Source organism: Clostridium sp. J1101437_171009_A5 (genome assembly GCF_015547905.1).
GTDB lineage: Bacteria > Bacillota > Clostridia > Oscillospirales > Oscillospiraceae > Pseudoflavonifractor_A > Pseudoflavonifractor_A gallinarum.
The window spans coordinates 168,507-217,108 of record NZ_JADMVY010000006.1 but is presented as its reverse complement, the minus strand read 5'-3'; the positions used below and the strand labels follow the sequence as shown (position 1 = coordinate 217,108).

The window sequence follows — 48,602 nt, the reverse complement described above, 5'->3', positions numbered from 1 at the left end:
TAGTCTTTTACCCAAGCTGATGTCCGGCGAGATTGATGTCTCTTCTGTTCATCTCTAAGCCGCTAAATTATCGTTTAGCTTTTGGTTGTTCTCAATTTTATCATCCAGTGATGAGAGAACAGCGGCTATCCGTTTCTGGTTGTTCAGATCCGGTAAGGCGATTTCGACCTCTCCAAGAAGTTTCGTATTGATAGAAGGCATGGTCGCGCCTACTGCAATATTCCGAACAAACTGCTTGGTTTCTTCTAAACAGAAATAATAATATAGGTACAGAGAATCAACCAGTTCAGTTGGGCGGACTCGTAAGCAACGTCCCGAGAACATCCATCCGTCGTGTGATTTATCAACATAGGAACAGCGGTCAACAGACCCAACTCGGCTGAATACAATATCGCCAGTTGAAAGAGTATACTTAATCAACCGCGCTTTATCGCTGTCGGAAACTCTGGGGAGATTTTGCTCGGTGAATACTCGGTTCCCAAGATGTTCAACAGTGACAATAGGGGTTCCGGTTTCAACGTAGTCTTCTTTGTGGAGTTGGCTTCCGAACGGACCAGTCTGTATGTCTGCGATGGTTTTAAGTTGCGTCATCCTCATTTTCATCCCATCCTATCCAATGTATTTTCTATGTGCCAGCTTCACATTCTGTTGTTTCACCATTGCATAGTGCATGGTGGTGTCGATTTTCTGATGCCCTAAGAGCTGCTGGACTTGCTCTATGGGCATTCCTTTGTCTATGGCAGTAGTAGCCAGTGTGCGCCTGAACTTGTGAGGGTGAACCTTCGGGATATTCAGACGCTTTCCCAGCTCCCGAAGGCGTGTCTCCACTCCGCCGATCATCAATCGGTCAAAGGGAGCTTTCAGGGAAACAAACAAAGCCGGGTTTTCATCCGATCTGCCCTCAAGATAGTTTTGAAGGTGGATCTTCGTCTTTGCGTCGAAGTAGACCAATCGTTCTTTATTGCCCTTGCCGATAACCACGCATTCGCGTTCGTTGAAGTTGATGTCTTCGCGGTTTAGCGTGACCAGTTCTCCAACGCGCATTCCAGAGGAAGCCAAAAGATCAATCATCGCCAAGTCTCGTGCCGTTGTGCAGTTGTCGCGCATCAGCTCCAACGCTTCATCGGTGTAGGTGTCCTTAACAACCTTTGCGGTTTTCACCTTATGAATCCGTCGCACCGGACTTTTCACGATGAAGTCCTCATCCTCAAGCCAAGAGAAGAAACTGGACAGGATCCGGCGGATGTTGTCTATGGTCACTTTACTCGACCTTCGCTGAACCTGATAGTTGGTTAGATAGCGGCGCAAATCATCTGTGGTGACCTGTTGCACAGCCTTTCCGACTCTGGCAATCAGAGATTCAATCGTCTTCCGGTAGTAGCTCAGGGTTTTCTCTGAGCAGCCTTCAATCCGTTTTGCCGTGATAAATGCTTCGACTGCATCTGTTTCTTCTGCTGGAATTGAGCCACTCTCATAGGTGATCGTTACCCCTTCCAATGTCTCAGCCATTGCATCCCGAAGGTGCATGAGCTGTTCGTTGTTAAGATACGGCAGCATTTTTCGCTGTATCTCCGTGATGAGTTGTTCTGTCATTGTCGTGTCTCCTTTCGAGGTAAGAGAACGACATTCAGTGGCAGTCCCTTTTGTAAAACTCTCGCCACTGGTGAGAGTTATTCAGACGGTAAACGATAATTTAGCGGCTTAGAGCTGGATGGCAGAGACATTGATCTCTCCGGACATCAACTTTGGAAGAAGGGTATCTCTTAGTATGGACAGCCGTTTATTTTCCGCTCTATTAGAATAAATCTGCTCAAGAAGTGGTGAAGCAATGGTATTAAACCCAGCTAACTCTTCTTCCGATGGTAGAACAACAGGGTATGTCATAATCTGCTGCTTATCTCCACGGGGCATTTTCGTTCCTTTCGATCCAGCAACCATAAATGCGAAGAACTTGTCGGCATATAGAGTGCTGAATAGGTACGCCGAGTAACACGGCTGACTTGGCGTAAAGCAAAGAACATCGGTTGAGCAGCCACATTTGTCCTCACAGTAGACAATCTTCTTAAAGTAAGGACGAATGTTGGAAATCAACGTATCACCTTTATGGCAAGCGGTTGTCTGTGATGTAGTTGGTAGGCTTGTCGCCTCGGTTGAACCAGCTTTTCCCGACAGCATATTTTCCGTTGAGAAGTAGGTTCTGACGTTCAACTCAGAGACAGCTACTTTGTCTGTTGAATATGAGCAAATATCCGAGAGGACTCCCTGATTTACTGCCAAAATGTCATTGCCGAACCGCCCTTGATATATCGTTTGCAGGAGATCAGCTAAATTATCGTTTTGCTCTTGATTGTTCACAATCTTTTTTTGGATTGTGGAAATAATCTCGACAACACGTTTCTGAATACTTAATTCAGGCAATACGACCTCAATCTGTTGAAAGGTCGAAGATGGTCTCGCCAATGCAGGGACGCCAACCTGTGAGGCATTGCTTAGAAGTTTATGCTGTCCTATTGGAGTGTGGAAGTAATAGACAAGGTATTCGGGCAAAACCTTGTCGTTGCATCGCACCCTAAACTGAGATTGCGAAATCACATACCGGTCATATTTTGAATCTTGAGGAATAAACACTATTTGCCCAAGCGTTCCTCTGTGTGTTATTACAATATCCCCGCGATGTGCATTTGCCTTGTTAAGAGAGTCAGCTTTTTCCCTTGTGACATAGCGGAATGTCTTTTCGGATAGAGAAAAGCCCTCAAGATTACTACCATTTAGGACAGGTACGCCACTATCCACAAAACACGAGACTTTAATATTTGATCCGAATGGACCCATCGCAATTTCATCAATTAGGTCAGCAATACGATACGTTTCATAGCCCATATCCAATCGCCCCCAAACGTTCTTTGATCTGAGCTTCAAGCTCATGAGACTTAGTGAAAAGCTCAGACAGTTCAGAAGTCAGACGCCCCATTTTCTCTTCAAACGGTTCGTCATCATCTTCCTGTTCTTCAATGCCAACATACCGTCCCGGCGTGAGAATGTAATCCTGCTTTGCGATGTCCTGCGTAGTAACAACAGCACAGAAGCCCTTTTCATCTTCAAGCGTTCCTTCAACGAATGCGTTGTAGGTGTCGGCAATTTTCTTGATGTCTTCATCCGTCAGTTCGCGCAGCTTCCGCGTAACCATAGTGCCGAGTTTTCGTGCGTCGATGAATAGTGTCTTGCCTTTTTGCTTCTTGTTCTTTGCAAGGAACCAGAGCGATACCGGGATCTGCGTCGTGTAGAATAGCTGCGTCGGCATTGCAACGATACAGTCCACAAGGTCAGCATTGATAATGTTCTTGCGGATTTCACCTTCACCGCCGGACTGCGAAGAAAGCGAACCATTTGCAAGCACCATACCGATACGTCCATTCGGAGCGAGATGCCAGATCATGTGCTGCAACCACGCGAAGTTTGCGTTTCCAGCAGGAGGCGTACCATACTGCCAACGGACATCATCAACGAGCTTATCCGCACCCCAGCCGGAGAGATTGAAGGGAGGATTCGCCATAATGAAGTCTGCCTTGAGTTGAGGGTGGCAATCGTTAAAAAACGTGTCCGCATTAAACTTGCCGAGGTCGGCTTCAATACCGCGAATGGCAAGATTCATCTGCGCCATCTTCCATGTGGTCGGGTTGGAGTCCTGACCAAAAACGGAAATCTTGTTGATGTTGCCGCCATGATTTTCGATGAACTTTGCGGACTGAACGAACATACCGCCAGAGCCGCAGCACGGGTCATAAACACGCCCATTAAACGGCTGCAACACTTCAACAAGGGTACGCACAACGCAAGAGGGAGTATAGAACTCACCGGCAAGTTTGCCTTCTTGCTCGGCAAACTTGGAGAGACAGTATTCGTATGTCCGACCAAGAATGTCCTTACTGTTTCCATGCTCGATCATCTGAATGTTGGTGAAGAGATCAACCACTTCACCAAGACGCCGCTTGTCCAGCTCTGGACGGGCGAAGTTCTTAGGAAGAATATCTTTGAGGCGCTTGTTTTCTTTCTCGATACTGCGCATTGCGTCATCAATCACCGTGCCAATTTCCGGCGTGTGAGCGGCAGCAGCAATCGCACTCCATCGTGCATTCTCAGGGACAAAGAAGATGTTTTCGGCAGTGTATTCGTCCTGATCCTCTTCAAATCCATCGCCTTCCTCGACCAGTTCCTTGTACTTTGCCTCGAAGCGATCAGAAATGTATTTCAAGAAAATCAATCCGAGGACGACGGACTTGTATTCGGATGCGTCGATGTTTCCGCGCAGGACGCAAGCCGCGTCCCAGATTTGTTTTTCAAAGCCGATATTGCTTGTGTTATTCTCAGCCATTTCAGCAACCTCCAAAGTTATAGTTTCACACTTACTATTCTACAAAAAGAGCTGTACGAAAAACCGGACTCAGTTCTTGTCCGTTCGCACAGCCTCACATATATCTCCGATGTCACAGTTTAAGTAATCACAAATGCGCAGCAAAATAGAGAGGGACACTTCTTCCCCCTTATTCAGTTTTGTCCATGTTCCGGCAGACAGCCCTACTTCATGTCGTAGAGAAGCCTTCTTTATGTCGCGTTCCAGAAGAAGCATCCATAGTTTCTTATAGCTTATGCGCACGGCAACCATCCTTTCGCTTGCTTGCATTCAACATCGCTTATAATATTATACCGGATTTCATTCTCAAAAGCAATCCGTTGATGCAGAAATTAAAGAAATAGTTTCAACTTCTCGAACCTTCTCTCAAGGATGCAGGGCATCTCCGGTCAACAGAAGATGCCCTGCTTTTGAAGAGATTATTCGCGCTGTGTGCCGCGCAGATGATCACGGTCATGGTCAGCAGAAGGAGCGAGAAACGTATCAACATTAGACTTGATTGTCTCTATTTGCTTTACTTCTTTTTTGAGCTTCGCACGTTCATCATAGAGTCGCTGCTGCTCGTCAAGAAGTCGCTGCTGTTCCGCTTGCAGTGTCTTCAAGCTCGGCAGTTTTTCATCGCCCTGCATGGCAAGCAGCGTACTCCGCGCCGCCTCAAAGATCACAAGTTCGGCTTCATGCTTTGCCTTGAAGCTCGGCTTGTCTTTCGCCTTCTGGAAGGCGTCATATACGGGTTTTAGGCGCTGGTAGTTGGAGATGTTTTTAATAAGCGGCTGGACTTCCCGCAGACGTGCTTCAACGACTTTCAGTTCCTTGCCGGTACGATCATAGGAGCTGTGAACATCCTCGACCTTCTTCTCAAGATCGGCGTATTGGAGCAAGTTGTTTTCCGTGAGATAGTTGAGCGTCCGTGCCGCTTCCTTGAGGATCGTGAGCTTGGCTTTATACTCATAGCCCTTGCTGTCGATAAGTCTGATCCGCTCCTGAATATCTCCGATGAGAGAGATGCCCTTCGGCACGGTCTGCCTCCGGTTTCTGCGCGGCGTCCGTCCGGCAATCCGCTCCTTGATGCGTTCCTCGGTGTAGTTCTCTCCGATGGTTTTAGACCGGGTAAACCGCTCCTGTCCTTCAGCGCGAAAGGAGATATATTTGCCGGTCTTGATTTCATAACCAGCTTCCTGCATGAGCCGCAGAAAATCATCGTAATCCTTCGCTGTAATGACAAGCCGGTCGATGGTCTGCTTGAGTTTCTGCTTCCAGCTCGTGCCGCGTTTGGCTTCGGTGTACTCCTTGTAGCCCATGCCTTTGTTCTGAGAGGGAGGGATAACAGAGAGACCGTTTTCCTTACAGAGCCGGTCGCTGACCTCGCGCATATCATAGTAAATCCGCTTGTAGCTCTTGTATGCGTGGTAGTCCACAAAGTCAACCGCATTGAAAATCAGATGGTTATGAACATGGTCTTTGTCAATGTGAGTGGTCAGCACATACTCATATTTTCCTCCGAGGATTTCGTCTGCAAACTGCTTGCCGATCTCGTGGGCAAGCTCCGGTGTGACCTCTCCAATTTCAAAGGACTGGATCACATGACGGGCTATGATCCTGACCGGATTCATCCCTTTTTGCTCGGCTATTTTCCGCGTCCACTCAAATTCCCGCGCTGCGGTCTCGCTGGCACAGCCGTAGGACGAGACCAGCAGCTTCTCATCGGTCTTTTCGGGATTCAGAATGTACGCGATTGCCTTGCTCAAAGTTCCTCGGATTGCTTTGATTTTAGTAACTGCCATACCGCGTCCATCTTTTCTTTCAGCTCGTCAATATCGTCCTGATAGAATCGTCCCGTCGAGTTGATCCTGCGGCAGACGGTATTGATGTTCACGCCGATCTTGTTGATTTCGGCGGCGAGCTTTTTCTGCTCCGTGTAGTCCACAACGATGATGTAGCCGTCGATCAGCATCTTCCTTGCATACGCACCGAAGTTCTCCGTGCCGATCATCTCCATCTTCTTTGCAATCGTCCGTTCTTCCTGTGGTGTCAGCCAAATCTTCTTCTGAATGTCTCGTGTTCTTCGTACCATGCTGCGCCCTCCGTCGTAAAGATTAGAAGGGTTTGGGACTATCCCAACAAGCAAAAATCTGATGTTAAGGGCAGGGTCTCCTTAACTGATTTTTCTCCGGTGGGTACTCACCGGATTTGCTTGCTAATCTCCCAAAATCGTATTCCCCGAAGATTCCTCCGTGAAATGTCCCTTCACTTTACAACGGACACAAAAAGGGCGTTTGTTGAGTACCGGATTTCAAAAAAGTCAAAAAATCATTGGATTTCCCATGTGAAAGCCACTGTGTCTGTCACATCAATATCAACCGGCTCAATCTCAGGTGCGGCGCACTTGCTCATCGCCATGAGAGGCTGAATGCAGTCTTCAACATCGTAGCTTGTTCTGGAAAAAACATTGAGTTCGCCCCAGTTGTAGTCGATGTTGAGCAACTGCCCAAGCGTACTGCCTGATGCTTTGCAAAGAATCTCCGCCTTTGCCCTGGCGTTCTCCGTCGCATTGATCAGCAGCTCTTCGCTGACTCTTGCCGGATTTTTCACGGTGAACGCAATGCTGAGTTCTGGTTGCGTCCCACAATCCGCAATCGCAGAAATGACCTTTGCAAGCTGCTTGCTGTCAAAGTCAAAGGCAAGTTTCAAGCGATAGCTGCAAGCATATCCGGCAAACTCTCGCTTGTAATTTCCTTGCCGATCCTTGACATTCTCGTACCTTGTCTGGACATCAAAGCTCGTGGTTTTCAGGTCTTCCTTGCGATACCCAACGCGGACTGCGGCACCTTGCAGTCTTTCGATTCTCTCGGCAGCTTCCGACATTGCGCGGTCATAGGTTTCAGATAAGACTTCAATGTTCAGGGATAGGATGATGTAATCCGGTCTTGCGGAGACATTGCCTGTCCCTTTTACGGTGATTATTCTCATTACTTTCTCCCGTCCTTTCTGGAATTGTAGTCCTCATCAATACGCTTTTTCCAATTCGTACCCAGCGGTACGCTGCATCGGACAGCGGAAACCGCTTCGCTCAGAACTTCATAGTTGAGTTGCGTTCCCTCGCGGTCAGAGTGGTAATTGACCGCTCGATCTGCTCCAATTCCAAAATGCTTTGCCGTCTCAACTGCATCAATGTTTGCACCGAGGAAAAGAAACTCCCAGCCGTACTTTTCCTTCTGTCGCTCAATCATCTTCTTGACCTTCTCGCTGTCATAACGGCGGCTTGCATTCTCCATGCCATCCGTTGTGATGACGAACAGTGTGTGTTCAGGGACATCCTCTTTTCTTGCGTACTTATGGACATTCCCAATGTGATGAATCGCTCCGCCGATAGCATCCAGAAGCGCGGTGCAGCCGCGAACGGAATAGTCTCTGTCGGTCATCGGATCCACCTTCTGAACCGGCACACGGTCATGGATAACCTCGCTCACGTTGTCAAAGAGAACGGTAGAGATCAATGCCTCGCCATTCTCTTTTTTCTGCTTTTCAATCATGGAGTTGAATCCTCCGATGGTGTCTGTTTCCAGTCCGCTCATAGAGCCGCTGCGATCAAGGATGAATACGATCTCCGTCAAGTTCTTTCTCATGTTTTGTACCTCCGTATATAAAAATATGACTGCTTGGTGTCTCACCTTACAGTCATATTGTACTTCGGTATTCACTTCATTTGGTCGCATGGCAAGCGACATTATTCTAAGGACAAGAACAGCTCTCCGTCAATGCTTAGGATGTCATCCATCGGAATCTTCGTGCCGTCCTGCATGGTAATCAGGCGCTCAAAGTCATCAACCTTTATGACTGCGCCGGTTGCAGTTACATACGCACCGCCAGCTTTGCGCTCATCAGGTTTGAAGTAGGTTATTTCAACCTCCGGCTCTTCATCAAGGGCATCCATGAGAAGCTGATACCTCATGTTCAAAGCGGTCAAGGCTCCCTCATCAAGCTCAATCCTTTCGTCGGTCAGACGTCCGGTTTCCTTGATTGCAGAATCATAGCCGGTGAGGGCGGCAAAGGGCGCAAACTGCGCTGCACGATCTGACATCGGCATTTGTGGTCGCGTTTTGGAAACGTGGTGAGGAAGTCCCATGATCTCGTCGTATTTTCCGTTCACGCCTTATGCCCTCCAATCTGCGCATTGCGGTCTTTCGCGGTTGCACCTTCTTCAAGATTCATTGCCTTGAGGATGGCGTTCTTTCCATACTTCTTCTTGATGGCAAGCGTGGCGGCTTGTATCTTCCGCTCACGCTCCAAAGCGGCATCTTCGGCTTTCTGTTTTTCCTCTTCGGCGGCATAGTCGGTAAAGAGGTCGAGCTGGACTGCACCGTCGTTTTTCTTCGGTACATCAGCTTCCGGCAGGACATGATTTGCAACAACATACATACGGCGGACAAGCAGATTCTTATCCACGATCCGGTCGAAGAGTTCTGACACAGCACACATTATTTTGCGAGTAGAGGATGTGTGACCGTCGAGGTTAATAGAGCCGTGCGCCTGTTTCGGAATCTGCCTCCCATAATGATCTGTCTCCACCGCGCCGTGATACTTTGCCCGTCGCGCCGGATCAGTCAGGTTCTCAATGTCGTAGCCAACTGTGAGAACCATCTGGTCGGTGACAAGCCCCTTGTCTACCAAGTCCAGCACAAGCAAGTCCGTCATTTCCCGCACAACCAGCTTCGCCTTCTGCGGCTCATAGGGGCAGTGCAAAACCTGACCAGAGCTGAGGCTGTTGGAGCTGGGACGGTACGCTTTGATTGCTTCAATGGTGGTCGGTTCCCATCCCCACGCATGGTCAATGAGCAATTCCGCATTCTTGCCGAACAGCTTGTAAAGCAAGTCCTCGTTCCGCTCTGAACAGAGGGCAACATCACCCATCGTGAACATCCCGTTCTGCTCAAGTTTCTTGGCAATGCCCCGACCCACGCGCCAGAAGTCCGTGAGAGGCTGATGAGACCAAAGCTCACGCCGGAACTTCATCTCATCCAGCTCTGCAATGCGGACACCGTTCTTGTCGGCGGGGATGTGCTTCGCCACAATATCCATTGCCACTTTGCAGAGAAAGAGATTCGTCCCAATCCCAGCGGTTGCCGTGATGCCGGTTGTCTCAAGCACGTCGAGGATGATCTTCATGGCAAGGTCATGTGCCGAGAGCTTGTAGGTGTTCAGGTAGTCCGTCACGTCCATGAACACCTCGTCGATGGAATAGACCACAATGTCCTCCGGCGCGATGTACTTGAGGTAGACCTGATAGATGCGGGTGCTGTACTCCATGTAATACGCCATTCGGGGCGGCGCAATGATAAAGTCAATCGCCAGAGACGGGTTTGCTTGCAACTCCGAGAAGAAGTGTGATGTGCCGTCCAGTCTGCGTCCCGGTGCGTCGTGCTGCCGTCCGGCATTTGCTTCCTTCACACGCTGCTTGACTTCAAACAGCCGCCCGCGTCCGGAGATACCGTAGCTCTTGAGGGAGGGCGTGACGGCAAGGCAGATGGTCTTATCGGTACGGCTTTCATCCGCAACAACAAGGTTTGTGTCCAGAGGATCTAAGCCGCGCTCCCGGCACTCCACGGAGGCGTAGAAGGATTTCAGGTCGATTGCGATGTAAGTGTGTTGTTTCACCTTCTTTGCCTCCGCTTTCTTCTTAGATCAGCCCTAATGACATTTCATTGGAGCTTTTAATGTTGAATACGATACGCCATTCAATATCACCCTCCACCGGCTCAAAGTGTAGAGAGGAACAAACTGCATGAAGTTTTTCTTTTGAGCTGTCTCCACACACGATTGCGATTGGACCGTCCGCTCCGCCGATAATGCCGATACAAGCAATATCGTTTCGTGCCTCTGGTGCATAGCGGTCAGAGCATGGCGCAATTTCCAAAGGCTTGTCCCCCTCAGCGCAATCACAGATCGTAACATCGCTGTCAGGTTCAGGAGAAAGTGTATAGCTCATAGCAGTAAAATGCGTAGGATAAAACCAGCGGTCAGAACCGTAACGCTTTTCGGAAATTGTCTGCTGCTCTAATTCCTGTACAGTCAATGTGTATTTTTTTCCACTGACCGGATGGAGGAAAGAAAACGAATCACCGGGAGCGTGTGCCTTGAAATGTGGTCCCGGGACACGACACGACTGCTGCTCCATTGTAAGGGAGAGGGCTTTTATTTCAGGACGGCGTTTGCTTGTCCACGGAAAAGCTGCCCGAAAAATCATCCATCCATAGGATGTATCCAAATCATAGTGTTCCAATGCCCACTTTGCTTCCGCTTCATTGATCACCCCGTCTGGCAAACATGGATTAAAGACCACGGAACAGCCGTGGGAGGTCAGCATTGTTTTCCCGTTCAATTCCAAACGAGGAATAAAGTCAAGGCAAAGTGGATTGTCTAAATCTATCTGCATTTGCTGCTCCTGCGTGAAGTATTCGCAGGAGTCGTTTTCGGGGTGTAAATCCCATTTAGTTATGAACTTGCGAATGTCTTCTTCCGGGGTACGCATACAAAAGTCCATGACGAGTCCCTTGCTGCAAGAATACGCCGCAGGAATAACCCAATGATGCCTCGCCCAGTCAAATTGCTTATTCAACCGGATTTCCGTTCCGGCATGGTCTTTTCCCGAATGTCCCCAGAAGTTTCCATCAAAGTAGACCTTCCACTCAGGCATGGTCGGTTCTGCTTCTGGGTTCATATCAACATCATAATAGTCCTCGGTGTACTTGATCTTACTATAATCAAAAGATGCTTGCAGCTTTTTGATGTATACCCACGGCTGTTCCATAGGCGTCAATTTCATTTTCTCAGCAAGCTCTGATAGCGTTCTTTGCTGATCCTGCGTTGGAGGGTTGTCCTGCAAAAAGGCTTCAAACTGGGCTTTATCCCACATCCACGCCTGTTCCAGCGCTGCCGAATCACTGCAAGCAAGGAGCAACCTCAGAAAGTCTTCAAAATCGTTTGCCAGCGGATGAACAAAATCCGGAGCCGAGTTCATGGGACTGACGGAAAATACCATACCGCCAAAGTCTCGAACAAAGCAGAAGTGGATGCCGTCCACACCCGCCCAGCCAAAAATAGATGCACCTTTTGGCGTGCAAAAGTATGGGTTGTTATCTTCACGACGCTCCACCCCTACGGGCGAAAGGTCAATACCACTTCGCAAAAATTTCTGAAACACTTTATCCATAGACCTTATGCTCCTATTAAACTTTGGTCGAAGGCAAACAGAGCCTCGTTGATCTCAAAGACATTATAGTTCCCATGCTCCACGAAATACTCCACGATGATGTCAAACTTGTTGGAGTGGGAGAGCGCAAAGCCAGCCTTCATGAGCATATCCTTCATTTCAACAAGCGGCAGCTCAAGGGCAATGGCAAACGCAATGACCGTGGGCTTGGAAGGCTTATAAGACTTGTCCGAGCGGATCTTCGAGAAGAGCTTCCGGTCAATATTCGCCTTCTTATAGCACTGCGCGTCCGTCATGCCGCGCTCATCAATCTTTCGCAGAAGCATCTCGGAAAAACTCTCGTCGATCTGTCCCAGCGCGTCATCAAGGGTTGCCGCCTTTTTGGGGGCAGCCGCCGCAGAGACGGGAGGCATGAGCTGTTCGATTGCCTCTTCACAAACGGATGCCTCGCAAGGCATGGGTTCTTCCATCCGGAAGGCGTTCATCCTGCGCAGACGCTCGGAACGATTATCAGTATGCTCATCCACATAGCGGTCATCTATGTACGCTGCAATATCGGCAAACAGCTTGCCGCTGATCTGATAGGCTTTGCGGTCAAAAATGACGATGTACACCGTCATTTCATTTTCGAGAAGGAAACTGCTAATGGTGTCAATCGCCACTTTGAGAGCCTGATCCTTCGGATAGCCGAAAATGCCGGAGGAAATCAGAGGGAACGCAGCCGATTCGCAGCCGTATTCCTTCGCCAGCATGAGCGATGTCCGATAACAGGATGTCAGTAGTTCGCGCTCACCATGCCGTCCGTCATACCAGCGCGGACCGACAGCATGAATGACATATTTGCAGGGCAGCTTGTAGCCCTTCGTGATTTTTGCGCTCCCGGTTTTGCAGCCGTGGAGCGTTTCACATTCCGTCAGCAGCTCCGGTCCTGCAGCACGATGAATGTAGCCGTCCACACCGCCGCCACCCAGCAGCGACTCGTTGGCAGCGTTGACGATGGCGTCCACCTTCATTTTCGTGATGTCATTTCTGACGATTTGAAGCGGCATGATTCTATCCTCCGTCCTATCAAAGCGGCATCGGTGTCCGGGCGATCAGAATGACCGCCAGAATCGCGCCCACAAATGCCGCTGCCCCTACGACCGCCAACACCTTTTTGTCGAGCTTCTTCTTCGCTGCCTTGCCAATCAGCGCAGCGCAATCCATGCAGACAGCCGCAGCAACAAGCGCAATGCCCAGCGTTTCCCATAGCCAAGAAAGTTCATGTAGGATTTTCATGCGATCATCATCTCCTGTTCGTTAAACTGGAATTTATAGTCCTCTCAAAACCAATTTGCTTTTTCTTCTCGAAATACGGGAATATCACTATCTCGATATGGATTGTAATTATGAAGATTGCAACCAAACTCTTTTAATGATTTTATTTTGTTATCCTGTGTCCATACAATTAAAGATATTCCGTCAAATTCTTCAACATTTCCATTATTCATTTTGTTTTTAAAATACCACTCCACGATTGTTTGATTGCCTTGATGAAAAAATTGCTTAATCTCCCAGACAAGAACACTTCCGCGTGTATTCCATTCGTCAAACCAGTGCTTTACCGTTTTGCGGTTTTCATATTTAGGACTCCAACTCTCAGTATATACAACATCATCTGTAAAAATTTTGTCAATTCCTAAATCTGCTTTCTTAATCCACATATCAAACCATAATCGGATAATTTTTTCTCTCTCGTTCATAAAGCACCTCCACAACTTCCGATTTGTCTGCCCCTTAAAGTCCAAGTCCTTCAACCCACGCCGCAAGCTCCTGATGCCCGACGTTGCCCTTGAAAACTTTGCCGTCCATCAGCTTTGCGCCTTTGCAGCTCGGCGCAAGGCGTTCGTTCGTCTTGCCAATGCCGCTTCCGCCGGAGGTTGCAAACGGGATGATCGTTTTGCCGCTCAGGTCATAACTCTCAAGGAACGTATTGATAATCGTCGGCGCAACGTACCACCAGATTGGGAAGCCCACAAAGATTGTATCGTAGTCCTTCATGTTGTCCCGCTTCACGGCAATTTCCGGTCGTGAAGCGGGATCGTTCATTTCAATCGTGCTGCGGGCGTTCTTTTCCATCCAGTTCAGATCAGCTTCCGTGTAAGGCACCTTCGGCTCAATCTCAAAGATGTCCGCGCCGATTGCCTCAGCCAGCGTCTCGGCTACCTTTGCAGTCACGCCGGACGCAGAAAAATATGCTACAAGTTTATTACTCATTGTGTTCTTCCTCATCAATCTTTTCATTTCCTTCATTCAGCATGAAGTATAGCAGAGCTTCCAGCAATGTTGCCATATAATGAAGCGACCAGTTTTCTTCCGGCTCTTTTGTCATCTTATCAAGCACGGCTCGAAAAGCCGTGGTACGGTCAATCCTTGTTTCCTCATCAATGCGGTCAAGTATGCCCTTCATTTTCAGGGCGAGTTCTTTTTCCTCGTCAGAAAGCTCCGGTATGCCAAGTAACTCAGATAGTTTCTTGTCCTGCATAATAGCATCGTATTCGATGTATGACTTGTGTTCGGCTGACATCAATTCTTCAAAGTAGTTGATAAAAATATGAACGCGAATGCCACCTTCTTCGTCCGGGGAGAAGCAGACGGTTTGCGATTTTTCTGCAATTTCTTTCAAAAATGCAAGGTCTTCTGAGTCATCGAACTCCGCAAACGGAAGAAACATATTGATTTCCGCGTGCCAACGATGATAGTCCACGATTCCCTTGATATACCCGCGGTGTTGCTTGACAAACGCATCACAGCGTTCCAGAAGATACTCGTAGTTCTTCTTGTCCTCCGGTACAATGATCTTTGGTATCTTGTCCATTGCTTCGGAGTACGCTTTCAGCATACCACAATTAACTGCGCGGTCAAACACCTCATCGCACCATTTATCGTATTCGGCAGACTCGGTTTCCCGGTAATCCTTCTCAAAGATAATATCGTCCATTGCGTTACCCCTTTATGATTTTCTCAAGCTGCATTTTGGTCGCGTTAGGCAGACGTGATTGCAGATGTTTTAGGATACGTTCTTTAGATTCCTGCGGGTCTCAATGATATTACTCATTGCTCATACCTCTTCTTCCTCGATAATTCCGTAGTCAATCAGGACGTTCTCTTCGGCGTACTTCGGGTAGACAATACCCATCATCTCATACCGGTAACGCCTCACCCTGCGAAACGACTTAACCGGTTCCGGTACATAGGCGGCAGTCTCGCAGTGCGCATACTCCGGCATTTCCGCAAGATCATCCCGAACGGCACGGATAAGCGCATCTGCCACATCATCAATGCTTTTGCCGGTCTCCACGGCAACCAGTTCGTGCTTCCGGACCGCCTTGTCCAGATCACCGGGGGAGCGAAACAGCTTATATTTCATATCATTGCCCGTCCTTTCTCTCTATCGTTCTGTCTATTCTTCCTGAAATCTGTTCTTTAGGGACGCAATCATCGCTTGTGCGGCAATGCTTAGATACAAAACTCCAATTTCATAGATAAAGTCGCGGTCGATCACGATAAAGTATTCTCTAACGTGTGTAAAAACCAGTTCCAGCAAGTCCTTGTACAGTGGATCATCAAAGGGCTTGAACCGCGTAAACTTGCTTTTGGCAGCGTCCCATGTCATAGACGCCTCGCCCTCAGCACTGGTCATCGCCTCGCAGAGAATCATGCTGACGCCCATTTTCCCGTTGCCGGTCAGGAGTTCTCCTTCGTAATAGCTGAGAAGGTCTTTCTTGCGTCGGAGCGGAACTACGTCGCAGTTGTCATCCAGCTCAAATGCAATCAGCTCCGCCGCGAGTTCCCGCCAGACCGCATATCCGGCGTTAATGGTTCCGTCCTCTTCGCGGCTGATGGTATCGTCCATGCAATATCGTTCATAGAAGTTGTCTCCGCCAAGCTCGTTGCGGGTGCAGAAGATATGCGCCAGCTCATGCAGAAGAATGTGCTTCAACTCTGCCGGATGACGCGCTATGTCTGTCCGCAGCAGGATCCCGTCCACGCCTTCTTCTTTGCCAACGAAAGCGGAAGCGTGAAAGTCAAAATAGCCGTCCTCTTTATATTGATCTGTCAGGCGATCCGGGAAATACTGCTTGCAGAACTGCTCAAAGACTTCCTGCTGGTTTTCCGTCTGAAAGCAGTGCAGCACAAGATTGTCCACTCCGAACTCCGTTCCCAAGCGTTCGTTAAAGATGGAAGCGGCATAGAAAAGGGCTTCTTTATAGTCGTTGTTGTTCATCTAATTGCTATCCTTCATCCTCATTCAGCCCTCCGGTCTGACATTTTTCAGGAAGTCAGAGTGCGGTACATAAGGCAAGTTGAGCTGCCAGCCCATGCGGTTCAGTTCGTTGAGCTTGATCAGCATCAGGTTGATGTTTGTTCCCATTGCAGCCGAGAGCTGCACCACATCGTAGTCCTGCTTCATCAGGTCAATCAGCTCATCATCGTCAATGATCAGGTGTGAGGCAAACGCATTCGCCTCATATTCGTGTTTTGTGCGCATATCGAACAGCACGAACTCCGGGAGCGGTTCGTTTCCTTTGGCAAGATCACGGTGAAAGGTATCATGCCCGATCTCGTGACCGCAAACCATTTGCATGATCAGATACTCCATGTTGGAGTTCAGAAGAATATGCCGCTCTTTATGGCGGTAGGTGTACATTCCGAGCAGATCGTTCAGATTGTCAAGAAAATGGAGATGAATGCCCAGCTCACGGGCAATCTTCAAGGTATCTCTTGTTCCACAGCTTTTGACAATGCTGTTCGCCTTTTTGTATATTTCCTCGGAGCGAATTATCACGGGACCTTCACCCCTTTCATGTTGAAAACAGTCAAAGTAAATCCGTCAAGAAACCGAGACGTAGACAGTTATTCCTCTGCGTCCGTACCGGTCTTCTTGTATTTCTTCGGCGTGTATTTCTCAACATTCCGGGCTTTGGATTCCCAATATATATCCTGCAACGCCTTCATCACCGCATCCTTGTCCTGCTCGGACAGCGTACCGCCCGCAAACAAACCGGACATCCCTTCAATCAGGTCCTTTGCCTGTTTCATGCCACGGGAGCCGTACTGCTCGGATGCCTGAACCACAAACTCTTCGTCCTCGGTCAGCAGATAGTTCACATCCACCTTGAAGTATTCCGCGATTTTTCTGTAAGCGTCCTTGGTACGGGGAAAGGAAATGCCGTTCTCGTACCGGGTAATCATACGCCTGTTGATCCCTAGTGCATCGGCTACTTCCTGCTGGGTCAGCTTCCGCTTCTCCCGTTCAGCCTTGAATTTCTCTCCAAACGTCATTTTGGTAATCACTCCTGTTCACAAAAAGTTTGCGACATCAAATTGCGCAAGTCTATTGACAAAGGTACTTGAAGTGCGTATAATAATGACTGAGCAATCCAACTACTCATAGTATATCCTGAATTGCTCATCCTGTCAAGGGGCATGAGTAGTTGTACACGAAAAAGTTACATCTTTTGAGCAGTTCAAATGGACAGGCATTTATGCTGCCGAAGATCATCCGTACCGGCATACACCGGTATGAGGGAACAGGAGTGAGAAAAACAGAAATGGCTACACAGTACAGAAAAGCATACGTCTCGGTTACGCTGGATGTGGACAAGGAGGGGGCAATCCTCCCTCGCCTTATCTGGTGGGACAACGGTGTAATCTTTCAAATCGACCAGATTCTTTACAAATGCCGCGCCACATCCAAGAAGGTTGGGGGCGGAGGCATCCGTTACACAGTTCAGATTCGCGGAAAGGAGTCATTTCTTTTTCACGAAGGAGACAAGTGGTTTGTCGAAGCAAAGGAGGACAACTGCTCATGATTTTATCCCAGCGCCAACTTGAAGAAATTGCAGCCTCAACAACAAAGGACTTCAATCGGTTCTTTTTCGGGGATGAGGCGGACAAGCCCGACCGATCAGCTTTGCCAACACCCATTGATCAGTTTGCAAAGAATTATCTCGGTCTTCGCGTATCATTCGCCCGTCTCTCGCCGGATGGAAGCATCTGCGGTGTCACTGCCTATGCCGACACTGAGTACAAGATCACGGAACTTGGTATTACGCGCACACTGGCTTTGAAGCGTAATCAGGTCATCTTGGACGAGAGCTTCATTCGATCCGGCAACGTGCAGCGGCTCTGCGCCAAGCGCAGATTTACCCTTGCCCACGAGTGCGCCCATCAGATTCTCTTCCAACTGGAATCGGAAGAGGTAAAGGCTTCCTGCGAAATGAAATATTCCGCACGGACAGCCTATACGCCGCGAGAGCTGAAAACCCGCGAGGACTGGAACGAGTGGCAAGCAAATGTCTTGGGCGCGGCGATCCTGCTTCCTCAAAAAGAGGTTGACCTGGCAATGCGTCGGTTTGCAGAAACGCCGCTGATCAATTACGAGGGGAGGTATTCGTATGGTGATCACTTAACGCTGCGCCTTTTCTGCCGGTTGTTCGGTGTCTCCAAGACAACGGCGTCTATCCGCCTTCGTCAGCTCGGCTACATGGTAGATCGTCCATTCAGTGAGTATGTTGACCCATTGGAGGTGTGGTAATGAAGAGAGCATCCATTCGGGTTCAGGAACCGACGCCGGAGCTGATCGAAAAAATCCGCAGGGCAAGAGTTGCCATTTCCCAGCAAAAGCCCCGATACCTGAAATGTCCCTATTGTCAGCATAATGCCATTGCTGTCTACGAGGACACGAGAGGTCATGTAGAATCCAAGTGCAAGAAATGCGGGCGGATCACAGTCTTTGATGTGCTGAATATGAGAAGACTGCGACCGCGTACCAAGTAAAAACCGGAGGACAAGCCTCTGTTCTAAAATAAAATATATGTCATAGCTGAGCTGTGGAGCCGCCTGATAGGTGAAGTCATCCTAATGCCGCATGAGACAGAGTTTAATTGCTCTGTTTTATCGGCATGGGATTCAAACCTCACCGTCATGCGGCTCTTTTTCTGTCTTCACCCTTCCCGCTGCTCCCGCGCAGCGGAAAGGATGAACAATGAAAATCCCTAAGACCCCTATCGCGTTCGATTACGACCTCTGGACTACGGAGGACGGCAAGTGCATGGTGCGCGTGAAACGAACCGGCGAAGTTTCCGAGGTTGACCGCAAGGTTATGAGAATCCTTCGCGCAGAGGAAAAGCGGATCAGACGCTCGTATGGCTCTGACAACACCTCTGAGGATGAGGACGGCGCAGAGAAAATTTCTGATACCGTGCTGTCCCTTGACGCTATGCCGAAGGACGATGTGAAGTCCGCTGCATGGCTGGCAGACTCCCGCGACTGCATGGAGGAACTGATTACCGCCCTCAAAGAGAAGGAGCTTCTTTCCATTCTGACCGAGAAGCAGCGCGAATTGTATCTTGCGATGACCCGTGAAGGACTGACTCTTCGAGAGTTTGCCCGAAGGAAAGGCATCGGCATCAGAGCTGCATTTGACCTCAAAGCAGCGGTGCAGAAAAAATTTCAAAGAATTTTTTGAGCGGTACTCAACAAACGGCAAAAAGATGTCCGTTGTAAAGTGAAAGGGTCAATCAGACCACTTCACTGCTCCTTGAAAACTGAATAGTTCAGTGCTGCGGATCTTTCCGCTTCTGCGAAGCAACACAGCTTCCGACGCCAAGACCTCCCGAAAGGGAGTGAGCGACCTCCGGAGAGCTATAACAGTCGTGTGGTGCGGCTGCTTGCGACGATGCAGATGCCGGGTATAATGATACTTCCGTCTTTTCTTTGAATGGGCGGCTCGGAGCGATCCTCGGAGGGGTGAGAGTCCCATGATACCGATTGACCATTGGTAGTCCGCAGCATTCCCGGAACTGCAAAGTTCTTCTGGCAGGGGCGCGTGCTGCAAATATGCCGGACAATGAAACAAACCCAAAAGAAACTTACTATATAGTTTCAGGATGAAAACTATGTGGCAGGGTATCTTCACAAGATGCTCTGCCATATCCTTTTGTCCTGAATATTTTCACGAAACAGGAGGTGCTTAGAATATGATGGGCATTGAAACAATGAAAAATGTCAGCCCGAAAACGGTTGACCGAAGCACACTCGTTCAGAGAAGCAGCATCCGGCTTGATCCTGCGGCATCGCGAGAGGACAGGCTGAGGGAGTTCATTAAGCAGATCAGAAATCCCTATTGTTATCTGGACGGAAAAACTGTGGTGAAGATCAGCTTCACCGAGACGGATACGACAATGGAAGATTGTCTGGAACACTATCTGAGAGGTCTTTGATTTATGAACAGTCTGAATCTTTTCGCCCGGTTCTATGGACAAGCGATTGAGCCTGTGGTATAATTTAATCGGTCAAAAAAAGAAGAATACGGATTAAGCCGCTTGCCTTGATGGTCATGTGGCGTTTTCGTGTTCCTCTTCATAAGAGTTGAAGCAAGCCTTCGTCTTTCTGATTTGATGTACCACACCAAACAGAAAAACGGAGGTTATTTTTATGCCAGACAAGGTTTACCGCACGGCGATCTACTGCCGTCTGTCCCGTGAGGATGGAGACAAAGTAGAAAGCAACTCCATCGCCAGCCAGAGAGCCATCTGCGAGGACTATATCGCAAGACATGAGGATTTGGAGCTTGTCTGTGAGCCGTTTGTGGATGACGGTTACAGCGGCGTTTCCTTCAATCGTCCTCAGTTCAAAAAGCTGGAAGAGGCAATCCGCAAGGGTGCGCTTGACTGCATTGTAGTCAAGGATCTCAGCCGCTTCTCAAGAAACTACATCGACGGCGGACGTTACATTGAGAAGATATTCCCGCAGCTCGGCATACGTTTCATCGCAATCAATGATGCGTATGACAGTCTGACCGGTGATCCGCAGTCCGACTCCTTTGTTATCCCGTTCAAAAACTTGATTAACGATTCTTACTGCAAGGACATCTCCATGAAAATTCGAAGCAGTCTGGAAGTCAAGCAGAAGAGCGGTGAGTTCGTCGGTTCGTTCGCCCCTTACGGCTACATGAAATCGCCGGAGAACAAAAACCAGCTCATCGTGGATGAAGCGGTCAGCGAATATGTGCAGATGATCTTTTCCATGTACAAGGACGGCTTCTCCATTGGGCGCATTGCAAAGCGTCTGAACCAGATGGGCGTCCTGTCCCCAATGGAATACAAGCATTCCGCCGGTGTAAAGTTCGATACCGTCTTCAAAACCGGCGATACCGCAAAATGGACATACAAAGCCGTCCAGCGTATTCTCACCAACGAGGTTTATATCGGCGTTCTGGCGCAAGGCAAGCGCGGCACTCCCAACTACAAAGTCCGCGTTGTGAAAAGCAAGGATGAATCCGAGTGGGTCAAGGTAGAAAATGCGCATGAAGCTCTTGTGTCCTACGAGGACTTCATGGCAGTCAAGGTCATGATGCAGCGGGATATGCGCTGTTCGCCCGATCAGGACGAAGCGCATCTGTTTTCCGGCTTCCTGTTCTGCGGAGACTGTCAGCAGCCAATGATCCGCAAGACCGTCCCGTCGAAGACGAAAAAGTATATCTACTACGTCTGCTCCACCAATAAGCACACCCGGACGTGCAGCCCGCACAGCATCGCCGCAAAAGAGGTTGAAGAGAAGGTCTTCCGTGCCATTCATGACCAGATCGAGCTTGTCATCAATCTGGAACACGCGCTTGCGATGATAGAACGGCTTCCGCCTCAGAGCCGTAAGGCTTTCAATTACGAAGCTCAGATCGCCAAAATCGAGGAAGAGATTGAACGGTACCAAAAGCTCAAGCTGGGGCTTTACGAGAACTTCATCGGCGGCGTCATTGATAAATCGGAATACTTCGAGTTCCGCAGCAGCTACACCAAAATCATTGAGGACAAACAGGAGGCACTTCTGCGGGTCAAAAAAGAAATGAAGCAGACGGTGACAACCGGCACGACCGAACGGAACTGGGTAACGCTTTTCAAGCAGTATGAAAACGTCGAAGAACTGAACCGCCGTGTGCTGATGTCCCTTGTTGACCGCATTCTGATTCACGAAGACCATGCAATCGAAATCGTCTTCAAATACAGGGACGAATACCAGCAGACGATTGAATACGTTCTCGGCTATGCCGATGAACTGGATATTGCCGTATAAAGGAGGGATGAGCAAATGGCAAGAAAAAGCAGAAAGCAAATTGCAGTCGAAGAGCCGGTTATCGAATGTGTTTCTTCCGAGGTCTTCTCAACAGCCATCTATGCCCGTCTTTCCGTTGAAAACAGCGGCAAGTCCGAAAAGGTGGATGTCATCGCAAATCAGATTGAGATTTGCAAGTCCTACATTGCAGAGCGTCCCTACCTGAATCTGATAGATACCTATGTGGACAACGGACGAACAGGAACGGTTTTTGATAGACCGGAGTTCAACCGGCTGATGAACGACATCCGCACCGGCAGGATCAAGTGCCTTGTAGTTCGTGATCTCAGCCGGTTCGGGCGTGACTACATCGAGGCTGGAACCTATCTGGAACGGGTCTTTCCGCAGATCGGGCTTCGGTTTATCGCCATCAAAGAGAACTACGACAACTTTGATACGGACGGCTCCGGCGAAAGCCTCATTATCCCTCTGCAAAACATGATCAACACCCTTTACTCGAAGGACATCTCCCGCAAGGTTTCTACTGCGCTCAAAGCACAGATGGAAAGTGGAGAGTTCAAGAAGCGCAATCTCCCGTATGGTTATCGCTGGGATGAAGAACACAGCAATATGGTTTTCGATGAAGAAACCGCACCGATTGTCCGGAAGATTTTCCAATGGAAAATTGAAGGACTGTCCCTTCCTGCGATTGCAGACCGGCTTGATGCAATGAACGCGCCCAATCCGGAGTTTCAGAAGTATCAGGTCGGCGTCCGCACAGGCAATGCTACGGCAAAGAAGATTTGGAACAAGTCTTCACTGACTACCATTCTGGATAATCCCCATTACGTCGGAGATACCGTTCTCGGACGGACGCTGAACGCCATCTACAAGGGCGTCAAGAATCAGCACATTGACCGTGAGGAATGGATTGTTTTTCCCAATACTCACGAGGCGATTATCTCCCGTGAGGACTTCCAGAAGGTACGAGAAATGCGGAACGCTGCTGCAAGGACAAGGGTTGAGAAGATGGAGCGCACGGAAGAAATCCGCGCTACGCTGATCAATCTCTTTGAAGGCAAAATCGTCTGCGCAGACTGCGGCAAAAAGCTCTACTTCCATCGCAAGCGCGTTGACAAGCGCAAGGACGGCGCATGGTACGCCTTCTATGAGTGCAGTTCATCCGTCAAGCGCGGCAATCTCTGTACGCCACACTATACGCGGCAGGACAAACTCGAAGCCGATGTGCTTGCGGCGATTCAGCTTCAAGTCAAGGCGGCTCTCAATTACGACAAGCTGCTTGCCAAACTGAGAAACAGCGAAGGTGAACGCAGCATCCGAGATCAGCAGAATGCGCTCATTACAAGCCTGAATCTGAAACTCAGCGGTATTTCCAAGAAGCGTACCCGTCTCTATGAGGACTTCACGGAAGGCGTTCTCGATGAAGAGGAATACGCCTTTGCCAAGAAAGCCTACGATGAGCAGTATGTCGATCTTTCACGGCGGTTGGATGAAGCGGTTCAGCGGAAGGTAAAGTTTGCCGAGGCAATGTCCGAGGACAATAAGTGGCTCACGCTGATGAAATCTGCCAGCGGCGCAGCAAAACTCTCTCAGGAGTTAGTTGACGAGTCCGTAGAGCTTGTGAAAGTCCATGAGGACGGCTCAATCGAGCTGGTCATGAAATACGGCGATATTTACGCTCTGACCGTTCAGAGTATCAAGGAAGTACAGGAGGCGATGTAAATGAGCAAGGAATACAACATCGGCATCTACATCCGCCTCTCAATGGCTGATGAAGATACCGGCTATGGCAGCAAGGCGGAAAGTGACAGCATCGGCAACCAGCGTATGCTCATCAATCGCTTTCTCGACAATCATCCGGAGTTGTCTCACTGTCAGCGGTCTGAGTTTGCGGATGACGGTTATACCGGCACGAACTTTCACCGTCCTCAGTTCACGCAGATGATGGAGAAGGTCAAGCGCGGCGAAATCGATCTGATCTGCGTCAAAGACTTTTCCCGCTTTTCTCGTGACTACATTGAAACGGGAAACTATCTGGAATGCACTTTTCCATTCATGGGCGTCCGCTTTATTTCCATCAACGACGGCTATGACAGCGACGATTACAAAGGCACAACGGGCGGTCTGGAAGTGGTTATGCGCAGCATCATCTACGCCGCATACAGCAAAGACCTTTCCGTAAAGACCACATCGGCAAAAATCCAGATGATGAAGCAGGGCAAGTATGTCGGTGGCTACGCCCCATACGGCTACGTCCTGCATCCCACCATTCGGAACAAACTTGCCGTAGACCCGGAGGCGGCTGATGTGATCCGTCGTATTTTCCGCGAGGCGCTGGAAGGCAGCAACACCTCTCAGATCGCCCGCAGCCTGAATGATGAAGGCATCCCGACGCCGGGGCAATACTTCAAGAGCAAGCATCCCGACAAGAAGAAGTTCAGTAACATGAGCGAGAAAATCAGTTGGGAAACCGTGATGGTCTATAACATTCTCAAGAACCTTGTTTACACCGGAACACTGGTCAGCCGCAAAATGAAGTCCTGCGGTGTCGGCTCAAAAAAGCGTGTTGTCAATGAGCCGATTATCGTAGAAGGAACGCATGAAGCTATTATCAGCAAGGAAGACTTTGAGCTTGCTCAGAAGGTCATTCGAGGCGGAGGACGGAATCCCACGCGCAAGCAGCATGACTATCCGCTCAAGGGACTCGTCCGCTGCGGTAACTGTAAACGTGCTATGACACGCCGAAAGAACAAGGCTGGCATTCGATACTTCCAGTGCATTCACTCGGTCAACAACGGAAACACAGACTGTCCGGTTGGCAGGAGCTTTCCGGAAATGGATATTGAGAAGGTTGTCTTCCATGCCCTTACTCAGTTTCTTGCTTTGGCACAGAAGGAAGCAATACAGAACCGCGAAGTCGGTGATCTGCGGAAATCTGCCATCAAGGAATGTGCTGATAAAATCCGCACTCTGCAAAAGCAGAACGAGCAGCACAAGGCGTCCAAGCTGAGGCTCTACGAGAAGTATGCAGCCGGAAGCATCACGAAGGAGGCGTACATTCAGCAGAAGGCGGCAGCGGATGTGAAGATTGCTGAAAACGATGGAGCAATCCAGCGCAGTCACGAGCGGATGAAGGAGCTTGACTCCGAGACCGCCTGTTCAGATGAAAAGCTGGATGCGGTCTGCGAACAGTACGCCGACTGCAAAGCTCTGACCTATGAGCTGACCCACGCATTCATTTCTGCGGTCTACATTTACGATCTTGACAACATAGAAATCGTCTGGAAGGTCAAGGACTTCCTCACTACCTCAGAAGGAGAAACCAAATGAAAGTATTTCTTTATATCCGCGTTGCCTGTGCGGATCAGCTTGCGGCAGCAGACCAGCGGGAAGAGCTGGAACGCTATGCGAAGGACAAAGGCTATGAGGTGGCTGCTGCTGTGGCGGCAGACGGCATCTCCGGCGTCCATACGGAAGGTATCATGAACTTCCTGCTGAATGAAGCAAAGCGTCAGGACATCGGTACGATCCTCACCCGCGACACCTCGCGAATCAGCCGGGACACTTCCTCTTTCATGAGGTTTGAGCGAAAGTTCCGGGAGAACGGCATCCGGTTCGAGTATCTGTCCAAGCCTGACAACGAGCTTCCGGTCACTCCGATGATGGAGGCGTTTGAAGCGGCGTATAAGAAACGTCGCACAAAGAACGGCAAAAGAGCATAGAGAAACGCAAGCCGTTCACGGGTGGTTGTCCACCTATGAACGGCTTGTAAATTCTCAAAATTTTTTTAGTCCCTACTTGACACAAGAAGATATGTCGAGGTTAGGGCGAAACTACCTGCAAGTGGGAATGTACACAGAAATGATTTTCCCACAGAAAGGCGTCCGCTTCATCGCTATCAATGACGGAGTGGACAGCGCACAGGGCGACAATGACTTTGCCCCGCTGCGGAATATTTTTAACGAATGGCTGGTGAGAGATACGAGCAAGAAAATCAAAGCAGTAAAACGCTCAAAAGGCATGAGTGGCAAGCCCATCACAAGCAAACCTGTGTATGGCTACCTCATGGACGAGGACGAAAATTTTATCATTGACGAGGAAGCCGCACCCGTAGTCAAGCAGATATACAACCTCTGCCTTGCCGGGAATGGTCCGACCAAGATAGCCCGTATGCTCACAGAGCAGCAAATCCCCACGCCGGGGACGCTGGAATACCGCAGGACGGGAAGCACACGCCGCTACCACCCCGGCTATGAGTGCAAGTGGGCGACCAATACTGTCGCACATCTCCTTGAAAACAGGGAATACACGGGCTGTCTGGTAAACTTCAAGACGGAAAAACTTTCTTACAAAGTCAAGCACAGTGTAGAAAATCCCCCGGAAAAGCAAGTGATTTTCGAGAACCACCACGAGCCTATCATAGACACCCAGACATGGGAACGGGTGCAGGAGCTTCGCAAGCAGCGCAAACGCCCCAACCGTTATGATGAAGTGGGCTTGTTCTCCGGCATACTGTTCTGTGCAGACTGCGGCAGCGTCATGTATCAGCAGCGATACCAGACGGACAAGCGCAAGCAGGACTGTTATATCTGCGGCAGCTACAAGAAGCGCACCCATGACTGTACGGCGCACTTTATCCGCACCGACCTCTTGACCGCTGGTGTACTCTCTAATCTGCGGAAAGTGACCAGCTATGCGGCAAAGCATGAAGCCCGGTTTATGAAGCTCTTGATTGAGCAGAACGAGGACGGGGGCAAGCGCAGGAACGCCGCCAAGAAAAAGGAGCTGGAAGCCGCCGAGAAACGCATAGCCGAGTTATCCGCTATCTTCAAGCGGCTGTATGAGGACAGCGTGACCGGGCGTATATCAGACGAGCGTTTCACAGAGCTGTCGGCAGACTATGAAGCAGAACAACGGGAGCTGAAAGAAAGAGCCGCTGCTATCCAAGCGGAGCTTTCCAAAGCACAGGAAGCCACCGTGAACGCAGAAAAGTTTATGAATGTTGTCCGGCGGCATACCAGCTTTGAAGAACTTACCCCTACTCTGCTGCGGGAGTTTGTAGAGAAAATCGTTGTGCATGAGTGCAGCTATGACGAGAACAAGACCCGCAGACAGGACATTGAGATTTATTATTCTTTTGTTGGCAAGGTGGACTTGCCCGAATAAACGCCCGACCTATCCGACACAAGAGCTAAGTGCCGGATAGGAACGGCAAAATTTTTTACACTTCTGTTACTTCTTTATCGCACATCAGCAAAGTCCCGGGAGGTATCGCTGATCTCATAGAGCTGGTTGTCGCTCAGGTCCAGCTCCTTGAGATGGGTGGGCAGCTGGCCCACGATGAGGTTGAGGAATAGAACGATGGCAATGGCCGCGGCGGTGACGACGGCCAGGTAGCCGCCCCGCCGGAGGGATACCAGCCGGGGGGAGGGGATACGAAAGGGAATCCGTTTCATGGCAGAACCTCCTCTCAGGACCAGCGGCGCTTCTGGAGCGTCTGGATGGTCAAAAAGACAAAGAGGGCCGCCATGGACAGATACAGGACCAGCCCGCCCAGATCGAACACGTCATACAGGGCGAAATTATAGAAGGCCTGCGTGAAGGAAAAGGCGGACAGCACTTCGCCCAGAACACCGGGAAGGAAGCCGGTCAGATCGTCCCAGAGAAAGAGCAGCAGGAGCAGGACAAAGGTGCCCACCGCGGCGATGATCTGGCTCTCGGTGAGGGCGGAGAGGAACATGCCGATGGCGAGGAAGGTACACCCCATCAGAAAGAAGGCCAGCAGGGAGGCGTAGTCCGAGGCCAGAAAGGACTCCCCGTGGGCGGCGATGATCAGGGGACAGAAGGCGGCCAGAAAGACCGGGAAAAAGAAAACGGTCACCATGGCCAGGTATTTCCCCATCACCACGCCGGTCAGCGAGAGCGGAGCGGTGAGGAGAAGCTGGTCCGTGCGGCTGCGCCGGTCCTCCGCCATGGAGCGCATGGTGAGGATGGGAATGGTGAACATGAGGATGGTGGTCAAACTCATCAGGGCGTAGGAAAACCGGGGAAATCCGTTGAACAGGTTGTATGCCATAAAATAGATCCCGGTAAAAAAGACCAGTGCGGCCAGAAAGACGTAGCCGGTCATGGAGGTAAAATAGGCGCGCAGTTCGCGCTGATAGATGGCAGTCATGCGGATGCTCCTCCCTTCGACGGGTGGGGAGCGGCGGGCTCCTCCGCGGTGAGCTGGAGGAAGAGATCCTCCAGGGTCACCCGGTCCTGGCGCAGCTCCAGAATGGGAAGGTTTGCCCGGGCGCAGGCATAAAAGAGGGCCTCCCGGACGTCGTGGCCGGAGGCCTGCTCCAGGCGGAAGGAGGCGCAGCCGGGCGTTTCTGCCGGACAGGGCGTGACGGAGGAGATCCCCGGCAGGCCGCCGAGCAGGGCCTTGGCCCGGGCCTCCGGGGCGCGGAGGGTGAGGTGGAGGGCGGGGTCCCCGGTGAGCTCCCGCTCCAGCGCGTCGGCGGCTCCGGCGGCCACCTGCTTTCCGTGGTGGATGATGAGCAGATGGTCACACATCTCCTGGATTTCGGAGAGGATATGGGAGCTTAAAATGACGGTGTGCTCTTTGGAAAGACGGCGGATCAGGGTGCGGATCTCCAGGATCTGTTTGGGGTCCAGGCCCACCGTGGGCTCATCCAGAATGAGGACGCGGGGGAAGCCGAGCAGGGCCTGGGCCAGGCCCACACGCTGGCGGTAGCCCTTGGAGAGGTTCCGGATCAGCCGCCCCGACACGGATTCGGTCCCCGTCATCTCCATGACCTGCATCACCTGCTCCTCCCGCTCCTGTTTGGGGATTCTCTTGAGGTGGGCGGCAAAGAGAAGGTATTCCTCCACAACCATATCGGGGTAGAGGGGCGGTATCTCGGGCAGGTATCCAATGGAGCGCTTGACGGTCTCCGGTTCCTGGGAGATGGCGTGGCCGTCCACCAGCACATCTCCCTCGGTGGCGCCCAGATAGCCGGTCATCAGATTCATGGTGGTGGACTTCCCGGCCCCGTTTGGGCCCAGAAATCCGAAAATTTGGCCGTCTGGTATGGTGAAGCTCAAGTGGTCCACGGCCACGTGATTCCCATACCGCTTGACCAGGTTGCGCACTTCGATCACAGCATGTCGTCCTCCTTGTTGCGGTGCTCTGCCCGGATGCCCTTGGAGGGCATCCGGCAGATCTATGGTACGGCAGGAGGCTGAAATTACCCTGAAACATTTGTAAATCTTCTGTGAAAGCCGGAAAGAGCGGAGAAAAGATCGTGGGCCGCAGCCAGTTCCGGCTGCGGCCCGCGGTGTAAGGTATGGAAATCAGCACCACTTCCAGCGCTTTGGGTCCAGGGAGCCCAGGACACTGCCCCAGTGGGTCAGATCGTCGGGGGAGGAGAGGGTGATGGAGCGTGCAGAGTTGTTGATGGGGATGAGTCTGCAAATCCCGCTTCGGATAGACAGATAGCGGATGTAGCAGTCGCCGTGGACGGAAAAGAGTCCCAGCTGCCCGTTGGACACCCTGCCGTACTGCAAGAGAAGAATGTGGCCCGGGTGGAAGGCGGGCTCCAGGGAGGTGTCGGACAGCAGCAGAGCAAAATCGGCCGCGGCGGCCAGGGAGTGGGCGTCGGCCTGGACCAGCTTGGTCTGGAACTGGTGCCCCATGGACCCGCCCCCCGGGTTGGAGACGGGGAGATAGCAGGGGAGGAGACGCTGGGACAGAACGGGGCCGGAGGGGACGACCGGCTGGCTGAACTGCTCCAGCGCGGAGATCAGCGCCTTGCGGTCGCAGGGCGCCAGGCTCCGGTAGCGCTGAAACAGGATGGACTCCTCCCGGTTCAGGAAGAGAAAGCCGTCCTCCTCGCTGTAAACCCCGGTATCGCACTCCAGAGGGATGGTGTCGTCCATCAAATAGCGGGTGGAGACCTGGAAGCACGCGGCCAGGGCGCGCAGAGCGGGCAGAGAGGGGCTCTTGGTCTGGCCGTTGAGGATCTTATTCAAGGTGCCGATCGGAATGCCGGAGCGGGCGGCCACGGTCTCCGAGGTGATCCCGTCCCGCTTTTTCAAATAGGCTAATTTTTTCACCATAGACATGATGGCATCCTCCGCATTTCAATTGTGTGCGGGTATGTTTTGCTGGAATTAACCGGAAGTGGTAAAAAAAGCGTGTATTAAAACCAAATTTTGGACGGCTCATTGACATCGGATCGGAAATACAGCATATTGAATAAAGCAAAAGAACAAAGCAGAATTTAAATGGTAAAATATAACAATTGAAAAACGGAGAGGGATGTGCAGGCTGTTTGCACCGGGCAACGCACACCGGGACTTCCATAAATCGGTTCTCTCCATACATCGGTATGGCGGCAGCGCAGGTCCAGGAGACCGGCCGGGTCACAAGCATATTATACCGTGTGAAACAGAAAACGGATAGAGGAAAATTACAAGAAGCAGTTCGTGGACATGGAGAGAGCGGCCTGCGCTCAGGCCGCGAAAAAAGAAATAGGAAAGAGGATTTATGATGGAAACATGTTGTGTCAATTACCGTGTGGTTGCAGACCAGAGCAGGATCCCCGCGATGTACGGGATCGAGGGAGAAGGGGTGCCGGTGATCCAGTGGCTGTCCACCGAGTGTCAGGCGGTGGAGCACCTGGTGCGGGTGTGCAACCGGCTGGGGCTGTCCTACCTCCATATGGGAGATGTGGCCGAGGATTTTCGAAACGGCGGGCTGATTGAGGGTTGACCATCCCAGGCAGATGCGCTAAACTAAACGTACATGATGCATGATTCCACGGAAAGCCATCCTTCGGGGTGGCTTTCCGTATGTGCGTATCTGGAACGAGAAGAGGAGAGAGAAACATGTTGCAAAGATTGCGTCTGTGGGTCAAGCGGGAGCCGGTGCTGGCCATCTCGGCGGCCTGTGCGGTGCTGTCCATGGTCCTTACGCCACCGTCCGCGGCCTATCTGGGCTATATCGACACCCGGGTTTTGATCCTGCTGTTCGGACTGATGGCGGTGGTGGCGGGATTCCAGGACTGCGGGGTCTTTGAGGTGCTGGCCCAGCGTCTGCTCTCCGGCCGCCACCGGATGCGCACCCTCACGCTGCTGCTGGTCCTGATGCCCTTTTTTGTCTCCATGCTGGTGACCAACGACGTGGCCCTCATCGCCTTTGTGCCCTTCGCCATTCTGGTGCTGGAGCGGGTGGGGCGGCTGGAGCGCCTGATCCCCGTGGTGGTGCTCCAGACCCTGGCGGCCAACCTGGGCAGCATGGCGACGCCCGTGGGCAATCCCCAGAATCTCTACCTGTATAATCAGTTCCAGCTGGGGGCGGGTGAGTTCTTCGGCGTGGTGGGCCCCCTGACCGCGGTCAGCGGCCTGGCGCTGGCGGCGGCGTGCCTCTTCTGGGGCAAGCAGGAGACCATCCAGGTCACCTTCCCCGAGCGGGTGACCCTGCGCAAGCGGGGGCGGCTGGTGCTGCTGTGCGTGCTCTTTGCGCTGTGCCTGCTGTGTGTGTTCCATGTGATCCCGGCTCCCGTGCTGCTGGCGGTGGTCCTGGTGAGCCTGCTGCTGGCCGGACGGGACCTGCTGCCCCGGGTGGACTACGGCCTGCTGCTGACCTTTGTGTGCTTTTTCATCTTTGCCGGGAACATCGGGGCCAATCCCCAGCTGCGCGCGGTCCTCACCGCCGCGCTGGAGGGGAACACCGCCCTGGTCTCCGGTCTGGCCAGCCAGATCATCAGCAATGTGCCGGCGGCCGTGCTCTTCTCCGGGTTTACCCAGGACTGGCGGGGGCTGCTGATCGGCACCGACATCGGCGGACTGGGCACACCGGTGGCCTCCCTGGCCAGCCTGATCTCCATGCGGCTGTATCTGCGCACGCCGGGGGCCGAGCTGGGCCGGTATATGCGCTTCTTTTTGGCAGCGAATGCCATTGGACTGGTGCTGTTAGCGGGTGCTGCCGCGATTTTTGCCGCTTTTTAAGGGAATAGGGTTGCAATAGTACAAAAAAGAAGGTAAAATAAGAAGCTACTCTGTATAGGAAACAACTTTGGGAAAAGAAAGCGACGGTAGTTCGGCTATGAATCGTACTTTGGAGCATATCCTGCCCCGCGTGCAGAAGCCTGCGCGCTATACGGGCGGAGAATATAATGCGGTGGTCAAGGATCGGGATCAGGTGGATACCCGTGTGGCCCTCTGCTTCCCGGATACCTATGAGATCGGCATGTCCAACCTGGGCGTGCGCATTCTCTACGGCGTGATGAACGAGATGAAGGGTGTCTGGTGCGAGCGGGTCTTTGCCCCCTGGGGGGATATGGAGGAGGAGATGCGCCGGGAGGGCATCCCTCTCTACGGACTGGAGAGCGGAGACTCCATTGCCGACTTTGACATCATCGGCTTCTCCCTGGGCTATGAGATGGCCTACACCAATGTGCTCAACATGCTGGACCTGGCCGGGCTGCCCCTGCGCAGCGCCGACCGGGATGAGTTCGCCCCCCTCATCATCGCCGGGGGCACCTGCGCCTTCAACGCCGAGCCGCTGGCTCCCTTTATCGACATCTTCTCCCTGGGCGAGGGCGAGGATGTGACGGTGGAGCTCATCGAGCTCTACCGGAAGGCCCGGGAGGAGTGCTGGACCAAGGAGGAGCTGCTGGTGGCTGCCGCCCAGATCCCCGGTCTCTATGTCCCCTCCCTCTATGAGGTGGAATACAACGAGGACGGCACGGTCAAGTCCATCACCCCCACCAAGGGGGCCCCTGCCACCGTGACCAAGCGGATCGTGCAGGACCTGAACCGCTCCTATTTCCCCACCAAGACCATCGTGCCCTCCACCGAGATCGTGCACGACCGGGTCATGCTGGAGGTCTTCCGGGGCTGCATCCGGGGCTGCCGCTTCTGCCAGGCGGGATACGCCTACCGCCCGGTGCGCGCCAAGGACCCCGCCCTTCTGGTGCAGCAGGGGATCGAGTCCTGCAAGAACTCGGGCTATCAGGAGATGACCCTCTCGTCTCTCTCCACCAGCGATTACCGCCGCCTGCTGGACCTGTGCGACGGCCTTCAGGAGTGGTGCGATCCCAACGGGGTGAGCCTGTCCCTGCCCTCCCTGCGGGCGGACAACTTCTCCTGGAATCTGATGGAGCGGCTCCAGCACGGCCGCAAGACCGGCCTGACCTTCGCGCCCGAGGCGGGCACCCAGCGCCTGCGGGACGTCATCAACAAGAACGTCACCGAGGAGGACATCCTCAACTTCTGCCGCACGGCCTTTGCGGGGGGCTGGTCCACCGTAAAGCTCTACTTCATGCTGGGTCTGCCCACCGAGACCGATGAGGATGTGCTGGGCATCGCCGACCTGGCGGAAAAGGTCTACCACACCTGGCGGGAGGTCACCCCCAACCGGAGCCGGGGCGTGAAGATCACGGTCTCCACCGCGTTCTTTGTGCCCAAGCCCCATACGGCCTTCCAGTGGGAGGCCCAGATCAGCCGGGAGGAGTATGAGCGCCGGGTCAAGCTCCTGCGGGATCACATGCGGGGACGCTCCATCGCCTACCACTGGCACGACCCGGAGACCAGCGTGCTGGAGGCGGTGCTGGCCCGGGGCGACCGCCGTCTGGCCGATCTGCTGGAGACGGTATGGCGCAAGGGCGCAAAGTTCGACACCTGGGACGAGTATTTCAACTACGACCGCTGGATGGAGGCCTTTGCCGAGTGCGGCATCGACCCGGCCTTCTATGCAAACCGTGTCCGGGACAAGGACGAGCTCCTGCCCTGGAGCACCACCTCGGTGGGAGTGAGCAGCCGCTTCCTCTGGCGGGAGCGGGAGCAGGCCTACCGCGGGGTCATCACCCCCGACTGCCGGAAGCAGTGCACCGGCTGCGGCGCGGACAAGCTCTACCCCGGAGGCGTGTGCGACGCCGAGTGTTAATTTCGGAATAAAGGAGTGGATCGGCCTATGACGACCCATAGACTGGCCTTTTCCAAATTGGATACAGCCAAATTTATCTCCCATCTGGACCTGATGCGCACCTTCCAGCGGGCCTTCCTCCGGGCGGATATTCCCATCAAGCATACGGAGGGATTCCATCCCCACGCGTTCGTGTCCATCCCGCTGCCCCTGTCGGTGGGCTACTCCAGCGTGTGCGAGGTACTGGAGTGCCAGATTCTGGGAGAAAATCCCGACCTGGAGCGGGTCCCCGAGCGGATGAACGCCGTCCTGCCCGCGGGAATCGAGGTCAAGCGCTGCTACGAGGCCCAGCGGGCCGTAAAGGAGCTGGCCTATGTCAACTATATCGTGACGCTGGAGTATGAGGCAGGGGCCCCCTTCGGCGCGGACACCGCCATTCAGGAGCTCCTCTCCCGGGAGAGCCTGGTGGTGCGCAAGCGCTCCAAGAAGGCCAAGAGCGGCTTTACCGAGGTGGACCTCATCCCCCTGATTCACAAGGCCACTGTGGAGGAGCGCCGGGACAGCGTGACGCTGGACCTGATCCTCCGGGCCCAGAACCCGGGCCTCAACCCGGAGCTCATCGTGTCCGCCATCCGCAGCGAGTGCCCCGAGGCGGCGCCGGATTTTGCCCTCTTCCACCGGCGCAGCGTGCTGGATGAAGGGATGCAGGTCTGGGAATGACAGCCTAGTCAATTGTCAACAGGCGGTCGAAGAAGGTTCTTGCCAAGAGGTCCTCGTCTTTTTGCGCGGCGAAAGAAGGTTGAAATCGTGTTTTCCGGCGGCGCGCACGTCGGAAAACACACTTCTCAGACCGCAAGTGTGCGAGCGCCAGCGAGTGCGCGCAGCGGGCTGCCTCCCCTCGAAAAAATGCCTGCATTTTTGAGAAGCGTGTCGAACTTTTTCGACACGCTTAAAAAGACTTCCTCTCCGCGGAGAGGAAGTCTTTTTTCATCGAAAGAGGTCAAATGGGCAGTTTCTTCTTGTCTAACGAGGAAAAGTAAGATACAATAAAACAAATGGATATTCTTACCTTTCCATAGATCCGGTTTGCCGGATGGAAGAAAAGGGCGTGAGTGAGTTGCGGGAGAGAACAACGGTTCTGCTGGTGGATGACTGTGCGGAGCATCGTGTGGCACTGCGTAAGGTACTTGCTTCAGCATATGAGGTCATTGAGGCCGCCGATGGAAACGAAGCCCTCCAGATGACAGAGACCTATTTTACACAGCTGGCAGCCATTCTCCTGGATGAGGGAATGCCCGGGATCGATGGGCTGGATGTACTGCAGATCATGCAGAGTAAGGGCTGGCTGAACAATATCCCGGTCTTCCTGGTGACCGAGGAGGAGTCGGACGAGACCATGGCCCGGGGCTATGAGCTGGGTGTGGCGGATATTCTGGTCCGTCCCCTCAAGCCCGAGGTGGTCAAGCGCCGGGTGGCCAATATGGTGGAGCTCTATCGCCACCGGTTTGAGCTGGAGCGCGTGGTGCTGGAGCAGACCGCCCGCATCCGGGAGCAGGAGGAGCGGCTGCGCCAGACCAACAAATCCATCATGGAGGCCCTGAGCGCGGCCATTGAGTTTCGCAACTGCGACTCGGGCTTTCATGTCCGCCGCATCCGGCAGGTCACCCGGCTGCTGCTTCTGGATGTGATGGAGCACTATCCCGAGTATGGACTGACCCAGGAGCAGACGGATGCCATATCCGAGCTCTCCATCATGCACGACATCGGCAAGATCGCCGTGCCCGAAAACATCCTGACCAAGGACGGACGGCTGACGGCGGACGAGTTTGAGCACATGAAGGCCCACACGATCTACGGCGGGGAGCTGGTGCGGCACATCACCTTCCCCCAGGGTGAGCGGGTGCAGCGGTATTTTTATGAGATCTGCCGGCACCACCATGAGCGGTGGGACGGCGAGGGCTATCCGGACGGACTCAAGGGGGAGGAGATCCCCATCTGGGTCCAGGCGGTGTCCATTGCGGACGTCTACGAGGCGCTGGTGAGCCGGCGGGTCTATAAGCCGGCCTATGCCGCGGAGGAGGCCGTCCGGATGATCCTGGAAGGGGAAGTGCGGCGCCTTCAACCCCAAGATCCTGGCCTCCCTGCGCCGGGTGGCCGTCCGGCTGATCGCGGAGGTGAGCGGGGAGGCGGCCGAGGAGCCGCCGGAGGAGCGCCCCAAGGCCCGTGTGGCCGCCCCGGCGGAGCCCGCTGCGGCAAGCCCTGTACAGGAGGAGAAGGAGAGCGCCCAGCGCAGCGAGGCCCAGACCCTCTTCCTGCTGGAGCAGGAGAAGTACCGCATCATTGCCGAGCTCTCCGAGGACATGGTCTTTACCTACAATCAGCTCTTCGACTCCATGGAGTTCAGCGAAAAATTCTGCCGTGTCTTCCAGGTGCCCGCTTACATCAGCGAGTACAGCAAATACCGCCCCTCGGCCCGTACCTTCTACCCGGAGGAGTATGAGGCCCTGATCCGGTGCCGGAACCGGCTGACCTGGGCGGTGCCGGAGATGGAGATGGACCTGCGCCTGCCCCTGCCGGACGGGACGCGGCCCTGGTTCCACCTGGTCCTCCATGTGATTCTGGACCACCGGGACCGGACGCGGGAGCTGGGCTATGTGGGGAAGCTGACCAACATCAACCGCATCAAGCGGGAGGCCACCGAGTGGCAGAAGCGGGCCAATACGGACGCCCTGACCCAGCTCTACAACCGGGCGGGCGCCCATATCCTCTTTGAGGAGCTGCTGCTGGAGGGGAAGAACACCCACACGCCGCTGACCGTGGCCTTTATGGACATCGATCACTTCAAGAGCCTCAACGACACCATGGGGCATGAGGCGGGAGACCAGATCCTCACCGCCTTCGGGCAGAGCATCCGCCGCCTGTTCCGGCCGGACGACATCGTGTCCCGGTTTGGCGGGGATGAGTTCCTGGTGGTAATGAAAAATATGGGAGATCCCACCTTTGTCCGGGAAAAGCTCAAGCAGCTCTGCCGCCAGCACCTTCAAATCGCCTGCGCGCGGGAGCCGCTGGAGATCAGCTGCAGCATCGGCGTGGCCTTCTACCCGAAAGACGGCCAGGAGTTTGACGATCTGCTGCGCAAGGCGGATCAGGCCCTCTATCAGTCCAAGCGCGCCGGGCGCGGACAGGTGAGCTTCTACGCCCCGCCGGAGAAACTGTCATAGCAGAACAAATCACCCCGAACCCGGGCAGACGCGCCGGATTCGGGGTGATTTTTTTGTGGGGGATAGGGGATAGCTTACTCCAGATCAATGGGGTCCACTTCGATGGGGAGGGTCTCCCGCAGGGCCTTCGTCAGCCGGGAGAGCTTCCAGATGGACCACAGATCGGCAAGGCCCAGGAAGAGGAACACGGCGCCGATGAGCATGGCCACCGCCTCCGCCGCCACAAAGGGCCGCCACAGGAGGACCGCACCCAGGACGACGCCCAGGATCGTCAGCAGGAGAGAGACCCACCAGTAGGGATATTCCATCCGGTAGAGGGCGCGGACCCGGTTCAGGGCCACCAGACTGTCAATGATCACATACACGCCCATGACCATGGAGAGGATGGAAAAGACGGCCAGCGGCTGGAGAAGAAAGAAGAGTCCGGTGGCGGCGGCGATGATGCCGAAGAGGAGCTCCAGACGGAAGCCGCCCATCTCCCGGTCCCGGAGGAGGAACCCGACAATGGTCACCAGCCCGTAGAGGAGCAAGGCAGCGCCCAGAAGGCGGCACAGGGCCACGCCGCCCACACCCGGCCAGATCAAAAGGACCAGACCGAGGATCACATAGAGGACGGAGGCCAGGAGAAAACTGACTCTGGCCCGTTTCAGCGTATCAACCATGGTACGACATCCTTTCATGCATCCGTAAAACCAGCGAAGGGGTTGCGGTTAGTATGTGTCAAAAGGGAAGATACTCCGCGCTCACTCGGTGGGAGCGCCCTCCCAATTTTTGCACAGATCCACCCAGCCCGCGCTGTGGGCGTACTCGGCCATCTCCTCGCAGGTCAGCTGGATGGCGGAATTGGCGCTGCCCGCGGCGGGATAGACCGTCTCAAACCGCTGGAGGGAGCGGTCCAGGTACGTGGTGACATCGGGGTTGGTGATGCCGAAGGGGCACACGCCGCCCACTGCGTGGCCGGTGAAGGCCTCCACCTGCTCCGGGGTGAGCATTTTGGCCTTGGTGTGGAACTGGGCTTTGAACTTGGTGTTATCCACCTTGGCGTCACCGGCACAGACCAGGAGCACGCACTTGCCGTCCACCAGGAAGGAGAGGGTCTTGGCGATCCGGGCGGGCGCCACGCCCACCGCCTGGGCGGCCAGCTCCACCGTGGCACTGGAGACGTCAAATTCCAGAATGTCCTCCTCCCGGCCAAGGGTGCGGAAGAACGCGCGGCACTGCTGAATGGACATGGTCAGTTCCCTCCCCGGCTCTGGGCCTTGGCGAGAAAGCGCTCATTCATGATGAGGAACCGCTCATGGGTCCCGCCGCCGATGGGGCCTGCCTCGTCATAGGCGCGGACGGAAAAGGTGAGCTTCCGGCCGTCGATCGCGGTGAGCTCGGCCTCGGCGTAGACCTTCTGGCCGATGGGGGTGGCGGCGTCATGGGTAATGTTCAGGCAGGTCCCCACGCTGCCCTGGCCCTCTTCCAGGCCGCCCTCACAGGCGTTGACCGCGGCATTTTCCATCAGCGCCACCATGGAGGGAGTGGCAAAGACGGGGAGGAGGCCGCTGCCCACGGCGGCGGCGGTGTTCTCCATGGTGACAACGGTCTCGGCACGGCCCTTACAGCCGATTTGAAGCGACATAAAACATCACACTCCTCTTATTATTACCAAATATTGTACACGGTTTCGCCACCCTTTGCAAGGCGCGAGGAAAGAAAAAGCCGCCGTCTCCCGCAAACGGGAGACGGCGGCTTTCAGCGGGAAGGAGAGAGCGATCAGATGCCCAGCTCATTCCACAGGTCGTTATACAGGGTGCGGGTCTCTTCGGGGAGGCCCAGGTAGGACTCACACTTGTCCAGGATCTCCTGGGGCGCGGCCATGACCTCGTACAGGGCGGGGTCCAGAGGCTCGCCGTTCTGCTCCTCATAGTAGGCGGGATACTGCTCCAGCGCCTCCTTGTTGGGGGTGGCGTACCAGATGAAGTCCATGTTCGCCAGAGAGGCCTCGGTGGAGGTGATGAAGTTGATCCAGGCCTCGGCCTCCTCCTTGTGCTCGGCGTCCTTCAGCACGCACATGGCGTCCACAAACCAGTTGGAGCCATTCTCGGGCACGGCCCAGCGCAGGCTGGGGTTGTTCTCATACATGACCAGATAGTCGCCGGCGTAGTAGGTGCACACGGAGGTCTCGCCGCCCTCCATCTTGTCATAGATCTCGTCCATGAAGAAGCCCTGGTACACGCCGTTGTTCTTGGCATCGGCGATGAGCTGATAGGCCTCCCGGATCTCGTTCTCATCCGTGGTGTTGATGGAGTAGCCCAGCTTCATCAGCGCGATGCCCAGAGCGTCCCGGGGATTGTTGATCATCGCGGTCTGACCGGCATAGGCGGGATCAAACATGATGTCCCAGCTGGTCACGTCCTCTTTCACCACATCAGAGTTATAGATAATACCCAGAGTGCCCCAGGTGTAGGGGACGGTGTACTTGTTCTCCGGGTCATAACTCAGATTCTTGAACCGGTCATCCACGAGAGAGAAGTTGGGAATGTTGTCGAAGTTGAGTTCGGCCAGCATATCCTCTTCGATCATCTGGGAGATCATGTAGTCCGAGGGAACGATGACGTCATAGTTGGCGCCGCCGTTCTTGATGAGGGCGTACATGGCCTCGTTGCTCTCAGCGGTCTGATAGTTGACCTTGATACCGGTCTCTTCTTCGAACTGGTCGATCAGTTCGGGCTCGATATTCTCGCCCCAGCCGCACACATTGACCACCCGGGCGTCTGCGGAGTTCCCGCCGCCGGAGCATCCGGCCAGCAGGGCGGTGGTTACAGTGAGGGTCAGCGTCAAGGCAAGCTTCTTTTTCAATTGATCATTCCTCCAGTGTGGGTAGATTTATCTCAGGGCCATACCGCGGCCGGGAGAACGGGGAAATCAGGACCGGGCGGCATTCTTGGCCTTGGCCTGGTGCGCCTCGCGCACATTGACGATCACCAGCAGGATCAGCACGGTCACAAAGAGCAGGGTGGACACGGCGTTGATCTTGGGGCTGATGCGCTTTTTGGTCATGCCGTAGATGGTCATGGCCAGGGTGGAAGTCGAGGAGCCGGCCGTGAAGTAGCTGATGACAAAGTCATCCACGCTCATGGTAAAGGCGATGAGCATACCGTTGACGATGCCGGGCTTGATCTCGGGGATAATGACCTTCCAGAAGGCCTGGCGCCAGGTGCAACCCAGGTCCTGAGCGGCCTCCACCAGGTGCTTGTCCATCTGCTGGAGCTTGGGCATCACCGCCAGCACCACATAGGGGGTATTGAAGGTGATGTGGGCAATCAGCAGGGTGGGGAAGCCCAGATAATACCGGGTGGGGAGGTTGGTGCCCAGGGTGTTGTTGAGCCACTGGGCCGCCGTACCGAAGAGGCCGAAGGCGGCCACGAAGAAGAGGCACAGGGACACGCCCATCACGATCTCCGCACTCATCATGGGGATGTTGTTGATGGTGATGAGGGGGTTGCGCCAGCGCCGGCGCATGTTGTAGAAGCCGATGGCGGCAAAGGTGCCGGCCACCGTGGCCACCACCGTGGCGATCACCGAGACCAGCAGGGTGGTGTAGATGGAGCTCATGATGGCGCTGTCCTGAAAGAGCTCCACGTACCAGTCCAGGGTGAAGCCCTGCCACACAGTCCGGCTCTTGGAGTCGTTGAAGGAGAAGATGATGAGCAGGAAGATGGGGGCGTACAGGAAGAAGAAGACCAGGCCCATGAACAGGCGGTCCAGGATGGAGCTGCGCTGTTTCATAGCATCACCGCCTGTTCCTCGCCCTCACCGAAGCGATTCATCACATACATACAGATCAGTACCACCAGCATCATGACCAGGGAGATGGCGGAGCCCAGCTGGGCGTTGTAGGCGGAACCCAGGAACTGCCGCTCGATGAGGTCGCCCAGCAGCAGCTCGTTGCCGCCGCCCAGCAGGCGGGAGATGGCAAAGGTGGACACCGAGGGTACGAACACCATCGTGATGCCGGAGAGCACGCCGGGCAGGCTGAGGGGGAAGATGACCTTCCGGAAGACCCGGCCAGTGCTGGCGCCTAGGTCCCGGGCGGCCTCCAGCAGGGAGTGGTCCAGCTTCATGATGACCGAGTAGATGGGGAGGACCATGAAGGGCAGATAGTTGTACACCATGCCCAGCACCACCGCCCCGGAGGTGTTGATCATCTTGAAGTATTCCATGTTGGTGTCCCGGGCGGTGTTGAGGGAGAGACCCAGAAGGTCGTTGAGCCCGGCACAAAGATTGTTGAGCCAGCCGTTGATCAGATTGCCCAGATCGATGATGCCCACCGCCTGGAAGAACTGATTGAGGAGACCCGTATTCTCCAGGATGGACATCCAGGCGTAGGTGCGCAGCAGGAAGTTCATCCACATGGGGAGCATGATGAGGACCATGGCGATCCGCTGAAAGCCGGGGCCCTCCTTGGCCATGATGTAGGCCAGGGGGTAGCCGATGAGCAGGCAGATAAAGGTGGCGATGAGCGCCAGCTCGAAGGAGCGGACGAAGACCACCCAGTAGGTGCTCATCTTGGCGAAGTTATCCAGGGTAAAGCCGCCTCCCGCGCTGGAGAAGGCATAAATGACCACCAGGAAAATGGGGGAGACCACGAAGAGGGCCATCCACACCACATAGGGGCCGGCCAGAAGGGAGAGCCTATTCTTCATCGCCTTCCTCCTGCTCCTCCTCGGCGTCAGGATCATAGTCCGCGTCGCTGATCTCCTCGTACTCCTCACTGTAAGAGCTGTAATCGCCGAACATGCCGGAGTACTGACTCTTCTTCATGACATGGATGCCGTCGGGATCGATCTTGATTCCGATCACGGCGCCCACCGGGCAGAAATCGGTGGTCTGGATGAGCCACTTGAATCCGTAAAAATCCACGATGATGTCGTAGTGGACGCCCTTGAAGGTCACGTTGGTCACGGTGCCGCGGAGCTGGCCCTCGCTCTCGGGGACGATGTCGATGTCCTCGGGGCGGATGACCACATCCACCGGCTCGTCCTTTGCAAAGCCCTTGTCCAGGCACTGGAACTTCCGGTTGAAGATCTCCACCACGCCGTCGGCGCGCATGATGCCGTCGATGATGTTGGACTCGCCGATGAAGTCGGCCACAAAGGCGTTTTTGGGCTCGTTATAGATGTCCTCGGGGGTGCCGATCTGCTGGATCTTGCCGCCGTCCATGACCACCACGGTGTCGGACATGGCGAGAGCCTCTTCCTGATCGTGGGTGACATAGATAAAGGTGATGCCCATCTGCTGCTGGATGCGCTTGAGCTCGTTCTGCATGTCCTTGCGCAGGCGCAGGTCCAGGGCGCCCAGAGGCTCGTCCAGGAGGAGGACCTTGGGCTGGTTGACCAGGGCGCGGGCGATGGAAACGCGCTGCTGCTGGCCGCCGGAAAGGGAGGCAATGGAGCGTTTCTCGAATCCCTTGAGGTTGACCACCTCGAGCATCTCCATGACACGGCGCTGGATCTCTTCCTCGGACAGCTTGATCTTCCGCTGCTTCTTTCCGTCCGATTCGGTCTTGGGGATGCGCAGGCCGAACGCGATATTTTCAAAGACGTTCAGGTGCGGGAAGAGGGCGTACTTCTGGAACACCGTGTTGACCGCCCGCTTGTGGGGGGGCACATCATTGATTTTGGCACCGTCAAAAAGCACCTCTCCGGAAGTGGGTTTCAAAAACCCGCCGATGAGGCGCAGGGTCGTCGTTTTGCCGCAGCCGCTGGGACCCAGCAGTGTCAAAAATTCTTTGTCATTGATGTAGAGATTGATGTGATCCAAGATGATGTCGTCGTCAAACTGGACAAAGCAGTCGGACAGGCGGATCAGCTCCTTAGCCATGTATCCTCCCCCATTTCAGTCGAAATAGAGGCGTACCCATCCGGCGAATGGGTACGCCCCTTTGTGTCGAGACAACTATATCTGTTTCTGTGGGAAATGTCAATATGAATCGACATTTTTTTCAGAGTCTTTACCTGGGGCGGAAGCTGGTGGAACAGAATGGATAAAGTGTGTTCACTTGTCTCCAAAGTACTCGTCCACAAAGTCCACGTGCTCCACCTGGAAGGAGCGGCCGTTGAGATACTCCAGAAGCCCCCCGTCGGTGGTGAAGTCAAAGGAGAGCCGGTAGGAGTAGAGGGCCTGGAAGGAGCGCCCGTACTGCTTGTTGTCCCGCTCCCGGCCGTATTTGCCGTCGCCCAGGAGGGGATGGCCCGCGGCGGCGAACTGGGCGCGGATCTGATGGGTCCGTCCGGTGAGCAGGTCGCACTCCACCAGGGAGAGCCCTCCCTTCACCTTTAACGTCTTGTAGACCGTGGCGGCCGTTTTTCCGCCCGGGATGGGGTGGTCAAAGACCCGGACCTGCTTCTTGCTCTCGTCCTTGAGGATAAATCCCTCCAGCTTGCCGCTGGGCGGGTTCATCCTGCCATGGATAATGGCCAGATAGTACTTGGAGAGCTCCCGGTCCTTGATCTTCTGGTTCATGATGCGCAGGGTCTCGGCGTTTTTGGCGGCAATGACGATGCCGCCGGTGTTCCGGTCGATGCGGTTGCACAGGGCGGGGGCGAAGGAGTTTTCCCAATAGGGGCTCCACTCCTTCTTTTGATAAAGGTAGGCCTGGATGTGGGTGATGAGGGTGTTGACCCGCTCATGCTCATCCGGGTGGACCACCAGGCCGGGACGCTTGTTGACCAGAAGAAGGTTTTCGTCCTCATAGACCAGGTCCAGATGGGGCTTGAACACCGAGAGAAAGGCATTCTCCGGCGTGGGGGCGTCAAAGAACTCGTCATTGATATATAGTTGAAGGAGATCCCCCACCTGGAGACGGACATCCCGCTTGGAGCCCTTTCCGTTGACCTTCACCCGCTTGAGGCGGATGTACTTCTGGGCCAGGGGAGCGGGGAGGAGGGGAAGGGTCTTGGCCAGCCAGCGGTCCAGCCGCTGACCCGCGTCATTCTTGCCGATGGTAAACTCTTTCATAGGTGATCCTCACAGTAGCGGGCCGGAGAGGGGCCCGGTGGTCTTGCAATTGGTACGAGTATAGCATAAAATCCCCCTGAGCGCAAAGGTTCTTCGTACACCTTTGGGGGTTGCATTCTCCCAAAAGAATGTGCTATGATATACGGGACGGCGGGCGTAAAGTAGTACAGCTTACCGTCCTATGAAAAAATACGGATTTTTTGCGAAAAAGTATTTGACAATATCCGTAGTATTCGTTATAATGTCTGCTGTGACATTGTGAGAGGTGTGCCATGCGACTGAATCTCCGCGACATCATCCATCAGCCGGGCGCCAGCGTGCCCTTCTCCTTCCAATTGGAGCTCTCTGAGCTGGACTTTTTCGGAAGCAAGCCCTTCGCCCATCCGGTGGAGGTCTCCGGCCAGGTCCGCAATCAGGCCGGGGCTCTGGTGCTGGAGGGGGAGGCCCATACCACGCTGGAAGTGGTCTGTGACCGCTGCCTCAAGCCCTTCTCGGAGGAACTGGTCCTCCCGGTGGAGCACCTGCTGGCCGAGACGCTGGAGGATGAGGAGAACGACGACATCCTGCTGCTGGACGGCGGAGAGCTGGACCTGGAAGAGGTCTTCACCACCGATCTGGTCCTCGCAATGGAACCCAAGCACGTCTGTTCGGAGGAGTGCAAGGGGCTGTGCCCCAAGTGCGGCGCCAATCTGAACGACGGCCCCTGCCAGTGCAGGGCTGAAGTTGATCCACGTTTTGCTGTCCTCGCACAGCTGTTGGATAAAGAGTCTGATGACTGAGAAATATTGCCCGGCCAGGGCATTGACCTAAGGAGGTGTCATAAATGGCAGTCCCTAAGAGTAAAGTGTCCAAGCAGCGCCGTAACAAGCGCCGTAGCTCCGTTTGGAAGCTGGAGACCCCCGGCATCACCACCTGCCCCAAGTGCGGTGCGTTCCGGCTCCCGCATCGGATGTGCAAGTCCTGCCTGAGCTACAACGGCCATGAGTTCGGCAAGACCGAGGCTGTGGCCGAGGCGAAGTAAATAGCCTGAAAAGAGGAGAGGGGAAGTGTCCCCTCTTTCTTTTTGCCCGGAAATGGAAGATCACACCAGAGAGTACTTGCGGCTTTTCCGGGTCTGTATTACAATGTATCTATATATGTCCCCTTCACCGATGGGCCGCTGGGCGGTCCGGCGGCGGGGGAGAGTGAGGGAGCGCTATGAGCCTGACAAAGATTCAGAGCATCGATCCGGGCAGTCCGGCCCACCGGGCGGGCCTGCGCCCGGGGGAGACGGTCACGCAGGTAAACGGACACGCCATCGTGGATGTGCTGGACTACAAATTCTATACCTATGACCCCAGCCTGGAGCTGGTGCTCCGGGCGGCGGACGGAACGGAGCGGACGGTCTCCCTGGAGAAGAACGTGGGCGAGGATCTGGGGCTCAATTTTGAGACCTATCTGATGGATAAGGCCCGCTCCTGCGCCAACAACTGTATCTTCTGCTTTGTGGACCAGATGCCCCCCAACATGCGCGAGACGCTGTATTTTAAGGATGACGACGCCCGGCTCTCCTTCCTGATGGGGAATTATATCACGCTGACCAACCTGTCCGAGCGGGAGATCCAGCGCATCATCGACCTGCGGGTCAGCCCCATCAACATCTCGGTCCACGCCACCGACCCGGAGCTGCGCCGGCAGCTGCTGAAAAACCGCCGGGCCGGGGAGTGTCTGGACATCATGCGGCGCTTTGCCGGGGCGGGCATCACCATGAACTGTCAGGTAGTGGCCTGCCCGGGCATCAATGACGGCCCTGCCCTCCAGCAGACCATGGAGGAGCTCTCTGCCCTTTGGCCGGGCGTGAACAGCGTGGCAGTGGTGCCGGTTGGCCTGACCAAGTTCCGGGAGGGCCTGTGTCAGCTGGAGCCCTATACGCCCGAGGGCGCGGCCGCGGTCATCGACCAGGTGGAGGCCTTTGCCGCCCGCTCTCTGGCCGAGCGGGGGACCCGGATGGTCTGGTGCTCCGACGAGTTCTATCTGAAGGCGGGCCGTCCCCTCCCCGACGAGGAGAGCTTTGAGCGCTTTGTCCAGCTGGAAAACGGCGTGGGCATGCTGCGCCTGCTGGAGAGTGAGTTCCATGCCGCCCTTCTCAGCGTGGAGGGGGACGAGGAGCCCTCCTCCTTTACCATCGCCACCGGACTGGCGGCCGCCCCCACCATTGAGAAACTGGTGGAGGAGGCCCGCGGGAAATGCCCCGGCCTCCAGGGCCAGGTGGTCCCCATCGTGAACCACTTCTTTGGAGAGAATATCAATGTGGCCGGACTGGTGACCGGAAGGGACCTGATCGAACAGCTCCGGGACCGGACCCTGGGAGAGCGGCTGCTCATCCCGGTGAACATGCTCCGCCATGAAGAGAACGTGTTCCTGGACGACACCACCATCGAGGCGGTGGAGGAGGCCCTGCACGTGACGGTGGTCCCCGTGGAGCAGGACGGCGGCGCGCTGCTGGACGCTCTCTTTGACGTGGACTGGGACGACGGCGGCGCCGTGGAGTGGGTCTCCTGCGAGGACGAGGAAGACGAGGACTCCTGGGACGACGCCTATGAGGAAACCGACGGGGAGGGGGATGCCTTCCCGACCGATACGGAAGACTATTACCGCTATAACCCGCCGCGCAGACGGCGGACGGAAGAGGAGTGTGAGCCGAAATGAAACCGTTAGTCGCCATCGTGGGCCGGCCCAACGTGGGCAAGTCCATGCTGTTCAATAAGCTGTGCGGACAGCGGCTGTCCATTGTGGAGGATACCCCCGGCGTCACCCGGGACCGGCTGTACGCCGAGTGTGAGTGGCGCAACCGCAAATTCAATATCGTGGACACTGGCGGCATCGAGCCGGGCACCGACAACGAGATCCTGGCCTTCATGCGCGCCCAGGCGGAGATCGCCATCCAGAACGCCACGGTCATCATCTTCGTGTGCGACATCAAGACCGGACTCACCGCCTCCGACCACGAGGTGGCCAAGATGCTCCTGAAGTCGGGCAAGCCGGTGGTCCTGGCCATCAACAAGATGGACCAGGTGGGCCACACCAACCCGGACATCTATGAGTTCTACAACCTGGGTCTGGGCGATCCCATCCCGGTCTCGGCCGTCCACGGCCACGGGACCGGCGATCTGCTGGACGCCTGCTTTGAGTACTTCCCCCCCGAAGAGGAAGAGGAGCTGGACGACGACGTCATCAAGGTGGCCATCATCGGCAAGCCCAACGTGGGCAAGTCCAGCCTGGTGAACCGCATCCTGGGCGAGCAGCGGGTCATCGTCTCCAACATGGCGGGCACCACCCGGGACGCGGTGGACAGCTACTTTGAGAATGACAAGGGCAAGTACCTGCTCATCGACACCGCCGGTATGCGGAAGAAGTCCAAGGTGGACGATCCCATCGAGAAGTTCTCCGTCCTGCGGGCCACCATGGCCATTGAGCGCAGCGACGTGTGCCTCATCCTGATCGACGCCAACGAGGGCGTCACCGAGCAGGACACCAAGGTGGCGGGTCTGGCCCACGAGGCGGGCAAGGCTTGCATCATCGTGGTCAACAAGTGGGACGCCGTGGAGAAGGACGACAAGACCATGGACCATATGCGGGAGGAGGTCCGCCGGGATCTCTCCTACATGCCCTACGCGCCCATCCTCTTTATCTCGGCCCTGACCGGTCAGCGGGTCCCCCGCCTCTTTGAGCTCATCAACTATGTCAACGACCAGGCGGCCATGCGCATCACCACCGGTATGCTCAACACCCTCCTGGCCGACGCCACCGCCCGGGTGCAGCCCCCCAGCGACAAGGGCCGCCGCCTGAAGGTCTTCTATATGACCCAGGTGGGGGTGCGTCCGCCCCACTTTGTCTGCTTCTGCAACGACGCAAAGCTCTTCCACTTCTCCTACCAGCGCTATCTGGAGAACCAGATCCGCAACACGTTCGGCCTGGAGGGAACGCCCGTGCGTCTCACCATCCGGCAGAAGAGCGACAAGGAGGGGTAAGGGATGCTGGACTCCTTTCGCGCGCTGGTCAACGGCGGACCGGACTGGGCCATGAACGCGCTGCCCAACCCCATCCTGCTGGCCGTTCTGGCGGTGGTCATCGCGGTGTTCTCCTACTTCCTGGGCTGCTCCAACGGAGCGATCATCGTGTCCAAGTATATCCTGCACAACGACGTGCGAAATCACGGCAGCGGCAACGCGGGCCTGACCAATTTCCACCGGGTCTTTGGCGGAAAGCTGACGCTGGTGGTCATCCTCTCCGATGTGGTGAAGGCCATCGTGGCCATCTGCCTGGCCCTCTTCGCCGTGTGGCTGGTGGGCTGGCCGGGCCTGTCGGTGGGGGCCAAGTACTGGGCGGGCCTGTGGTGCCTGCTGGGACACATGTTCCCCTGTATGTTTGGGTTCAAAGGGGGAAAGGGCATCCTCTCCGGCGGCGCCATCGCCATCATGATGGACTGGCGTATTGCGCTGGTGGTCTGGGGGGGATTCCTGATCCTGGCCATCCTCACCAAGTATGTGTCCCTGGGCTCCTGCTGGGCGGGGGCCAGCTTCCCCTTCGCCACCTGGTTTGTGTACCACAGTGTGGCGCTCACCCTGCTGGCCGCGCTGATCGGCGGCCTGATCCTCTGGAAGCACCGGGGGAACATCCAGCGTCTGATCCAGGGAAATGAGTCCAAATTCAGCCTGCATAAAAAGAAGGAGGGGTCCCAAT

The 48,602-nt window shown here is 54.5% G+C and carries 53 protein-coding genes and 1 pseudogene (2 of these 54 cut by a window edge); 21 read left to right on the top strand and 33 right to left on the bottom strand.

Annotation, left to right across the window (positions count from 1 at the left end):
• Positions 1–54: 54 nt before the first annotated feature.
• The 21 genes from I2C21_RS10485 to I2C21_RS10385 all read right to left on the bottom strand — a co-directional run bounded on the left by I2C21_RS10485 (position 55) and on the right by I2C21_RS10385 (position 16,958).
• A complete protein-coding gene (locus I2C21_RS10485) occupies positions 55–591 on the bottom strand; it encodes a restriction endonuclease subunit S (RefSeq protein ID WP_207730617.1) in 537 nt (178 codons plus the stop codon).
• A gap of 18 nt (positions 592–609) precedes the next feature.
• Complete coding sequence (xerA, locus tag I2C21_RS10480; protein WP_195279238.1) at positions 610–1,593, bottom strand: site-specific tyrosine recombinase/integron integrase; 984 nt, start codon at positions 1,591–1,593, stop codon at positions 610–612.
• Positions 1,594–1,701: 108 nt separating this feature from the next.
• Complete coding sequence (locus I2C21_RS10475; RefSeq protein WP_195279237.1) at positions 1,702–2,880, bottom strand: restriction endonuclease subunit S; 1,179 nt, start codon at positions 2,878–2,880, stop codon at positions 1,702–1,704.
• Positions 2,870–4,372, bottom strand: a complete 1,503-nt coding sequence (locus I2C21_RS10470; RefSeq protein ID WP_154238078.1) for a class I SAM-dependent DNA methyltransferase — start codon at positions 4,370–4,372, stop codon at positions 2,870–2,872. Before I2C21_RS10470 ends, I2C21_RS10475 begins: the two co-directional genes overlap by 11 nt.
• Positions 4,373–4,441: 69 nt before the next feature.
• A complete protein-coding gene (locus I2C21_RS10465; protein ID WP_006573514.1) occupies positions 4,442–4,681 on the bottom strand; it encodes a helix-turn-helix domain-containing protein in 240 nt (79 codons plus the stop codon).
• A gap of 149 nt (positions 4,682–4,830) precedes the next feature.
• Positions 4,831–6,195 carry a relaxase/mobilization nuclease domain-containing protein gene (locus tag I2C21_RS10460; RefSeq protein ID WP_195279236.1) on the bottom strand — a complete coding sequence of 455 codons (1,365 nt, stop codon included), beginning with the start codon at positions 6,193–6,195 and terminating at the stop codon, positions 4,831–4,833.
• On the bottom strand, positions 6,156–6,485 hold the full coding sequence (locus I2C21_RS10455) for a plasmid mobilization protein (protein WP_005934759.1): 330 nt from the start codon (positions 6,483–6,485) through the stop codon (positions 6,156–6,158). The genes I2C21_RS10460 and I2C21_RS10455 overlap by 40 nt, the downstream gene beginning before the upstream one ends.
• Before the next feature lie 236 nt (positions 6,486–6,721).
• Complete coding sequence (locus tag I2C21_RS10450) at positions 6,722–7,381, bottom strand: SIMPL domain-containing protein (protein ID WP_195279235.1); 660 nt, start codon at positions 7,379–7,381, stop codon at positions 6,722–6,724.
• The gene (locus I2C21_RS10445; protein WP_076917487.1) at positions 7,381–8,037 is read right to left on the bottom strand and encodes a VWA domain-containing protein; all 657 of its coding nucleotides are present in this window, start codon (positions 8,035–8,037) and stop codon (positions 7,381–7,383) included. The genes I2C21_RS10450 and I2C21_RS10445 overlap by 1 nt, the downstream gene beginning before the upstream one ends.
• A gap of 101 nt (positions 8,038–8,138) precedes the next feature.
• A complete protein-coding gene (locus I2C21_RS10440) occupies positions 8,139–8,561 on the bottom strand; it encodes a YolD-like family protein (RefSeq protein WP_008396798.1) in 423 nt (140 codons plus the stop codon).
• Positions 8,558–10,066, bottom strand: a complete 1,509-nt coding sequence (locus I2C21_RS10435) for a Y-family DNA polymerase (RefSeq protein ID WP_147561332.1) — start codon at positions 10,064–10,066, stop codon at positions 8,558–8,560. The genes I2C21_RS10440 and I2C21_RS10435 overlap by 4 nt, the downstream gene beginning before the upstream one ends.
• A gap of 22 nt (positions 10,067–10,088) precedes the next feature.
• The gene (locus I2C21_RS10430) at positions 10,089–11,621 is read right to left on the bottom strand and encodes a hypothetical protein (RefSeq protein WP_195279233.1); all 1,533 of its coding nucleotides are present in this window, start codon (positions 11,619–11,621) and stop codon (positions 10,089–10,091) included.
• 5 nt (positions 11,622–11,626) lie between these two features.
• Positions 11,627–12,670: an O-acetyl-ADP-ribose deacetylase gene (locus I2C21_RS10425; protein ID WP_195279232.1), complete on the bottom strand. Its 1,044-nt coding sequence runs from the start codon at positions 12,668–12,670 to the stop codon at positions 11,627–11,629.
• Positions 12,671–12,689: 19 nt separating this feature from the next.
• Positions 12,690–12,899 carry a hypothetical protein gene (locus I2C21_RS10420; RefSeq protein ID WP_195279231.1) on the bottom strand — a complete coding sequence of 70 codons (210 nt, stop codon included), beginning with the start codon at positions 12,897–12,899 and terminating at the stop codon, positions 12,690–12,692.
• Between the two features lie 44 nt (positions 12,900–12,943).
• Complete coding sequence (locus tag I2C21_RS10415) at positions 12,944–13,363, bottom strand: nuclear transport factor 2 family protein (protein ID WP_195279230.1); 420 nt, start codon at positions 13,361–13,363, stop codon at positions 12,944–12,946.
• 34 nt (positions 13,364–13,397) lie between these two features.
• Complete coding sequence (locus I2C21_RS10410) at positions 13,398–13,877, bottom strand: flavodoxin (protein ID WP_006573503.1); 480 nt, start codon at positions 13,875–13,877, stop codon at positions 13,398–13,400.
• Positions 13,870–14,601: a hypothetical protein gene (locus I2C21_RS10405; RefSeq protein WP_006573502.1), complete on the bottom strand. Its 732-nt coding sequence runs from the start codon at positions 14,599–14,601 to the stop codon at positions 13,870–13,872. The genes I2C21_RS10410 and I2C21_RS10405 overlap by 8 nt, the downstream gene beginning before the upstream one ends.
• 120 nt (positions 14,602–14,721) lie before the next feature.
• Positions 14,722–15,030, bottom strand: a complete 309-nt coding sequence (locus tag I2C21_RS10400) for a hypothetical protein (protein ID WP_006573501.1) — start codon at positions 15,028–15,030, stop codon at positions 14,722–14,724.
• Positions 15,031–15,063: 33 nt separating this feature from the next.
• The gene (locus I2C21_RS10395) at positions 15,064–15,888 is read right to left on the bottom strand and encodes a hypothetical protein (RefSeq protein ID WP_195279229.1); all 825 of its coding nucleotides are present in this window, start codon (positions 15,886–15,888) and stop codon (positions 15,064–15,066) included.
• Between the two features lie 24 nt (positions 15,889–15,912).
• Positions 15,913–16,377 (bottom strand): ImmA/IrrE family metallo-endopeptidase, encoded by a 465-nt coding sequence (locus I2C21_RS10390; protein ID WP_223385148.1) that lies wholly within the window; start codon positions 16,375–16,377, stop codon positions 15,913–15,915.
• Positions 16,378–16,517: 140 nt separating this feature from the next.
• Positions 16,518–16,958 carry a helix-turn-helix domain-containing protein gene (locus I2C21_RS10385; RefSeq protein WP_438821735.1) on the bottom strand — a complete coding sequence of 147 codons (441 nt, stop codon included), beginning with the start codon at positions 16,956–16,958 and terminating at the stop codon, positions 16,518–16,520.
• Positions 16,959–17,149: 191 nt separating this feature from the next.
• Here I2C21_RS10385 and I2C21_RS10380 point away from each other — a divergent pair, with 191 nt between their 5' ends.
• The 9 genes and pseudogenes from I2C21_RS10380 to I2C21_RS10340 all read left to right on the top strand — a co-directional run.
• A complete protein-coding gene (locus I2C21_RS10380) occupies positions 17,150–17,476 on the top strand; it encodes a hypothetical protein (RefSeq protein ID WP_033119693.1) in 327 nt (108 codons plus the stop codon).
• Complete coding sequence (locus I2C21_RS10375) at positions 17,473–18,201, top strand: ImmA/IrrE family metallo-endopeptidase (RefSeq protein WP_008816141.1); 729 nt, start codon at positions 17,473–17,475, stop codon at positions 18,199–18,201. Before I2C21_RS10380 ends, I2C21_RS10375 begins: the two co-directional genes overlap by 4 nt.
• Before the next feature lie 450 nt (positions 18,202–18,651).
• On the top strand, positions 18,652–19,134 hold the full coding sequence (locus I2C21_RS10370) for a hypothetical protein (protein WP_195279228.1): 483 nt from the start codon (positions 18,652–18,654) through the stop codon (positions 19,132–19,134).
• 511 nt (positions 19,135–19,645) lie between these two features.
• The gene (locus I2C21_RS10365) at positions 19,646–19,888 is read left to right on the top strand and encodes a DUF6870 family protein (protein ID WP_195279227.1); all 243 of its coding nucleotides are present in this window, start codon (positions 19,646–19,648) and stop codon (positions 19,886–19,888) included.
• 214 nt (positions 19,889–20,102) lie between these two features.
• Positions 20,103–21,737 carry a recombinase family protein gene (locus I2C21_RS10360; protein WP_195279226.1) on the top strand — a complete coding sequence of 545 codons (1,635 nt, stop codon included), beginning with the start codon at positions 20,103–20,105 and terminating at the stop codon, positions 21,735–21,737.
• Positions 21,738–21,752: 15 nt separating this feature from the next.
• Complete coding sequence (locus tag I2C21_RS10355; RefSeq protein WP_113999249.1) at positions 21,753–23,459, top strand: recombinase family protein; 1,707 nt, start codon at positions 21,753–21,755, stop codon at positions 23,457–23,459.
• Complete coding sequence (locus tag I2C21_RS10350) at positions 23,460–25,067, top strand: recombinase family protein (protein WP_076917480.1); 1,608 nt, start codon at positions 23,460–23,462, stop codon at positions 25,065–25,067.
• Positions 25,064–25,459, top strand: coding sequence for a recombinase family protein (locus tag I2C21_RS10345; RefSeq protein WP_005934733.1), 396 nt, complete (start codon positions 25,064–25,066; stop codon positions 25,457–25,459). The genes I2C21_RS10350 and I2C21_RS10345 overlap by 4 nt, the downstream gene beginning before the upstream one ends.
• Positions 25,460–25,544: 85 nt before the next feature.
• A pseudogene (locus tag I2C21_RS10340) lies at positions 25,545–26,903 on the top strand (recombinase family protein); the annotation flags it as partial.
• A 74-nt stretch (positions 26,904–26,977) separates the two neighbouring features.
• On the opposite strand, the gene I2C21_RS10335 reads toward I2C21_RS10340, so the two are convergent.
• From I2C21_RS10335 to I2C21_RS17450, 4 genes are all read right to left on the bottom strand, one after another.
• On the bottom strand, positions 26,978–27,193 hold the full coding sequence (locus I2C21_RS10335) for a hypothetical protein (RefSeq protein WP_195279225.1): 216 nt from the start codon (positions 27,191–27,193) through the stop codon (positions 26,978–26,980).
• Between the two features lie 14 nt (positions 27,194–27,207).
• Positions 27,208–27,912 carry an ABC transporter permease gene (locus I2C21_RS10330; RefSeq protein ID WP_195279224.1) on the bottom strand — a complete coding sequence of 235 codons (705 nt, stop codon included), beginning with the start codon at positions 27,910–27,912 and terminating at the stop codon, positions 27,208–27,210.
• Entirely contained in the window at positions 27,909–28,883 is a 975-nt protein-coding gene (locus I2C21_RS10325) for an ABC transporter ATP-binding protein (protein ID WP_195279223.1), read from the bottom strand. The genes I2C21_RS10330 and I2C21_RS10325 overlap by 4 nt, the downstream gene beginning before the upstream one ends.
• 192 nt (positions 28,884–29,075) lie before the next feature.
• Positions 29,076–29,846, bottom strand: coding sequence for a LexA family transcriptional regulator (locus I2C21_RS17450; RefSeq protein WP_193538435.1), 771 nt, complete (start codon positions 29,844–29,846; stop codon positions 29,076–29,078).
• Positions 29,847–30,270: 424 nt separating this feature from the next.
• Here I2C21_RS17450 and I2C21_RS10315 point away from each other — a divergent pair, with 424 nt between their 5' ends.
• From I2C21_RS10315 to I2C21_RS17605, 6 genes are all read left to right on the top strand, one after another.
• On the top strand, positions 30,271–30,495 hold the full coding sequence (locus I2C21_RS10315) for a hypothetical protein (protein WP_193538433.1): 225 nt from the start codon (positions 30,271–30,273) through the stop codon (positions 30,493–30,495).
• 116 nt (positions 30,496–30,611) lie between these two features.
• A complete protein-coding gene (locus I2C21_RS10310; protein ID WP_195279222.1) occupies positions 30,612–31,733 on the top strand; it encodes an SLC13 family permease in 1,122 nt (373 codons plus the stop codon).
• 97 nt (positions 31,734–31,830) lie between these two features.
• Positions 31,831–33,672: a TIGR03960 family B12-binding radical SAM protein gene (locus I2C21_RS10305; protein WP_101692927.1), complete on the top strand. Its 1,842-nt coding sequence runs from the start codon at positions 31,831–31,833 to the stop codon at positions 33,670–33,672.
• Positions 33,673–33,699: 27 nt separating this feature from the next.
• Positions 33,700–34,371, top strand: coding sequence for a TIGR03936 family radical SAM-associated protein (locus I2C21_RS10300; protein ID WP_101692928.1), 672 nt, complete (start codon positions 33,700–33,702; stop codon positions 34,369–34,371).
• A 388-nt stretch (positions 34,372–34,759) separates the two neighbouring features.
• Positions 34,760–36,151 carry an HD-GYP domain-containing protein gene (locus tag I2C21_RS10295; protein ID WP_195279221.1) on the top strand — a complete coding sequence of 464 codons (1,392 nt, stop codon included), beginning with the start codon at positions 34,760–34,762 and terminating at the stop codon, positions 36,149–36,151.
• The gene (locus I2C21_RS17605; RefSeq protein ID WP_353654799.1) at positions 36,045–36,872 is read left to right on the top strand and encodes a GGDEF domain-containing protein; all 828 of its coding nucleotides are present in this window, start codon (positions 36,045–36,047) and stop codon (positions 36,870–36,872) included. The genes I2C21_RS10295 and I2C21_RS17605 overlap by 107 nt, the downstream gene beginning before the upstream one ends.
• Positions 36,873–36,946: 74 nt before the next feature.
• On the opposite strand, the gene I2C21_RS10290 is transcribed toward I2C21_RS17605, so the two are convergent.
• The 8 genes from I2C21_RS10290 to I2C21_RS10255 form a co-directional block, all read right to left on the bottom strand.
• The gene (locus I2C21_RS10290; protein WP_101692930.1) at positions 36,947–37,534 is read right to left on the bottom strand and encodes an HdeD family acid-resistance protein; all 588 of its coding nucleotides are present in this window, start codon (positions 37,532–37,534) and stop codon (positions 36,947–36,949) included.
• A gap of 81 nt (positions 37,535–37,615) precedes the next feature.
• Positions 37,616–38,104, bottom strand: a complete 489-nt coding sequence (locus tag I2C21_RS10285; protein WP_195279220.1) for a YbaK/EbsC family protein — start codon at positions 38,102–38,104, stop codon at positions 37,616–37,618.
• 2 nt (positions 38,105–38,106) lie between these two features.
• Positions 38,107–38,499 (bottom strand): thioesterase family protein, encoded by a 393-nt coding sequence (locus I2C21_RS10280; RefSeq protein ID WP_101692932.1) that lies wholly within the window; start codon positions 38,497–38,499, stop codon positions 38,107–38,109.
• Between the two features lie 134 nt (positions 38,500–38,633).
• The gene (locus I2C21_RS10275; protein WP_195279219.1) at positions 38,634–39,719 is read right to left on the bottom strand and encodes an ABC transporter substrate-binding protein; all 1,086 of its coding nucleotides are present in this window, start codon (positions 39,717–39,719) and stop codon (positions 38,634–38,636) included.
• Positions 39,720–39,785: 66 nt separating this feature from the next.
• Complete coding sequence (locus I2C21_RS10270) at positions 39,786–40,649, bottom strand: ABC transporter permease (RefSeq protein ID WP_101692934.1); 864 nt, start codon at positions 40,647–40,649, stop codon at positions 39,786–39,788.
• Complete coding sequence (locus I2C21_RS10265) at positions 40,646–41,566, bottom strand: ABC transporter permease (protein WP_195279218.1); 921 nt, start codon at positions 41,564–41,566, stop codon at positions 40,646–40,648. Before I2C21_RS10265 ends, I2C21_RS10270 begins: the two co-directional genes overlap by 4 nt.
• A complete protein-coding gene (locus I2C21_RS10260; RefSeq protein ID WP_101692936.1) occupies positions 41,556–42,743 on the bottom strand; it encodes an ABC transporter ATP-binding protein in 1,188 nt (395 codons plus the stop codon). Before I2C21_RS10260 ends, I2C21_RS10265 begins: the two co-directional genes overlap by 11 nt.
• Before the next feature lie 174 nt (positions 42,744–42,917).
• Positions 42,918–43,880 (bottom strand): RluA family pseudouridine synthase, encoded by a 963-nt coding sequence (locus I2C21_RS10255; RefSeq protein WP_101692937.1) that lies wholly within the window; start codon positions 43,878–43,880, stop codon positions 42,918–42,920.
• A gap of 272 nt (positions 43,881–44,152) precedes the next feature.
• Between I2C21_RS10255 and I2C21_RS10250 the strand changes: the two genes are divergently transcribed.
• Positions 44,153–44,659 (top strand): YceD family protein, encoded by a 507-nt coding sequence (locus tag I2C21_RS10250; RefSeq protein ID WP_101692938.1) that lies wholly within the window; start codon positions 44,153–44,155, stop codon positions 44,657–44,659.
• Positions 44,660–44,703: 44 nt separating this feature from the next.
• Positions 44,704–44,901: a 50S ribosomal protein L32 gene (gene rpmF / locus I2C21_RS10245; RefSeq protein ID WP_101692939.1), complete on the top strand. Its 198-nt coding sequence runs from the start codon at positions 44,704–44,706 to the stop codon at positions 44,899–44,901.
• A 176-nt stretch (positions 44,902–45,077) separates the two neighbouring features.
• The gene (locus I2C21_RS10240; RefSeq protein WP_195279217.1) at positions 45,078–46,568 is read left to right on the top strand and encodes a DUF512 domain-containing protein; all 1,491 of its coding nucleotides are present in this window, start codon (positions 45,078–45,080) and stop codon (positions 46,566–46,568) included.
• Positions 46,565–47,890: a ribosome biogenesis GTPase Der gene (gene der / locus I2C21_RS10235; RefSeq protein WP_101692941.1), complete on the top strand. Its 1,326-nt coding sequence runs from the start codon at positions 46,565–46,567 to the stop codon at positions 47,888–47,890. Before I2C21_RS10240 ends, der begins: the two co-directional genes overlap by 4 nt.
• A gap of 3 nt (positions 47,891–47,893) precedes the next feature.
• Positions 47,894–48,602, top strand: partial view of a glycerol-3-phosphate acyltransferase gene (locus I2C21_RS10230; RefSeq protein ID WP_101692942.1) — the 5' portion only. It continues 2 nt past the right edge of the window; 709 of the gene's 711 nt are visible here — the first part of the coding sequence; its start codon is at positions 47,894–47,896; its stop codon straddles the right edge of the window (only 1 of its three bases is visible, at position 48,602).
• A protein-coding gene (locus tag I2C21_RS10225) for an NAD(P)H-dependent glycerol-3-phosphate dehydrogenase (RefSeq protein ID WP_101692943.1) crosses the window boundary here: on the top strand, positions 48,601–48,602 show a 2-nt sliver of it. 1,000 nt of this gene lie beyond the right edge of the window; a 2-nt sliver of its 1,002-nt coding sequence is all that appears in the window; its start codon straddles the right edge of the window (only 2 of its three bases are visible, at positions 48,601–48,602); its stop codon lies off the right edge, out of view. The genes I2C21_RS10230 and I2C21_RS10225 overlap by 4 nt, the downstream gene beginning before the upstream one ends.

What these genes read in the sequence shown, in the direction of transcription:
- I2C21_RS10485 (WP_207730617.1), bottom strand. Translation starts at nt 591, where the DNA reads ATGACGCAACTTAAAACCATCGCAGACATACAGACTGGTCCGTTCGGA.
- xerA (WP_195279238.1), bottom strand. Translation starts at nt 1,593, where the DNA reads ATGACAGAACAACTCATCACGGAGATACAGCGAAAAATGCTGCCGTAT.
- I2C21_RS10475 (WP_195279237.1), bottom strand. Translation starts at nt 2,880, where the DNA reads ATGGGCTATGAAACGTATCGTATTGCTGACCTAATTGATGAAATTGCG.
- I2C21_RS10470 (WP_154238078.1), bottom strand. Translation starts at nt 4,372, where the DNA reads ATGGCTGAGAATAACACAAGCAATATCGGCTTTGAAAAACAAATCTGG.
- I2C21_RS10465 (WP_006573514.1), bottom strand. Translation starts at nt 4,681, where the DNA reads ATGCAAGCAAGCGAAAGGATGGTTGCCGTGCGCATAAGCTATAAGAAA.
- I2C21_RS10460 (WP_195279236.1), bottom strand. Translation starts at nt 6,195, where the DNA reads ATGGCAGTTACTAAAATCAAAGCAATCCGAGGAACTTTGAGCAAGGCA.
- I2C21_RS10455 (WP_005934759.1), bottom strand. Translation starts at nt 6,485, where the DNA reads ATGGTACGAAGAACACGAGACATTCAGAAGAAGATTTGGCTGACACCA.
- I2C21_RS10450 (WP_195279235.1), bottom strand. Translation starts at nt 7,381, where the DNA reads ATGAGAATAATCACCGTAAAAGGGACAGGCAATGTCTCCGCAAGACCG.
- I2C21_RS10445 (WP_076917487.1), bottom strand. Translation starts at nt 8,037, where the DNA reads ATGAGAAAGAACTTGACGGAGATCGTATTCATCCTTGATCGCAGCGGC.
- I2C21_RS10430 (WP_195279233.1), bottom strand. Translation starts at nt 11,621, where the DNA reads ATGGATAAAGTGTTTCAGAAATTTTTGCGAAGTGGTATTGACCTTTCG.
- I2C21_RS10425 (WP_195279232.1), bottom strand. Translation starts at nt 12,670, where the DNA reads ATGCCGCTTCAAATCGTCAGAAATGACATCACGAAAATGAAGGTGGAC.
- I2C21_RS10420 (WP_195279231.1), bottom strand. Translation starts at nt 12,899, where the DNA reads ATGAAAATCCTACATGAACTTTCTTGGCTATGGGAAACGCTGGGCATT.
- I2C21_RS10415 (WP_195279230.1), bottom strand. Translation starts at nt 13,363, where the DNA reads ATGAACGAGAGAGAAAAAATTATCCGATTATGGTTTGATATGTGGATT.
- I2C21_RS10410 (WP_006573503.1), bottom strand. Translation starts at nt 13,877, where the DNA reads ATGAGTAATAAACTTGTAGCATATTTTTCTGCGTCCGGCGTGACTGCA.
- I2C21_RS10405 (WP_006573502.1), bottom strand. Translation starts at nt 14,601, where the DNA reads ATGGACGATATTATCTTTGAGAAGGATTACCGGGAAACCGAGTCTGCC.
- I2C21_RS10400 (WP_006573501.1), bottom strand. Translation starts at nt 15,030, where the DNA reads ATGAAATATAAGCTGTTTCGCTCCCCCGGTGATCTGGACAAGGCGGTC.
- I2C21_RS10395 (WP_195279229.1), bottom strand. Translation starts at nt 15,888, where the DNA reads ATGAACAACAACGACTATAAAGAAGCCCTTTTCTATGCCGCTTCCATC.
- I2C21_RS10380 (WP_033119693.1), top strand. Translation starts at nt 17,150, where the DNA reads ATGCTGCCGAAGATCATCCGTACCGGCATACACCGGTATGAGGGAACA.
- I2C21_RS10375 (WP_008816141.1), top strand. Translation starts at nt 17,473, where the DNA reads ATGATTTTATCCCAGCGCCAACTTGAAGAAATTGCAGCCTCAACAACA.
- I2C21_RS10370 (WP_195279228.1), top strand. Translation starts at nt 18,652, where the DNA reads ATGAAAATCCCTAAGACCCCTATCGCGTTCGATTACGACCTCTGGACT.
- I2C21_RS10365 (WP_195279227.1), top strand. Translation starts at nt 19,646, where the DNA reads ATGATGGGCATTGAAACAATGAAAAATGTCAGCCCGAAAACGGTTGAC.
- I2C21_RS10360 (WP_195279226.1), top strand. Translation starts at nt 20,103, where the DNA reads ATGCCAGACAAGGTTTACCGCACGGCGATCTACTGCCGTCTGTCCCGT.
- I2C21_RS10355 (WP_113999249.1), top strand. Translation starts at nt 21,753, where the DNA reads ATGGCAAGAAAAAGCAGAAAGCAAATTGCAGTCGAAGAGCCGGTTATC.
- I2C21_RS10350 (WP_076917480.1), top strand. Translation starts at nt 23,460, where the DNA reads ATGAGCAAGGAATACAACATCGGCATCTACATCCGCCTCTCAATGGCT.
- I2C21_RS10345 (WP_005934733.1), top strand. Translation starts at nt 25,064, where the DNA reads ATGAAAGTATTTCTTTATATCCGCGTTGCCTGTGCGGATCAGCTTGCG.
- I2C21_RS10335 (WP_195279225.1), bottom strand. Translation starts at nt 27,193, where the DNA reads ATGAAACGGATTCCCTTTCGTATCCCCTCCCCCCGGCTGGTATCCCTC.
- I2C21_RS10330 (WP_195279224.1), bottom strand. Translation starts at nt 27,912, where the DNA reads ATGACTGCCATCTATCAGCGCGAACTGCGCGCCTATTTTACCTCCATG.
- I2C21_RS17450 (WP_193538435.1), bottom strand. Translation starts at nt 29,846, where the DNA reads ATGTCTATGGTGAAAAAATTAGCCTATTTGAAAAAGCGGGACGGGATC.
- I2C21_RS10315 (WP_193538433.1), top strand. Translation starts at nt 30,271, where the DNA reads ATGATGGAAACATGTTGTGTCAATTACCGTGTGGTTGCAGACCAGAGC.
- I2C21_RS10310 (WP_195279222.1), top strand. Translation starts at nt 30,612, where the DNA reads ATGTTGCAAAGATTGCGTCTGTGGGTCAAGCGGGAGCCGGTGCTGGCC.
- I2C21_RS10305 (WP_101692927.1), top strand. Translation starts at nt 31,831, where the DNA reads ATGAATCGTACTTTGGAGCATATCCTGCCCCGCGTGCAGAAGCCTGCG.
- I2C21_RS10300 (WP_101692928.1), top strand. Translation starts at nt 33,700, where the DNA reads ATGACGACCCATAGACTGGCCTTTTCCAAATTGGATACAGCCAAATTT.
- I2C21_RS17605 (WP_353654799.1), top strand. Translation starts at nt 36,045, where the DNA reads ATGGAGTTCAGCGAAAAATTCTGCCGTGTCTTCCAGGTGCCCGCTTAC.
- I2C21_RS10290 (WP_101692930.1), bottom strand. Translation starts at nt 37,534, where the DNA reads ATGGTTGATACGCTGAAACGGGCCAGAGTCAGTTTTCTCCTGGCCTCC.
- I2C21_RS10285 (WP_195279220.1), bottom strand. Translation starts at nt 38,104, where the DNA reads ATGTCCATTCAGCAGTGCCGCGCGTTCTTCCGCACCCTTGGCCGGGAG.
- I2C21_RS10280 (WP_101692932.1), bottom strand. Translation starts at nt 38,499, where the DNA reads ATGTCGCTTCAAATCGGCTGTAAGGGCCGTGCCGAGACCGTTGTCACC.
- I2C21_RS10270 (WP_101692934.1), bottom strand. Translation starts at nt 40,649, where the DNA reads ATGAAACAGCGCAGCTCCATCCTGGACCGCCTGTTCATGGGCCTGGTC.
- I2C21_RS10265 (WP_195279218.1), bottom strand. Translation starts at nt 41,566, where the DNA reads ATGAAGAATAGGCTCTCCCTTCTGGCCGGCCCCTATGTGGTGTGGATG.
- I2C21_RS10260 (WP_101692936.1), bottom strand. Translation starts at nt 42,743, where the DNA reads ATGGCTAAGGAGCTGATCCGCCTGTCCGACTGCTTTGTCCAGTTTGAC.
- I2C21_RS10255 (WP_101692937.1), bottom strand. Translation starts at nt 43,880, where the DNA reads ATGAAAGAGTTTACCATCGGCAAGAATGACGCGGGTCAGCGGCTGGAC.
- I2C21_RS10250 (WP_101692938.1), top strand. Translation starts at nt 44,153, where the DNA reads ATGCGACTGAATCTCCGCGACATCATCCATCAGCCGGGCGCCAGCGTG.
- rpmF (WP_101692939.1), top strand. Translation starts at nt 44,704, where the DNA reads ATGGCAGTCCCTAAGAGTAAAGTGTCCAAGCAGCGCCGTAACAAGCGC.
- I2C21_RS10240 (WP_195279217.1), top strand. Translation starts at nt 45,078, where the DNA reads ATGAGCCTGACAAAGATTCAGAGCATCGATCCGGGCAGTCCGGCCCAC.
- der (WP_101692941.1), top strand. Translation starts at nt 46,565, where the DNA reads ATGAAACCGTTAGTCGCCATCGTGGGCCGGCCCAACGTGGGCAAGTCC.